Origin of the sequence: Pseudomonas sp. YNh, from assembly GCF_037993085.1 — a bacterium.
GTDB lineage: Bacteria > Pseudomonadota > Gammaproteobacteria > Pseudomonadales > Pseudomonadaceae > Aquipseudomonas > Aquipseudomonas putida.
In genome coordinates this window covers 1-56476 of sequence record NZ_JBBMRJ010000025.1, presented here as the reverse complement: position 1 = coordinate 56476, position 56476 = coordinate 1, and the positions used below count along the sequence as shown (strand labels likewise).

Genomic DNA, 56476 nt, shown 5'->3' with positions numbered 1-56476 from the left:
CGGTTGTTCGTTCCGCGCCGAAATGAAAGGCGACCAGCTGGTGCGCATGGTCCCGGACAAGAACGGTGGCGCCAACCACGGCCACGCCTGCGTCAAGGGCCGCTTTGCCTGGGGCTATGCCACCCACCCGGATCGCATCACCAAGCCGATGATCCGCAAGCGCCTGGAAGACCCGTGGCAGGAAGTGAGCTGGGACGAAGCGGTAACCTACGCTGCTAGCGAGTTCCGCCGCATCCAGCTCAAGTACGGCCGCGATTCCATCGGTGGCATTACCTCCAGCCGCTGCACCAACGAAGAAGCCTATCTGGTGCAAAAACTGGTGCGTACGGCGTTTGGCAACAACAACGTCGATACCTGCGCGCGGGTGTGCCACTCGCCCACCGGCTATGGTCTCAAGCAGACCCTGGGTGAGTCGGCCGGCACGCAAAGCTTCGATTCGGTGATGCAGGCAGACGTGGTGCTGGTGATTGGCGCCAACCCCACCGACGCTCACCCGGTGTTCGGCTCGCAGCTCAAGCGCCGCCTGCGCCAGGGGGCGCGGTTGATCGTGATCGACCCACGGCGCATCGACCTGGTCGAGTCGCCGCACGCCCGCGCCGAGTTGCACCTGCAACTGCGCCCGGGTACCAACGTGGCCATGCTCAATGCCCTGGCCCACGTGATCGTCACCGAGGGCCTGCTGGCCCAGCGTTTCATCGATGCCCGCTGCGAAACCGAAGACTTTGCCCGCTGGCGCGACTTCGTCAGCCAGGCAGACAACGCCCCCGAGGTGCTGGGCCCGGTGTGTGGCGTACCCTCCGAGCAGATCCGCGCCGCGGCGCGCCTGTATGCCACCGGTGGCAACGCGGCCGTCTACTACGGCCTGGGCGTGACGGAGCACAGCCAGGGCAGCACTGCGGTGATGGGGATCGCCAACCTGGCCATGGCCACCGGCAATATCGGCCGTGAAGGGGTAGGGGTGAACCCGCTGCGTGGGCAGAACAACGTGCAGGGTTCGTGCGACATGGGCTCGTTCCCCCACGAGCTGCCCGGCTATCGGCATATTTCCAACGAGGGCGTGCGCGCCGAGTTCGAGCGCGCCTGGGGCGTGACCTTGCAGCCCGACCCGGGCCTGCGCATCCCCAACATGTTCGAGGCAGCGCTGGACGGCAGCTTCAAGGCCCTTTACTGCCAGGGCGAGGATATCGCCCAGAGCGACCCCAACACGCAGCACGTCACGGCGGCCTTGCGCGCCATGGAATGTGTGGTGGTGCAGGACATCTTCCTCAACGAAACGGCCAAATTCGCCCATGTGTTCCTGCCGGGCAGCTCGTTCCTGGAAAAGGACGGCACCTTCACCAACGCCGAGCGGCGCATTTCGCGGGTGCGCAAGGTGATGGAGCCGCTGGCCGGCAAGGCTGACTGGGAAGGGACCGTAGCCTTGGCCAACGCCTTGGGCTACCCGATGAACTACCGCCACCCGTCCGAGATCATGGACGAGATTGCCCGCCTGACGCCGACCTTCCGCCGCGTCAGCTACGCCGAAATCGACCGCCATGGCAGCCTGCAGTGGCCGTGCAACGACGCGGCGCCGGATGGCACGCCGACCATGCATATCGACCAGTTCGTGCGTGGCAAGGGCCGCTTCATGCTCACCGGCTATGTGCCCACCGACGAAAAGGTCAACAACCGCTACCCGTTGCTGCTCACCACCGGGCGCATCCTCAGCCAGTACAACGTCGGCGCCCAGACCCGGCGTACCGGCAACGTCGCCTGGCATGACGCCGACCGCCTGGAAATCCACCCGGCCGACGCCGAAAGCCGCGGCATCCAGGACGGTGACTGGGTGGGCATCGGCAGCCGCGCGGGGCAGACCGTGCTGCGTGCCAAGGTCAGTGCGCGGGTAGCGCCGGGGGTGGTGTACACCACGTTCCACTTCCCCGAGTCGGGGGCTAACGTGATCACCACGGACAACTCCGACTGGGCCACCAACTGCCCCGAATACAAGGTGACGGCAGTGGAAGTGGTGAAAGTGTTCCAGCCATCGGAGTGGCAAAAGCGCTATCAGGATTTCAGTGACGAACAGCGGCGCCTGCTGAAGGAACGCCGTACATCGGAGAAAGCCGAGGTGCGCCGATGAGCAGCGATAACCTGGTCAAGATGGCCAACCAGATTGCCCATTACTTCGACAGCGAGCCAAACCGTGCGCTGGCGGTGCAAGGGGTGCGCCAGCATTTGCAAAGCTTCTGGACGCCGGCCATGCGCCAGCAGCTGGCAGAATGGATCGAGGCCAATGCAGGAGAGGGGCTGGACCCGAAGGTGCTGGAGGCGATGCTGTAGCGGATTGGCGCGGTCCTGCAGGGGCCGCGCCAATTGTGGAACTTGCGTCAGCCGCGGGCTAGTTCGGCCTGGTGGGCGATGGCTTCTTCGCTCTTGAGCACCAGCACATCCCCCTCAAGCGCATCCAGTACCACCTCCGAAGTATTGCCAATCAACGCCCCGGAAATGCCCGTGCGGCACACCGTCCCAATCACCGTCACCACCGCCTTCAGCAGTTTCTCGGTATGCGGAATCAGCACATCTGCCGGCCCTTCAGCCACATGCAGGCACTCCTCGCTGATGCCGTACTCTGCCTGGAACGCCTTGCACGCATCGCGGTAGCGCTGCTCGATGGTCTCGCTCAACTGGTACGTCGGGTCCGAGGCCGACAGCATTGGCGACGGGTGCGCACTGATGACATGCAGTTCGCCCTTGGCCAGCCCGGCGATGGCGTAGCCATGGTCGATGATGCTCGCATGCAGGCGGCGGTGGTCGTCGTCCTGGTTGCCCACGTCCACCGCAGCCAGAATCTTGCCACCGGTCCACGGCCGTTCGCTCTTGACCATCAGCACGGCACACGGGCATTGACGCAGCAGCTTCCAGTCGCTGGGGGTGAGCAGGGCCTTCTTCAGCGGGTTGTCCGGGCGGTGTTCCTTGATCACCAGCTCGCAGCCCTCGGCCTGCTGTACGTAGATGATGGTGTCGTGCAGGTTGTCGCGCCAGGCCTCCTCGTGGGTGACGTTGTCGTACCCGTCATCGTGCAACTGGCTACTCAGCAGGCTAAGCAGTGCAGTGTGGTCATGCTTTTTGTCGCACATCAGCAGGTGCAGGCGTGCGCCAGTGACGCCGGCAATCAGCTTGGCCCGGGTCAGCGCCCGGCTGTGGGCGTGCTCGGGGTCGAGGACGACAAGGATGCTGCGGACGGCTTGCATGGGTGTTAGCTCCCTTCAAAGGTGGCGACCAATGCCTGACTATAGACGGCGCGTCCCCCGCTGGCGCTTGATGTACATCAACAAGCATAGACACTGGCGCCGCCCGTCGCCGCCGGTATAATCGGCGGCCCTGCCTGTCCTGTGTGGTTGCACGCTTATGTCCCTGATCCCCGAAATCGATGCCTTTCTTGGCTGCCCGACGCCAGACGCCTGGATCGAAGCGGCGCTCGCCGACCAGGAAACCCTGCTGATCGACCACAAGAACTGCGAATTCAAGGCCGCGAGCACTGCCTTGAGCCTGATGGCCAAGTACAACACCCACCTCGACCTGATCAACATGATGTCGCGCCTTGCCCGCGAGGAGCTGGTGCACCACGAACAGGTGCTGCGCCTGATGAAGCGCCGTGGCGTGCCACTGCGGCCGGTGTCGGCGGGTCGCTATGCCTCGGGGCTGCGCCGCCTGGTGCGCGCCCACGAGCCGGTCAAGCTGGTAGATACGCTGGTGGTGGGGGCGTTCATCGAGGCACGCAGTTGCGAGCGGTTTGCTGCGCTGGTGCCGCACCTGGACGAAGAATTGGGCCGCTTCTATCACGGCCTGCTGAAAAGCGAAGCGCGCCATTACCAGGGCTACCTGAAACTGGCGCACAACTACGGTGATGAGGCGGACATCGCCCGCCGGATTGAACTGGTACGCGCTGCAGAAATGGAACTGATCCAGTCCCCGGACCAGGAACTGCGCTTCCACAGCGGTATCCCGCAAGCGCTGGCCGCCTGATTTGCACCAGGCGGCCCAGGCTTCAGTTGCGCCGCCCCAGCAGCAGGCCCACCACCAGCCCCAGGCCGGCGGAAATGGCGACGGTCTGCCAAGGGTGGCCGCCGATGTAGTCCTGGGTGGCGTCCACCACCGGTTGCGCTTTGTCGCGCATAGTGCCAGCGGCCTGGCGTGCCTGTTTCAGTTTCAGGCTGACCTGCGCTCGCAGGGTTTCTGCTTCTTCGCCGACCAGGGCGGCGCTGTCGTTCAGCAGCTTTTCCGATTCTTCGATCAGCGATTGCAGTTCGCTGAATACCTGGTCCTTGATCTGATCGCTGTCCGCCAGTGTGGCGTTTTTACGGGCCATGAACTCGTCCTCGTTGATGGGGTGGTGTGAACAATGGATGCCGCTGCGTCGGGAAAGTTGCGGTGGCTTTCCGATGTTGCGTTGCCTGGGTGTAAGATAGCGGCCATTTTCAAACTTGCAGGTACCTTCATGAGTTTCAATCTGGCCAACATGAGCTTCGAGGAACGGGCGCAGATCGAGGCAGAGAAGGCGCGGCTGTTCGAGATGTGGCAGAGCAGCCTGGGCAAGGCCAAGGGCGATGCGGCCCGGCTGATCGCCGAAAAGCCCCGGCGCAAGGGTAAATGGGCCGAGTGGGTGCGCGCCGAACTGGAGAGCATGTCGCCGCCCGAATACGCCAGCATGGTGCGCATCGAAGTCAACAAGCTGATGGCCGCCGCCAGCGCCAGCCGCTGAATACCCCTGGCGGGTGCTTACCAGGTCGCGCCTTTTGGCAGGTCCAGCTTGCCCTCGTCAGTAAAGCGCACGGTCCCCAGCAATCCGCCCGCCAGCTTGCCGCGCAGCTTGTAGGGCAAACCCTTCAGTGAGTCCACCGTGCCCAGCCCATAGGCCTGGCGCAGGAAGGAAAACGCCGTGATGCTCACCGGCACCACGATCACCGCTTCGTCATAGCGGCCAATGTGCCCCTGCTGGTCGCTGACCCCGGCGGCCAGCGGCTGGCCGTTCACTTCCAGGTTCAGGGCAATGCCGTTGTAGTCGATCGGCGACTCGTTAGGGTTTTGCACACGCATTTTCACCGCCATGCGCAGTTCCAGTTCTTGGCCGGGCAGCGGCTCGATGCCGATCACGCTGATGTTGACCGGGTCGCGTGGCTGGAACAGTGCGCAGGCACCCAGGCCATACGCCATCAGCAGGACGAGAAACAGACGGCTACAGCGGTGCAGGCGGGCAGTCATTGCGGGCGACCTTGCCAGAGTGAGCGAACCGCCAGTGTGGCAAATGCGCGTCGGCGTTGAAAGTCTCCTTGCAGATGAAAGATACTGTTTCTCATTAACGCCCGATAACTCATCCTGCTGGCAGTGCCCAAACCCATGCTGACGTCACCCGTGTCGGGCCTGCTGGCGACTTTCCAGGAGCACTACGACGACCTGTTGCAGTTCCTGACGCGGCGCATGAGCGACCGCCAGCGCGCAGCCGACGTGGCGCAGGAAACCTACCTGAAGCTGGTGAAAGTCGATGAACAGGCGGTGCCGGTGCTGCACGCCCGCAGTTTCATCTTCCGCGTGGCCGGTAACCTGGCAATTGATGCCTTGCGCCGTGAGCAGCGCCTGGCTGCCAGCCATGACGACTGTGACGGGACCGATGAACTGACCTGCCCGGCGCCAGCGCCCGAGGCGACGTTGCTGGCCTGTGAGCGCCTGCAAATCCTTGACGATGCGCTGCTGAAACTGCCCGACAATGCCCGCCAGGCGTTGTTGCTGAACCGCGTCGAAGGCCTGACCCAGGCGCAGATTGCACAGCGGCTGGGGGTTTCCGAGAGCATGGTGGCCAAATATATCGGCCAGGCCCTGCGTCATTGTCGCGACTGGCTCAAGCAGGCCGGTGTGGCGGCCTCCGTGGTGTTGCTGGTTGCCGCTGTGGCGGGTTGGCAGCAGGCACCGGTGTTGTTGGCGGACTACCACACCGCTGTGGGTGAACGGCAGGTGATTACCCTGGCGGACGGCACGCGGGTGACGCTGAACAGCGCCAGTGCGCTGAGTGTGATGTTCAGTGAGCACGAACGCCGTGTGGTGCTGGCTGCCGGTGAGGCCTTGTTCGAGGCCACGGATGATCCGCGGCCGTTTGTGGTCGATACGGCAGGCGAGCGGGTGCAGGGTGGTGCCGCCACCTTCAGCGTGCGTCGCGATGGCCGCGTGGTGTTGGCACGCGGTGAAGCCAAGGTCGGCGAACATGAACTGGCGGTGGCGGCCGATGCCGGTGCGCAGATGGCCTGGCAGCGCGGCAAGCTGATCTTCAACGGCAAGCCGCTGGGCCAGGTGCTGATGGAGCTTGAGCGTTACCGGCATGGGCGCATCGTGCTGTCCGACAGCGAGCTGGCGGCGATGGAGGTGAGCGGGGTGTTTGACCTGGACGAGCCTGAAGCACTGCTGCGCACGCTTGAGCAGCGGTATGGGCTGAAGGTTACCTACCTGCCGTGGTTGGCTGTGGTTCATTGATCAGCAGGCATGTGCGATTCCTGTAGGACCAGCCTTGTGCTGCGAAGAGGCCGGCACAGAAATAAAAATATTTTCCATTTGGCACTGCAAGTTCCTGCAAGCCAGATCGTCGTAGTGGGACTGATCAGCAACCCATTCTCATTTACGACTTGTCAGGAAGCTCATTCGTGCCTCTGATGCTCAAGCCCTTTCACCGCAGTCACGGTCCTCTTCACCATGCCCTGATGTCCTGCAGCGCCCTGGCCATGCTGGTCGGCCCGTTGCATGCGTCGGCCGCAACCACTGCCGAACAAACCCAGATGCAGGCTCGCCAGGTTCAGCTCGACCTGCCAGCGCAGCCGCTGGACCAGGCCCTGACCACCTTTGCCGACCAGGCCGGCCTGCACTTGCTGTACACCACAGGAGATGCAGCAGGCTTCGCCAGCCCGGCCATGCACGGCAGCTACAGCGTCGAGCAGGCCCTGCAGCAGTTGCTGGCCGGCAGCGGCATGAGCTGGCACTTCAGTGACGCGCGCACCGTGACCCTGCGCAAGGCCCTGGCAGCGCCACAGGCGGTCAACCTCAAGCCGATCGAAGTCAGCGTGGCCTCGCGTACCAGCACCGCAATCAGCGAAATCCCCGGTACTGTGTGGGTAGTCGACCAGCAGCAGCTGCGCGAGCAGATCGACAGCGGCGTCAGCCTGAAAGAAGCCATCGGCAAGCTGGTACCCGGCCTCGACCTGGCGCCGGAAGGGCGTACCAACTATGGCCAGAACATGCGCGGGCGCAACGTGCTGGTGATGATCGACGGAGTCAGCCAGAACAGCTCGCGCGGCCTGTCGCGCCAGTTCGACAGCATTTCACCGTTCAACGTCGAGCGTGTCGAAGTGCTGTCTGGCGCCAGCGCCATCTACGGCGGCGGTGCCACTGGCGGCATCATCAACATCGTCACCAAGAAGGGCGAACCCGGCCCGGCGCGCTTCGAGACCCAGCTTGGCGCCAGCAGCGGGTTCAACAACAGCGATGACCTGGCCACCCGCTTCGCCCAGTCGATCAGCGGCGGCAACGAGCGGGTCAATGCCCGGCTGGGTATTTCCGGCGAGCAGAACGAAGCCTTCTACGACGGTGCCGGCGACCAGATCTTCATCGACAACACCCAGACCGACCTGCAATACAACCGCACAATCGACGTGCTCGGCACCCTGGGCTTGCAGTTGAACGACCAGCAGAGCCTCGACCTGCTGGCCCAGTACTACGATTCGGGCAACCACGGCAGCACGGGGATCTACTTTCCCAACCTCAACTACAATGCGCCATCCGACCTGGAAGACGCTGAGCTGCGCAGCGGCTATTCGTCCGACCTGGAGCCGCGTACCCGGCGCTTGTTGCTGAACGCCAATTACCACCACAGCGATGTGCTGGGCCAGGATTTCTACCTGCAGGCCTCGTACCGCAAGGAAGACGACAACTTCTACCCGTTCCCGTACTACAACCGCGCCACGCCCACCGGCTCGCGCGGGGTGTACTTTGCTGCCTCGCAGCAGAACTTCGAGGTCACCAGCCTCAAGGGCCTGTTCGCCAAACAGTGGGACACGTTGAAGCTGACCTATGGCCTCGACCTGGATCGCGAGCGCTTCAATGCCGAGCAGACCACCTTCAACGCCGTGACCTCGTCCGAATCGGGCGGCCTGGAGATGGAAAAGGACAGCAAGGCCGCGCGCTACCCCAGCTACCGGGTCGATGGTGTGTCGGTGTACGCCCAGCTGGACTGGCATGCCACCGACAACCTGACGTTCTCCGGCGGTGCCCGTCGCCAGCAGATGGACGTCGACGTCAGCGACTTCAAGGGCGTGCCGGGTGGCAGCAACGATTACCAGGTCAACCTGTTCAACGTAGGCGCCATCTACGACTTCAAGAACGGCCACCAGGTATGGAGCAACTATGGCGAAGGTTTCGACCTGCCAGACCCTGCCAAGTATTACGGCAAGCCGGGCCTGAGCGTGGCCGACAACCCGCTGGCCGGCATCAAGAGCCGCCAGGTGGAACTGGGCTGGCGCTATGCCGACCTGGACTGGGATGCCCAGGCGGCGCTGTACTACATCTGGTCGGACAAGATCATCAACGTCGATTCGCAAACGCTGACGATCAACGTGGAAGAGCAGAAGAGCCGCGACTTCGGCTTTGAAGGTGCGCTGACCCGGCACTTCCAGACGGGCTGGGAAGCGGGCGGTACCCTGCACCTGACCCGCTCCGAGGAAGAGGCTGCCGACGGCGGCTGGAACAAGCGTGATGCCCGCTATGCATCCTTGTCCAAGGCCACGGCATTTGTTGGCTGGAAGGGCGATGGCCGCAGTGCGCGGCTGCAAGCCAACCATGCGTTCAGCCTGAAGGACGATGCCGACCACGAGATCGACGGTTACACCACCTTCGACCTGCTGGGTAGCCAGGACACCGGCTTCGGCACCTTCAGTGCCGGCATCCAGAACCTGCTGGACAAGCAGTACAGCACGGTCTGGGGCCAACGCGCGACGCTGTTCTATTCGCCGACCTACGGCCCGGCGTACCTGTATGACTACCAAGGGCGCGGGCGCACCTACACCCTGACCTGGAGCATGGCTTACTAACCCTTCTCCAAGGCGTGCCCGGCCCTTGTAGGAGCGCATCAGGCGAACGCTGCGAGCAAATCCTCGGCAAACGCCTGTTGCGCTTCACCCGTCACCTGCGCCCGATGCCTGGCCAGGGTAAACGGCACCACAAAATCCAGCCCTGGGTTCAGCGCCCACAACAACCCCTCCGCCTCCCAGGCGTGGGCGCAATGGCAGGGCAGGTAGCCAATATGCCGCCCTGACAGAATGAACGTCAGCACGCTCTCGATCTGCTCCGCCACAGCCATGCTGTGCCGGCTCTGGAACGGCTCACCGCCTTTGAGAAACCGGTATGGATGGCGCACCTGGTCCATCTCCAGCAACCGCTCAAGTTCAACACCCGATTCGCCGAACAGCACATGCCCCTTGCCGCAATACAGCCGTTGCGGTTCCTCGAACAATGGCTGGTAATCAAAGGCCGCCTGGTTGCCGGAGAAGTAGCTGATGGCGTAATCCAGTCGCTGCTCCAGCAACAACCGCTCCAGCTCCGCCGGCGGTGCACTGATCAGCTCCAGCTGCACTGATTCCTCTCGTGTGCGGAATGCGGCAATGGCCGCCGCCAGTTTCAGGCTCACGGTTTTGTCCTGGTTTTCTGCCATGCCGATACGCACGGTCCCCAGCAACCGCCCGGCAACGCCGGTGGCCTGCTGGCGAAACTGTTCGATGTTCAGCAGCAGCCCGCGCGCTGCATCCAACAGCAACGCGCCTTTCTCCGTCAGGTGAAAGCCACCCTTGCCTCGACTGCACAGGCGGTAGCCAAGGCGTGTTTCCAGCTGCGCCATGCGCTGGCTGATGGTGGGCTGGCTCAGGCCCAGCACGCCTTGCGCGGCGCTGAAGCCCCCGGCCTCGACTACAGTGACGAACAGCCGCAGCAGGTGCAGGTCGGGATCGTGCACTTGTCCGAGCATTACATTGCTCCTGATGAATGTCAGCTTTGCAAACTTGCCATTCCTGCAATGTAACCCGGCTGGCATGCTCGCGGCATCCACCCATTTGCCGAGGTGTCCGTCATGCGTCGATCGTTGTGCCTGTTGTCCCTGGTTCTGGCCCTGCCGCTGCAGGCCGAAGAAAAGGTCGTCAACCTCTACAGCTGGGCCGACTACGTCGCCCCGCAAACCCTTCAGCGTTTCGAACAGGAAACCGGCTACAAGGTGCGGTATGACACCTTCGACACCACCGAAGTGCTGGAGACCAAGTTACTCACCGGTGGCAGTGGTTACGATGTGGTGGTGCCATCCTCGACCGTGCTGGCCCGGGCGCTGAAGGCCAATGCCCTGCAAGCGCTCGACCCCCAGGCCATGCCCGGCTACAGCAACCTCGACAAGGACCTGCTGGCCAAGCTCGCCGAGGCCGACCCCGGCAACCGCCATGCCGTGCCGTACACCTGGGGTACGCTGGGCCTTGGGGTGAATGTGGAGGCGGTGCGCCAGCGCCTGGGCGACGTGCCGCTGGACAGCCTCGACCTGCTGTTCAAGCCCGAATACGCCAGCCGGTTGAAGGACTGTGGCATCGCCATGCCCGATTCGCCGCAGGAAGTGATTGGCGTGGCCCTGAACTACCTCGGCAAGGACCCTTACAGCCAGGACAAGGATGACCTGGCCGCCGCGCAGCAGCTGCTGAGCCAGCTGCAACCCTCGATCAGCTACGTCGCCAATGGCCGGCAGATCAGCGACCTGGCCAACGGTAGCGTGTGCCTGGCGCTGACCTACAACGGCGATGCCGCGATGGCGGCCGACCAGGCCCGCCGCGCCGGCAAGCCGTTCGAGCTGATCTACCGCATCCCGCGTGAAGGCACGCTGGTGTGGCAGGACAACCTGGTCATCCCCAAGGACGCGCCGCACCCCGAGGCCGCGCGGGCGTTTATCGCATTCATGCTCAAGCCCGAGTCGGTCGCTGCGCTGACCAACACACTGTTCTTTGCCAACGCCAACCAGGCTGCCACGCCGTTGGTGGACGAGGCGGTGCGCAATGACCCGGACATCTACCCGCCTGCCGAAGTGCGCCAGCGCCTGTTCGCCGACCGCAGCATGGCCCTGGCCGACCTGCGTCAGCGCAACCGCCTATGGACGGCCTTCCGCAGCCGCCAGTGACTGATAACAACCAAGGAGCCCGACCGTGGAGCAAGCCGCAAGCAACGACCAGGCGATGACCCGCGACAGCCTGTATGGCACTGCCGCAGAAAGTACCTACGCCGGCATTACCAGTTTCTCCCGCCGACGCTACAGCCGCGATTTGCGTGGTGTGGATGTGGTGGTCAGCGGAGTGCCGTTCGACACTGCCACCAGCAACCGCCCAGGTGCGCGTTTCGGCCCGCGGGCGATCCGCGCCGCCTCGGTGCAGCAGGCCTGGGCCCGGCACTGGCCGTGGGCGTTCGACCCGTTCGACCACCTGGCCGTGATCGACTATGGCGACTGCGCCTTCGACAGTGGCACACCGCAGTCGGTGCCGGACAGCATCGAGGCCCATGCCACCCATATTCTGGAAGCGGGCTGCGCCATGCTTACCCTCGGTGGCGACCACTTCATCAGCTACCCGCTGCTCAAGGCCCACGCCCGCCGCCATGGCCCTCTGGCGCTGATCCACTTCGATGCCCACAGCGACACCTGGCCGGACGAGGAGGGCAAGCGTATCGACCATGGCACCATGTTCTGGCATGCCGCCCGTGAGGGCCTGGTTGACCCTGCCTGTTCGGTGCAGATCGGCCTGCGCACCACCAATGACGACAGCCAGGGCTTTGCCATCCTCGACGCCCGCCAGGTGCACCGTCAGGGCACCGAGGCGGTGATTGCGGCAATTCGCCAGCGTGTGGGTGACCGGCCGGTGTACCTCACCTTCGACATCGACTGCCTCGACCCGGCCTATGCGCCTGGCACAGGTACGCCGGTGTGTGGTGGATTGAGCACGGTGCAGGCGCTGGAGATTCTGGGCGGGCTGCGCGGTATCAACCTGGTGGGCATGGACCTGGTGGAGGTGGCGCCGGCTTATGACCATGCCGATATCACTGCGCTGGCGGGGGCGACTTTGGCGATGGAGATGTTGTGCCTGTATGCGGCGCGGCACAAGGTAGACAAGGGCCAGTGATCCGGGGCCGCTTTGCGGCCCATTCGCAGCACAAGGCTGCTCCTGCAGGGCCTTGCGTCGCAATGGACAGCAAAGCAGCCCCGCGAGCACATACTGAAACATCAGGAATCATCTCCGCCCAAATTCACACTTTTGTCTCGAACCCCTCGCGCCTTAGGCTATCAAACCCACCAGGCGCGGCATTTTCGTACAGGAGGTGAAGCATGACCCCGACATTGCCTATCCTGGCCCTCGGCCTGGCTTTGTGCCTGCCCGCGCACGCGGCCCCGCAGCAGCCTTTGCAGCTTGCGGCCGGCAACAACAACCCCTACAACAGCCCGATCCAGCGCGCCAACCCCAACAGCCGCCAGGGCAGTATGCCGGCCACACCCCCCGTGCGCGGCCCGTCCACCGACCCGTACCAGCGCACGCCCAGCCTGGACAACCGCGGCATTGGCAACGGCGACAACCTGCGTCGGCAGCAACAAACCCCAAACCTGGAACCGAGCCGGCCGCCCCGCGACAGCACGCGTGCGCCGTGAGCCCATACGGAAGGAATCCTGCATGCCCAGAGCAACCTGGCTAGCTACCCTGACTGCCGCTGCACTCATGCCCCTGCTGGCACAGGCGGCGGCAGAGCAACAGTTTCGCAGCGAAGAAGGCACGTTGACCGTCAGCACCCTGGCCGACGGCCTGCGCAACCCTTGGGCGCTGGCATTTCTGCCGGGCGGCAAGGACATGCTGGTAACCGAGCGCGCTGGCAACCTGCGGGTGGTCAACGCTGAAGGCAAGGTCGGCCCGCCGATCAGCGGCGTGCCCAAGGTGTGGGCCGAGGGCCAGGGCGGCCTGCTGGATGTGGTGCTGTCGCCGGAGTTCGACAAGGACCGTACCGTGTACCTGTCCTACGCCGAGGAGGGCAGTGACGGCAAGGCCGGTACCGCCGTCGGTCGTGGCCAGCTGTCCGAAGACCGCGCGCGGCTGGATAACTTCAGCGTGATCTTCCGCCAGCAGCCCAAGCTGTCGGTGGGCAACCACTTCGGCTCGCGCCTGGTGTTCGACCGCGACGGCTATCTGTTCATCGCGTTGGGCGAGAACAACCAGCGCCCCACCGCCCAGGACCTGGACAAGTTGCAAGGCAAGATCGTGCGCATTTTGCCGGACGGCGAAGTGCCCAAGGACAACCCCTTCGTCGGCAAGGACAACGTGCGGCCGGAGATCTGGTCGTTCGGCCACCGCAACCAACAAGGTGCCGCGCTCAACCCCTGGACCGGCAAGCTGTGGACCCACGAGCACGGCCCGCGCGGTGGCGACGAAATCAACATCCCCCAGCCCGGCAAGAACTATGGCTGGCCGATTGCGACCCATGGCATCAACTACTCGCTGCTGCCGATCCCCGAGGCCAAGGGCAAGCATGTGGACGGCATGGTCGACCCACACCATGTGTGGGAGAAGTCACCGGGTATCAGCGGCATGGCGTTCTACGACAGCCCGACATTCAAGGCCTGGGACCACAACCTGTTCATTGGTGCACTGGCGACACAGGAGCTGATCCGTTTGCAGCTGAAGGGCGACAAGGTGGTGCATGAGGAGCGTTTGCTCGGTGACTTGAAGGCGCGTATCCGCGATGTGCGGGTTGGTCCGGATGGCTACATCTATGTGCTGACCGATGACAAGGACGGCGCATTGCTGAAGGTCGGCCTGGCCGACTGACGCGGTCCCTGTAGGAGCGGCCTTGTGCCGCGATGGGCCGCAGAGCGGCCCCAACAATCTATGCTGCAATGCCGAAGTCCTGGGGCCGCTGCGCGGCCCATCGCGGCACAAGGCCGCTCCTACAGGGACCTGTGTAGAATGCGGCCATGGCCATCACTCCCCAATCCCTTTACCAGCAAGCCCTGAGCACTCAGGGCTACGCTGACGACCCTGCCCAGGCCCGCGCCGTCGAGGCCTTGCAGGCCTGCTTCGTGGCTGTCGAGCAGGGCTGCCCCACCCAGGGTATCTACCTCTGGGGCCCGGTCGGCCGGGGCAAGACTTGGCTAATGGACCAGTTCCACCGCTGCTTGTGCGTGTCCAGCCGACGCCAGCACTTTCATCACTTCATGGCCTGGGTCCACCAGCGCCTGTTCCAGCTCAATGGCACCGCCGACCCGCTGCTGGCGTTGGCCCGGGAGCTGGCCGGGCAGATCCGCGTCTTGTGCTTCGACGAACTGTTCGTCAACGACATTGGCGACGCGATCATCCTCGGCCGCTTGTTCCAGGTACTGTTCGACCAGGGCGTGGTGATCGTCGCCACCTCCAACCAGCCACCCGACCATCTCTACCGCGACGGTTTCAACCGCGAGCGGTTCCTGCCGGCCATCGCCGCCATTGAGCGGCACATGCAGGTACTGCCGGTGGCGGGCGAGCAGGACCACCGCCTGCACCCCGGTGCAGAGCGGCAGCGCTACTGGGTGGCAGCGACAGGGCAGGCCAGCCCGCTGGGCGAGGTGTTCTGCCAGCTCAGCCCGGATCACACGGGTACTGATCAGCCCTTGGTTATCGGCTCCAGGCAGGTGCAGGTCGTGCGGCGCAGCGAGCAGGCTATCTGGTGCCGCTTCACCGACCTGTGCGAACAACCGCTGGCGGCCATGGAATTCATGGCACTTTGCGACCGTTTTCCGGCCATCCTGGTGTCGGGTATTCCGGCGCTGGGCGGTAAGCAGCAGGCCGGTCGCATTGCGCGTGGCACTGAAGATGGTGCGGCGCGGGTGGTGGCAGGCGACCGTGAGCTGCCGGCGCTGTCACCCAAGGACGATGCGGTACGCCGCTTCATCGCCCTGGTCGATGAGTGCTACGACCGCCGTGTGGCACTGTACCTGGAGGCCGAGGTGCCGCTGCAAGAGCTGTATACGCAGGGGTATCTGGCATTCCCGTACCAGCGAACCTTGAGCCGGTTGCGGGAGATGCAACTACAGCGGTTTGGCTGATGAGTGCCGGGGGCCGCAAAGCGGCCCCCGTTTCACTTGGCCAGCCACTCGACCAGGGTACGGTTGAACCGCACGGGTTCTTCGATCTGCGGCGCATGCCCCATGCCTTCGAAAGTGATCAGTTCACCTTTGGGGATCAGCTTGGCCACCTGTGGCCCCAGCACGGCATACTTGCCCAGCTTCGCCTTCACTTCCGGCGGTGCGATATCGCTGCCAATGGCCGTGGTGTCCTTGTCGCCGATCAGCAGCAAGGTCGGCATCTGCAAGTCCTTGAACTCGTGGTACACCGGCTGAGTGAAGATCATGTCGTAGATCAGCGCCGAGTTCCACGCCACCGCTTCATGCCCCGGCCCCTTGTTCAGGCCCGCCAGCATCTGTACCCAGCGCTCGTACTCCGGCTTCCAGCGCCCGGCGTAGTAAGTCTTGCGCTCATACTCGCGCACGCCCTCGGCATCCAGCTTGAGCTCGCGCGCATACCACTGGTCCACCGTACGGTAGGGCACGCCCAGGGCTTTCCAGTCTTCCAGGCCAATCGGGTTGACCATGGCCAGGCGTTCCACCTGCTGCGGGTACATCAGCGCATAGCGGGTGGCGAGCATGCCGCCCGTGGAATGCCCGAGCACGATGGTTTGCCTGATACCCAGCTGTTCGAGCAAGGCATGGGTGTTGTCGGCCAACTGCTGGAAGCTGTACTGGTAATGCGCGGGCTTGCTGGAAGTGCAGAAGCCGACCTGATCGGGGGCGATGACCCGGTAACCGGCCTTGCTCAGCGCGTCGATGGTGGTTTCCCAGGTGGCGGCGCAGAAGTTCTTGCCGTGCATCAGCACCACGCTGTGGCCGTTGGCCTGGCCTTGTGCGGCGACGTCCATGTAGCCCATCTGCAGGGACTGGCCCTGGGACTTGAAGTCAAAGTGCTTGAGCGGGTGGGGGTAGCTGAAGCCCTCGAGCTGGGGGCCGTAGGTAGGCGTTTCGGCGGCGATGGCCGGGCTGCCGACAAGGCAGGCCAGGGCCAGGGCGGTTGCGCGCAGCATGGGGCACTCCGTGTAGGGCCATATAGGAGAGGGCGACTTTAGCAGCCAGGCGCGCGCCGGGAACGTGAAAGGTGTTACCAGGCGTGAAACCAGCCCAGGGTAATCATCGCCAGCACCGCATAACGGCCAGCCTTGGCCAGGGTCACCAGCAGCAGGAAGCGCCAGAAGGGTTCCCGCATGATCCCGGCGATCAACGTCAGCGGGTCGCCGATCACCGGCATCCAGCTGAGCAGCAACGACCACTGCCCCCAGCGCTGGTAACGCCGCTGCGCGCGCTGCAGTTGGGCAGCGCTGAACGGGAACCAGCGTTTGTCGCGCAGGTGCTCGACGGCGCGGCCCAGCAGCCAATTGACGACCGAACCCAGCACATTGCCCAGGGTGGCCACCAGCAGCAGGGTTGCCCAGGCCTCGGGCTGGCGGAGCAACAGGCCGACCAGCACGGCTTCCGATTGCAGCGGCAGCAGGGTGGCGGCGCCGAAGGCGCTGAGAAATAGCGCCCACAAGCTGAGCATCAGTAGTTGGCTACAACGGTGTCCTGGCCATCCTGGGTTACGCCGACGACCTGGTAGGCATCCTTGTGGTCACCCATTTCCATGCCGGGCGAGCCCATGGGCATGCCCGGTACGGCCAGGCCCTTGAGGTCGCTACGCTTTGCCAGCAGGCGCACCTGCTCGGCCGGCACATGGCCTTCGACGAACTTGCCGTCGATCACCCCGGTGTGGCACGACGCCAGGCGCGGCGCCACGCCCAGGCGCTGCTTGACCGCGCTCATGTTCGGCTCGACGTGGTCGTTGACGGTGAAACCATTGTCACGCAGGTGGCTGATCCAGGCCTTGCAGCAGCCGCAGTTGGGGTCGCGGTAGACGTCGATGGTCTCGGCGGCCTGGGCCAGACCGGTGATGGCCAGCAGGCCCAGGGGCAGCAGGTGTTTGCGCAGCATGGTGAGGCACTCCTTTAGAAACGCAGGCGGATACCGGCAACCAGGCGGGTCTGGCCCAGGTCTTCGCCGTCTTCGCGGGCCTGGTCGGCACGCGTGCCGTACAGGCGATTGAAACTGACCCCGATGTAGGGCGCGAAACCGCGCGTGATCTCGTAGCGCAGCCGCAGGCCCACCTCGCTGTCGGCCAGCCCGGCGCCTTGCTCGCGCCTGGCGTCGTTGCGGCCGTAGAGGTTGGCTTCCAGGTTCGGTTCCAGTATCCAGCGGTTGGTCAGCAGCATAGCGTAAGCGGCTTCCAGGCGCAGCGCGGTCTGTTGCCGCTCGCCGGCGTAGGCGGTGGCTTGCAGCTCCAGGCCATACAGCGGCGTGCCTTGAATGCCGAAGCCGGCCCAGGTCTGGCCGCTGGCGGGCTTGAAGTCCTGGCGCACGCCGGCCACCAGCTCCCACCACGGGCTCACGGCATGGCCCCACAGCGCCTGCACTTCGGCCTTGTGTGTCTTGCCTTGCTCGCGTTCGCCTTCCGTGCGCAGCCACAGGCGGTCGATATCGCCGCCGACCCAGGCCGTGGCGTTCCAGTTCAGGGCACTGCTGCTCTCGAAGTTCTGGTATTCAAGCTTGTCGACGATCACCGCCCAGTTCAGCGCCCGGTCGTGTACCTGGTGCCCAGGCAGTGGCGGGAAGGCGGCGCGGCGGTCGGCGTCGGTGATTGCAGGCAGGGGCGTGCGCGGCGGGCTGGGCGTAGCCGGGCCATGGCCCATGCTTTCATGGTTCATCTGGCCATGGTTCATGTGCGCCATACCAGCGGCCAGCGCACGTTCGCTGGCGAACAGGGTCAGCAGGGCCACGCCGGCCACGACGCTGCGGTTGCGGGTGTCATTCATCGACGCGTACCTCGCGGAACATGCCGGTCTCCATGTGGTAGAGCAGGTGGCAGTGGTAGGCCCAGCGGCCAAGGGCGTTGGCAGTCACCCGATAGGAACGTCGGCTGCCGGGCGGGATGTCGACGGTGTGTTTGCGCACCAGAAACTGGCCGTGCTCGTCTTCCAGGTCGCTCCACATGCCGTGCAGGTGGATGGGGTGGGTCATCATGGTGTCGTTGACGAGGGTGATGCGCACCCGCTCGCCGTAGGCCAAACGCAACGGCTCGGCATCGCTGAACTTGACGCCGTCGAACGACCAGGCGAAGCGCTCCATGTGGCCGGTCAGGTGCAGCTCGATGTCGCGCGATGGCGTGCGGCCGTCCGGGTCGGGGTAGGGGCTGCGCAGGTCGGCGTAGGTCAGCACGCGGCGGCCATTGTTGCGCAGGCCTATGCCAGGGTCGGCCAGGTTGGCGCGCGGGGCCATGGTCTGCATGTCCACCAACGGGTTGCCGGTTTCACTGGCCGGGTGTTGTTGCATCGCTGACATGGCCGTGTGGTCCATGCCGGCCATGTTGCTGTGATCCATGCCGGTCATGTTGCTGTGATCCATGCCCGCCATGGCGCCCATGCCGCCGTGGCCCATGTCGTCCATGCTCAGCACCGGGCGCGGGTCGGGGGTAGGCACGGGGGCCTGCAGCCCGGTGGCGCGGGCCAGGGTGCCGCGGGCGAAGCCGGTACGGTCCATGCTCTGGGCGAACAGGGTGTAGGCAGGTTGGTCGCCCACGGTCACCAGCACGTCATAGGTTTCGGCCACGGCAATGCGCAGCTCATCCACGCTCACCGGCTTCACCGGCAAGCCGTCGGCGGCGATCACCGTCAGCTTCAGCCCGGGGATACGGAAATCGAAATAGGTCATGGCCGAGGCGTTTATCAGCCGCAGGCGCACGGTTTCGCCCGGTTGGCCCAGGCAAGTAAAGTTGCCGTCCGGCGGCTGGCCGTTGAGCAGGTAGGTGTAGGTGGCGGCGCTGATATCGGCGAGGTCGGTAGGGCTCATGCGCATGCGCGCCCATGCCGTGCGCTCGGTGACGGTGGGGCTCCAGCCGTTGTCGGCCACGTCATCGATGAAATCGCCGACCGTGCGCTTGTGATAGTTGTACGCGTCGGACTGTTTCTTCAGGGTGGCCATCAGCTGTTCCGGCGCCTGGTCCGACCAGTCGCTGAACAGCAGCACGTGGTCGCGCTGGTAGTGGTGCGGTTCGGGCTCGCGCGGCTCGATCACGATGGCCCCGTATACCCCGGCCTGTTCCTGCAGCCCCGAATGGCTGTGGTACCAGTAAGTTCCACTTTGGCGCAAGGTGAACCGGTACAGGTAGTCCCCGCCCGGTTCAATGCCGGCGAAGCTCAGGCCAGGTACGCCGTCCATGTTGGCGGGCAGGATGATGCCGTGCCAGTGGATCGAGGTGTCCTGTGCCAGCCGGTTACGCACGCGCAGGGTCACGGTGTCGCCTTCGCGCCACCGCAGCAGCGGGCCGGGCAGGCTGTTGTTGATGGTCAGTGCGGTGCGCGGGCGGCCGGTGATGTTGACCGGGGTTTGGCCGATGAACAGCTCGAAGTGCTGGCCGGCCAGGTCCTGGCCTTCGGCGGCCTGGGCCAGCGGGCGCCACAGCCCCAGGCCCGCCAGTGTAGTGGCGGCGCCCAGGCCTTTGACGAAGGTGCGGCGGGTGGGGGTGCGCAACATGGCGTGGCCTCATGCGGGGGAGCCACGATGTTCGCTGCAGGCGCCTGTCAGGCAGCTGAGGCGCACATTACAGCATTGTCAGCTTGCCACCTCGTCGGCGCGCAGGTCGCGCATCAGCAGGGCGTAGTCAAGTGCGACCTGCTCCGGAATGGGCAGGTACACCACATGGCCGTCGCCTGGTGCCACGCCGATGGCCTGCTGTTGGCGGTTGCACAGGCGGTGCAGGTCGAAGTGGTAATTGCCACGCGGGGTCATCAGCTCCAGGTGGTCACCTACGGCAAAGCGGTTCTTCACCTTGACCTCAGCCAGGCCTTCGACACGCACGCCGGTCAGTTCACCGACGAACTGCTGGCGCTCCGAGACCGAGTTGCCGCGTTGGTAGTTCTGGTATTCATCGTGCACGTGGCGGCGCAGGAAGCCTTCGGTGTAGCCGCGTTGCGCGAGGGATTCGAGGTTGCCCATCAAGGCGCGGTCAAACGGCCGCCCGGCCACGGCGTCGTCGATCGCCTGGCGGTACGACTGTACGGCACGGGCACAGTAGAAGTGCGACTTGGTGCGGCCTTCGATCTTCAGCGAATGCACGCCCATGCCGGCCAGGCGCTCGACGTGCTGGATGGCGCGCAGGTCCTTGGCGTTCATGATGTAGGTGCCGTGTTCATCTTCGAACGCCGGCATTTCGGTGCCGGGGCGGTTGCTTTCCTGCAGCAGGAAAACCTGCTCGGTAGGGGCGCCCAGGCCAAGGGTGGGCTGCACTTCGCGCACGATGTCGCCGGTGGCGTTCTCGGTGGCCGGCGTGGCGTCGTACTTCCAGCGGCAGGCGTTGGTGCAGGTGCCCTGGTTGGCGTCACGCTTGTTGAGGTAGCCCGACAGCAGGCAACGGCCGGAATAGGCCATGCACAGCGCGCCGTGGACGAACACCTCCAGCTCCATGCCCGGCACCTGCTGGCGGATTTCCTCGATCTCTTCCAGGGACAGCTCGCGTGACAGGATCACCCGGCTGAGGCCCATTTGCTGCCAGAACTGCACACTCGCCCAGTTGACGGTGTTGGCCTGCACCGACAAGTGCACCGGCATCTGCGGGAAGTGCTGGCGCACCAGCATGATCAGGCCGGGGTCGGACATGATCAGCGCGTCCGGCGCCATGTCGATGACCGGTGCCAGGTCCTTCAGAAATGTCTTGAGCTTGGCGTTGTGCGGGGCGATGTTGACCACTACGTAGAAGCGCTTGCCCAGGGCATGCGCCTCCTGGATACCCAGCGCCAGGTTGGCGTGGTCGAATTCGTTGTTGCGCACCCGCAAGCTGTAGCGCGGCTGGCCGGCGTAGACTGCGTCGGCGCCGTAGGCAAAGGCGTAGCGCATGGTCTTGAGGGTGCCGGCGGGGGCCAGCAGTTCGGGCTTGGCGGTAGGGTTCATGTGCGCACCGGGGCAAAAAGGCCGGGATGCTAGGGGCGATGGACAAGGCGCGTATTGATTTGCGTCAAGTGAGCGCGGCACTTTTGCCCGAGTGCCATGCACTAATCTCTCACAAGCCATGAGAGGAACTGCAATGAACGAAACCGCGCTACAGAACAAAGCCCTGGCAGTACTCCTGGCGCTGGTGACCATTGCCTTCTTCTGGATCCTGTTGCCGTACTATGGCGCAATCTTCTGGGCGGTGATCCTCGGCATCCTGTTCGCCCCGCTGCAGCGCCACCTGCTGATCCGCTTCGGGCGGCGACGCAACCTGGCCGCGGCCACGACCACGCTGGTGTGCCTGCTGGTGGCGATCCTGCCGGTGATCATCACCAGCGCGCTGTTGGTCCAGGAGGGCGCCACGCTGTACCAGCGCATCGAAAGCGGGCAACTGGACATCGCCGGTTACGTCGAGCACGGCAAGGACCTGCTCCCGGCATTCGCCCAGCATGGCCTGGACAACATGGGCATGGGCAACCTCGACGGGTTGCGTGACAAGATCACCAAGTGGGCAACCCAAGGTAGCCAGGTATTGGCCAGCCAGGCATTCAGCTTTGGTCAAGGCACGTTCGAGTTCGTGGTCAGCTTTGGCATCATGATGTACCTGCTGTTTTTCTTTTTGCGCGACGGCCCGGAAGTGGCCCGCCGGGTGAGGCAGGCCGTGCCGCTGCCCGAGCACCAGAAACGCCGTTTGCAGCTGAAGTTCAACCGTGTGGTGCGGGCGACGGTGAAAGGCAACGTATTGGTGGCCATTACCCAAGGGGCGCTGGGCGGGTTCATTTTCTGGGTGCTGGATATCCCCAGCGCACTGGTGTGGGCGGTGCTGATGGCGTTCCTGTCGCTGCTGCCGGCAGTGGGTGCGGGGATCGTCTGGGCGCCGGTGGCCGCGTATTTCCTGCTGACCGGGGCAATACTGCCGGGGATTATCCTGACCGCGTTCGGGGTGCTGGTGATTGGCCTGGTGGATAACGTGCTGCGGCCGATTCTGGTAGGCAAGGATACGCGCATGCCGGACTACCTGATTCTGGTGTCGACGCTGGGTGGGCTGGCAGTATTCGGGCTCAACGGCTTCGTGATCGGGCCATTGATCGCGGCGCTGTTCGTGTCCAGCTGGGCGATATTTGCCGCGACCAAGCCGCAGGTGCAATTGCCACAGTAGGGGTTTACCAATGCGCCAGGGTTGGGTTCAATGCCGTCACAGTCGCCGCCATGGACAACAGCCAGATCGACAAGCCCAGCTACACCTACCAGGCGGTCTACCGCTACTTGCTCGACAGGATCGAGGCAGCGCCCTGCGATGTGGAGCAGCGCTTGCCGTCGCTGCGCGAGTTGGCCCGGCGCCTGAGCGTTTCGGTATCCAGTACCAAGTACGCCTATGCGCTGCTGGAAGACGAAGGGCGGGTGTATGCGCGACCCAAGCAGGGCTACTTCATCCGAACCCGCGCGCCCGCCATGCGTGGCCATCACTCACCGAGCCTGCTCGACACTGTGTTCGCCAGTGCCCGTCAGCCGGGTATGCTGGCCCTGGGCAGTGATGCGCCGGCCATGATGCTGTCGCTGCAACAGCCGCTAATGATGATCGAGCGCGAACTGGCGCGCCAATACCCGCACTCGTTGGCACCGTTGTTCCAGCCGTTCGGTGAGCCTGAGTTGCGCAGCGTGCTGGCCGACCGCTACACCCGCTCGGCGCAGCATTACTGGAGCGCCGATCAGGTGTTCATCGGCGCGGACCTGCGCAGCATCCTCGAATTGTCGTTACGCGCCCTCGACCTGGAGGACCAGGTGGCGCTGGTGGAGTCGCCCTGCAACTGGGCGGTGCTGAGGCAGTTGCAGGCTGCACGCATGACCATCATCGAAGTGCCATTGGGTGATGACGGGCGTTTCGACCTGCCGCAGTTTCACCGGCTGCTGTGCGATCAGCCTGTGCGCCTGGCAGTGCTGTCGTCAGCGGCCAACGTGCCGCAAGGTGGCCTGATGCCGGCGGCGGACAAGCAGCAGATCTGCCGCTGGCTAACCGAGCACGCAGTGTGGCTGTTTGAAAACGATGGCTACGGCGAGTTGTGTTTCCGCGCGTCAGCGCCGCGCTACCGGGACTTCGCCGACCCTGACCGGCTGCTGGTGTTTTCGACCTTGGACAAGCTGATCGGCGCAGAGGCGCCCTTTGGCTACCTGCTTTGCCGGCAGCATAACGAGCGGTTGCAGCAGCTGTTTCTCGAACGTGCTTTTCGCTTGTCACCGATTCGCCAAAAGGCCATCGCCAGGCTGTTCACCTCGCGTCGGGTCGAGCTGCATGTCAAGCGCTTGCGGCCCATGCTGCGCCAACGCCTGCAGCAGCTGAAGGCGCTACTGGACGTCTACGGCCAGGGATGCCTGCGCATCACTGAGCCCCAAGGCGGGGCCAGCCTGTGGTTGCAGGCGACCCGGCCGGTGGATATGCGCCGGGTCTTCGAGCGGTTGCTGGCGCAGCGCATCGTCATCGCCCCCGGGGAGCTGTTCAGCCAGTGTGGCCTATGGCGCAGTCACCTGCGGCTGTGCTGCACAGTGGACTGGAGCAAGAATATTGCCTTCGCGCTGCAATGCCTTGTCGAGGCGATTCAGGCCGAAGCTCAAACCCCGTAGCAGTGGTGCAAGGCAGGGAACGCCCCGTCGCGCACTTCGTCTGCATAGCGGGTGCAGGCCTCGCGGATCACCTGGCCGACGTCGGCATACTGCTTGACGAAGCGTGGCACGTGGTCACCCCCCAGCCCCAGCAGGTCTTCGGTGACCAGCACCTGGCCATCGCAGGCGGGTGAGGCGCCAATGCCAATGGTCGGTTTATCGCTGGCCTGGGTGATGGCGTGGGCCACGGGCTCCGCCACGCCTTCGAGCAGCAGGCTGAAAGCACCCGCATGCAGGTTCGCCTGCGCATCGGCGCGCAGGGCTGCAGCGCTGCCAGGGGTCAGCCCCTGAGCCTTGTAGCCGCCCATGGCATTGACGAACTGCGGCATCAAGCCGATGTGCGCCATGATCGGGATACCCCGTGCGACCAGGAATTCGACGGTGCTCGCCAACGCCTGGTTGGCCTCCAGCTTGAGCGCATCGCAGCCGGTGCGGGCCAATACCTGGGCGCAGTTGCGAAAGGCTTGTTCGCGGGATTCCTGGTAGCTGCCAAACGGCATGTCGGCGACCACGCAGGCCAGGCGGGTGCTGTCGACCACAGCGCGGGTGTGGGCGATGGTCTCGTCCAGGCGCATGCCCAGGGTGGACGGGCGGCCGTAGCCGACCATGGCCGTGGAATCGCCGACCAGGATGAAGTCGACCAGCGGGTCGATCACCCGGGCAATGGAGCTTGAGTAGGCGGTGAGCGAAACGATCTTCTGCCGGCCTTTCATGGCTACCAGTTGCGAGACGGTAAGGCGGCTGGTGCGGGTGTGTGTGCTCATTGGGGGCTGGGCATCTCAGGACAGGGATGACCCATTTTTGGGAACTTGCAGCGGCAACTCAATGTACAGATCCAGGCTGAAAAGCGACCCAGATTGCCTGCTTGATTTGGCCGGCTGGCGCGGTCCTTCAGGAGCGGCCTTATGTCACGATCGGGCCGCAGAGCGGCCCCTCGGATTCAGCAAAAAGGGCTGGATTGCCGGGGCTGCTGCGCAGCCCGATCACGACATGAGGCGGCTCCTGCAGGCCTTGTGCACGGCTTCAGAAGGCTTGTGGCATCTCGCCTTTGGCCAGGCGCCGGTTGATGTCGGCGATCACTTCAGGCAGTTCGTTGATGGTGTCGATCAGGTAGTGCGGACGCGAGCTGGCAAACAGTGCGTGGATGCGCGTGCGCTCGCTTTCCAGCTTCTCGGCGCTCAGCGCCCGGAAGCCTTCCCAGGTCAGCCCCAGCGCGTTGCCCGAGCACACCAGTCCCACGGTCCACATGCCGGCACGGCGGCCTTCGAGAATGCCTGGCACGGTGTCGTCGACCTTCACGCAGGCCGCCACATCGTCAATACCGAGTGCAATCACGTTGGCCAGGGCCTGGGCTGGCCATGGTCGGCCGTTAGGGGTTTCGTCGGTGGCCACCACGTGGTCGGCCACGTAGCCGTTCTGCGCCGCCAGTTCCACCACCTTGTCCATCACTACCTTCGGATAGCCCGAGCACGAGCCGATCTTCAGGCCATCCTGGCGAAGCCCGGTAAGGGTGTCCAGCGCACCGGGGATCAGCGCCGAGTGCACGGCGATCTTCTCTATCTGCAGCGGCATGAAGCGGTTGTAGATGGCGGTGACGTCGTCGTCGGTCGGCGTGCGGCCGAACACCTTGCGGTAGCGTTCGGCAATTTCCGGCACGTCGCACAGGGTGCGGATGTGGTCCCATTTGCCCATGCCCATCGGGCCACGGGCTTCCTCGATGGACACTTGCACGTCGAACTCGGCAAAGGCCTCGACAAAGATCTGGGTGGGGGCGAAAGAGCCGAAGTCGACCACGGTGCCGGCCCAGTCGAGGATGGCGGCTTGCAGCTGGGTGGGGTTGCTGTAGTTCATGTGCGCTAATTCCTGAATTCGGGTGGGCAAAGGGTCAGATGTCCAGCACTTCCATTTCCCGCAGCACTTCGGCCACGGCATTCACGGCGGCCTGCATGCCATCTGCACCGACCACGCCAATGCAGCCGACGCGGAAGGTTTCGACCTGGGTCAGCTTGCCCGGGTAGAGGATGAAGCCCTTGGCCTTGACCCGCTCGTAGAAGTCCTTGAACTGGTAGCGGGGATCGTTTGGTGCGTGGAAGGTGACGATGATCGGCGCCTGGATGTCAGCTGGCAGGAAGCTGCGCAGCCCGATGGCGGCCATGCCGTCGAGCAGGGTCTTGCAGTTGTCGGCATAGCGTTGGTGGCGCGCAGGCAGGCCGCCTTCCTCGTTGTATTGCTGCAGTGCTTCGTGCAGGGCCGCGACCACATGGGTGGGCGGGGTGAAGCGCCACTGGCCGGTCTTGGCCATGTAGGCGTGCTGGTCGTACAGGTCCATGGCCAGCGAGTGGGCATTGCCCTCGGCGGCGGCCAGGGCGGTTTTTTCGGCGAAGACGAAGCCCATGCCGGGTACGCCTTCCAGGCACTTGCCGGAGGCGGCGATCAGCGCTTCGAAGGGGATTTCGCGGGCATCGATCGGCAGCGCGCCGAACGAGCTCATGGCATCGATGATCAGGCGCTTGCCGTGGCGTTTGATCACTTGGGCGATTTCGGGCAGCGGGTTGAGGATGCCGGTGCTGGTTTCGCAGTGGATCAGCGCCACGTGGGTCACGGCCGGGTCGGCAGCCAGCAGCCTGTCGACATCAGCGGCAGTGGTGGGCTGGTCTTCGGCGGTTTCGAAGGTGCTGTAGGTGCGGCCCAGCACTTTGCAGATCTTTGCCAGGCGCTGGCCATAAGCGCCATTGATCAGCACCAGGACCTTGCCGTCGCGTGGCACCAGGGTGCCGATGGCGGCTTCCACGGCAAAGGTGCCGCTGCCTTGCAGGGGCACGCAGTGGTGGCTGGCGGTGCCGTCGATGATCGCCAGCAGTTGTTCGCAGACGCTGGCAGTCAGCTGGTTGAAGTCACGGTCCCAGGAGCCCCAGTCCACCAGCATGGCTTGGCGGGTGCGGATTGATGTGGTCAGGGGACCGGGGGTCAGCAAGATAGGGGCGTTGCTCATTCCGTTTTTCCTCACAAGCGGTGGAGTGAAACTACGGGGCCTAGGTTGCAATTCGGGCTGTCATCAATCAAATTGTTTGTTGTTATCCCAGCTATAAGTCAGGCCGATAAATATGAACCTGTTCCAGCTACGTGCCTTCGACGCGGTGGCCCGAGAGGGCAGTTTTACGCGTGCTGCCGAGCGCCTGTTCATCAGCCAGCCGGCGGTGACCGGGCACGTCAAGGCCCTGGAGGAGCACTACCAGATCACCTTGCTGCGGCGCACCGCACGGCGTGTGGAGTTGACTGAAGAAGGCATCCGCCTGGCGGCCATCACCCGCGCCATGTTTGGCCTGGCCGAAGAAGCACAGGCCATGCTCGAAGCCAATCGCCAGTTGCTGACCGGGCGCCTGGAGGTGGCAGCCGATGGCCCGCACCGGGTGATGCCGATGCTGGCGCTGTTGCGCGAGCGCTACCCGGGCATCACCGTCAACCTGCGCCTGGGCAATGCTCAGGAAACCCTGGCTGCGTTGCTCAGCGAGCATGCCGACGTGGCTGTGCTGACCGAGATCGAGCCGCGCAAGGGGCTGCATTTGCAAAGTCTTTGTGAGTCTCGCCTGTGTGCCTTGTTGCCGGCGGGGCATGCCTGGGCGAGCGATGAGGAAGACTTGCCGTTGGCCAAGCTGCACCAGCAGATCATGGTGCTGCGCGAACCCAGCTCCACCACCCGGCGTACCTTCGACAAGGCCTGCACCAAGGCGGGTGTGCAACCGCGTGTATTGCTGGAGCTGGACAGCCGTGAGGCGGTGACCGAGGCGGTGGCCTCGGAGTTGGGTATTGGCGTTGTTTCATCCACTGAAGTGGCCAATGACCCACGGGTGGTCGCACGACCATTATCTGGCGAGGGCCTGATCAACCAACACTTGATTGGTTGTCTGGAGCGTCGTCGAGAATTGCGCCTTATCCAGGCATTCCTGGGGCTGGCGGCGGGGCTGTGATGGCTGTTTTCAGCGTGGCAGCCTAAGATGGCCGGCAACCAGCCGACAGGACCGTCGATGAGCGACAAAGATACGATTTCGATGCAACTGGTGCGCGAAGCGCTGTTGCAGACCTGCCCCGCCGGTAAGCCTGATAGCGGCTTGCTGGCCCGGGCAGGCATTGCCGTTGAGCAATTGCACCTGCCAGAGGCGCGGGTCAGTGCCGAGTCCTATGCTCGGCTGTGGCGCTTGCTGGCACGGCGCTGCAACGATGAGTTTTTCGCGATGGATCCGCGCGGCCTGCGCAGCGGCAGCCTGGCGTTCATGTGCCGTGCCAGCATGGGTCAGCCGACCTTGGGCGCCGGCCTGGAAACCGCGCTGGCGTTCCTGTCGCTGATGCTCGAAGACATGCAGCCCAGCCTGGTGCGCCAGGAAGGCCTGGCGGAGATCGTCATCAACGAACCGCGTGACGAACCGCGCCGCGCATTCACCTATTTCACGTTCTGGATGATCGTGCATGGGGTGGCCTGCTGGCTGGCCGGGCGGCGCATCCCTATCCTGGCCATTGACCTGCGCTGTGCCGAGCCGCCGTTCTGTGACGACTATCGGGTGATGTTTTCGGAAAACCTCTGCTTTGAGCGCCCGCGTACGCGCATGATCATCGCGTCTGATTGCCTGGAACTGCCGCTAAAGCGCAGCGAAGAGGAGTTGCAGCGGTTTCTCGCCGGTGCGCCGGATAATATCCTGGTGAAATACCGTGACCCCGCCAGCCTGGCGCGGCGCATCCGTGATCAGTTGCGGCGCATGGACCCGGCCGGCTTGCCGGATGCCGAAGCCGTGGCTGGCGGGTTGTGCATCTCTCTTTCAACCTTGCGCCGGCGCCTGGTGGAGGAGGGGCAAACCTACCAAGGGCTCAAGGACAGCGTACGCCGCGAGCAGGCCATTGCCTGGTTGTCCGACCCCGCGGTGGGCCTTGGCGAGATCGCCGAGCGGTTGGGCTTTGCCGACAGCAGTTCGTTCTACAAGGCTTTTCGCAAGTGGTTCGGTTGCAATCCGGGGCATTACCGAAGCCTGGTACTGGGGCGGCAAGCGCCCGCACAGGAAAAGCCTTGATACTGGATGAAGCTGAGCTGAAACACGCCTCGCCTGCCCTTCCTCTCGAGGCGTTTCATGTAGACCCTGGGGCCGGTGGCTGAGGTTCCCCCTGATGACGGCGCGGATCAGCTGACAGAGTGGGTGTTCCCCATGTCAACAAAGATCGCCCCCAATCATGGCCAACCCCACCGAAATCCCTACTGCCCAGACTCCAACGCGCGCCAGCGCGACCGATGCCTTCATCGGCACGCTGCTGCCCGAATGGTTACGTGCAGCGACCCCGCAACAAATCAAACGCCTGCGCAACCTGTTCAAGGACCACAAGGCCGGGCAGGACAACGTACGCGCAGCCACTCGGGGGCTTGTCCCGCTGCAAATCTTCGCCCTGGACAAGCTTGGCACGTTGCTCGAGGGCCGGCTCCCCGCGGGCAGTAAACTGAACGAGCTTGAATGGCTTGAACCCGAGGGCGGGGTGGTTAGCGACGGCTTTCTCGGTTTTTCCCTGGGGACTATCGAGGTGCGCCAATCCGCGCTGCTGCGTCTCATGCAGAACTTTCCCAGCGGCGCCACGCCGCTACGCGGTGAGTTTGTCGTCAACGGCGGGCGCAAGGTGCTCTATCGCGTCGACGATGCCTTTGTGAAAGCGTGCAGGGATCTGGACACTGGCAGGTTGTATCAAACCCTGATTGATCAAACCTTCAACGCTCAAACGTGCAAGCTGCTTGTCGCGGAAAAGCGTGCGGGGCTCCGGCTGGCTGCTGAGCTGGCAGTGGTCCAGGGTGAACTGAACGAGCAGGTGTGTGAGGCGCTGGCCGAGGTGGCGGATGCCAAGCACACTGAGGGCCTGCACCTGCAAGGTTACCCAGGGTTGTTGACCATGCTCGGCAAGCCTGTGGCAGATGCCTTGGTGATCGCGTTGCGTGACGCAGCTGGCGAGGCAAGTGGCTGGGTCCTCTATCTTCCCAGCGACCCGTCGCAGGCCTTGCATCACTTCCTCACGCTGGGGCAGATGCATCAGGCCATGGTCAAGCGGCTGAATGCACCTGAATATCAGGAGTACTTTATCCAGTTGATTGCGCTTGAGGACCGTCAGGACTTCGTGCAACTGCTTCAGACACGTCTCAAAGACCCAGAGGCTGACCTGCAGATGGATGGCACGACTGGCCAGGGGGACGTGTTCGTACGGCTGGTCGAGCAGCAAGTAAAACGGATAAAAAGCGACGCCAGCCTGCTATTGGTGCCGCTGGCACAAGCTGATGCGCGGGCGGCCAAACAGCGCCAGGCAAGCTGGAAGTCGCTGGGCTGGGACGTGGCCAATCTGGCCGGCATGTTTGTCCCCGTGGTGGGTGAGTTGTTGCTGGGGCGAATGCTGGTACAAACCGTTTCCGGGGTTTACGAAGGTGTGACGGACTGGGCGTACGGCCACCAGCATGAAGCGCTGGAGCACCTGCTTGGTGTGGCTGAGACCTTGGCCCAGGTTGCGGTGACGGGTGCGGTGATCGGAGCTACCGGCCACTTCGTGCGCAGCCGGTTCGTCGATGGCCTTGAGCCAGTGAGGCTGGACAATGGCCAGCAAAGGTTATGGTCCAGCGACCTCACGGTCTACGAGTCGACGCCCGATGAACGCACCCTGGCTGATGATGGCTTGTATGGCAGCGGTACACGCCGCTGGATGCGCAGTGGTGATCGCTACCATGAGGTTCATCGCCCGCAGGTGCAGGGGCCGTGGCGGCTGCGTCATCCACGCGGTGATGAAACCTTTGGACCGGTCGTGGAGTTCAATGGCGAGCGCAGTTGGCATGTGCGGTCGGCTCGCCCGCAGACCTGGGATGACAGCGCCCGCATGCTCGATACGTTGTGGCCGTTCCAGGCACTGCTGAGCACCGAACATGCACAGCAGATCGTACACATGGCGGGCATGAACAAGGACATACTCCGCGGCCTTATAATTGAGAACCGCCCGCTGCCGGTTACCCTGCGCGAGACCTTGCGGCGTTTCGATGCCAACACCCGTATCGAGGCATTCTTCACATCGCTTGGCGATGCATCGGTGGTGGGGGGGGATGCCGAGATCCAGGCGTGGTGCCTGGCCCGGCCTGGAATGACGGACCTGGATCCGGCCGCCCTCAAAGCCGCTTTACTGCAGCAGCAACCCCAGCTGGAGGGGCCTCTGCTGCAGCATCTGACCCGGTTCAGGCTGCCGGATGACCCCGTAGCCAGGTTGGTAAAGCGTGATTTCCCCCACTTGCCTGACGCCTATGTCGCGGAGGTCGTGGCCGAAGCCGATAACGCCCAGGCCAAGCTTTCCAGGCTCGGCAGGCTGTCTGTGAAGATGGCGACCAAGGCGCGCTTCTTGTCGCAGGTGGCGCGGCTGGACCGGGCAGTGCAGGGCGTGTTTCTAAGCAGTGCTTACACAGACGAGGCCGGGGAACTGGTGATCAACCTGCTGTCGAGGCTGCCCAACTGGCCTACGCAGCTCGGGGTGGAGTTACGTGACGGCTCGCCCTACGGTCGTTTGCTGACCCGGTTGTCGGCCATGTCGACCGAGGGTGAAACCGTGTCAATGGTCCATGTCCACGGACGTTTTCGCTTGTTCGATGGGCAGGGCTATGAACATTCCGCGGAAGTCGCCGAACCACGCACGATCTTTCAGGCCCTTGCCGCTTTGCTGACGCCCGAACAGCTTGGCCGAATGGGGTTGCCCGCTGAGCAGCCTGCCGCGCTATTGCGTGCCAAGCTCCAGGCCTTGGTGCCCGACACGCGCACCGCCCGCCTGCACCTGCTCGGATGGCGTGAGCAAGCCCCGTGGTTCAACCCGGGCCAGCGTTTGACCAATGGCAGGGTCGGCTATCTGCTGAGCGGCCGCGGCGAAGCCGGTACCGGCCTGCAGCAGCTGTTGCGCGCCCGCCTGGGGGTACTGTACCGAGGGCTCGGTGACGTCGAGCTCGAGCAAGAGGCCATACGGCTGCAAGGTTTCGGTGATCAGGCATTCCAGCACCTGCTTGATCTGGAGGATAGCTACAACCGATTGGATCGGGCACTCAACCAATGGTATGGCAGCGAATTGAACGAGGCCCGCCAACCGTGCCGAAAGGTTGTCGCTGACAGCATTCGCAGGGCTTGGCGTTTCCAGGGCGAACAGGTTTACGACAGCGAAGGAAACACCATTGGCCAGCGCCTCAGGCTGGAGGGGCCAAGCATCACGACACTCCCGTCATTGCCGTTGTCGGTGGACTTCCCTCGCCTCGTTTCATTAGTGATCAACGACACCGCGGTCACCGTTGTACCGGTGGACTTCCTCCACGGCCTTACGGCCCTGACCGAGGTTAACCTCGTCGGTAACCAGCTATCTGCAGTACCGATCGGTATCGCCTACCTTATCGAACTGCGCACCTTACGCCTGGCTCGTAACAACATTCACTTGAACATCAGCTCCATCAGCGCAATCAACCGCCTCCCACGACTGGAAGCGGTAGACCTGAGTTACAACCCATTGGGGCAATATCCTGTGCCCTACAACCAGCTGTCTCATTTGCGTGAGCTGGATTTGCAGCATTGCCGGCTGGGCGTCTGGCCGAGTGGCCTCGAACTCTGCAGCTCGCTTGAAAAAGTGAACCTGAGTGGTAATCACCTGAAGGTAATACCGGAAGTTGTCCTGAGGATGCCGCAGTACTTTCGGCACATATTCGTGGTGATGCGCAACCCCCTGAGCACGTATGACGTGCAGCGCCTGTATGCCTTCGATGTCATTCTGGAAGAGGGTGTGATGCCTGCGCCGTCGTTGAAAGGGCTGCAACGGGCACGTTCGCTTTGGGTGGAGGGTAGCGAGGCCAGCACTTTGGAGGCGCGAGGGCGGCAGTGGGATGAATTGGCAGGCATGCCTGACAGCGTCGGTTTGTTTGCGCTGGTTGAGCAGTTGGAACGCACTACCGACTATGTCAACGCCAGCGAGTACCTGCGGGGCAACCTGTGGACGCTGTTGGATGCCTTGTGCAGCAATACGGCTTTGCGTTTGGAAGTGTTCGCCGAGTTGCGCCCCCCGTTCGGCTCGATCAACCGCGTCGTTCGCCGCTTCAGCGATTTGCTAAAGCGGGCAGCGATTGCCCAGGCTGAAAACAACACCTCACCTGATCGCGGTAATCAGTTGCTCAATCTTGGGCGGGGGTTGTTCCGCCTGGAGCAAGTCGAACGACGTGCCACTGCCGAAACAGCCCGACGCGCAGCCCAGGGGCAGTTTGTTGACGACGATACCATCGACACGATCAACCTGTATTTCCGAGTCAAGCTGCACGAGGTACTGCAGTTGCCCTTCCAGCCGCAGACCATGGATGCCAGCGAAACGGCGGGGGTTAGCGATGCAGCGATTGCGCAGGCGTTGCGTCGAGTCAAGGATGCTGAAACATTGCTCAACCTCTCGCGCAGTCTTGCACAGCGCGAGTTCTGGCAGCGTTACCTGCGCGAACGGAGCAGCGAGTACTTCACCAACCTGGAGCGTTTCTATCGGGACCGCGTACAGCTTATAGAGCAGCAACGTGCTGAACTTGCCCCCGCTGAAGTCACCCAGCGCCTTGACGACCTGGTCATCGAACGCGACCAGGACGAGCGAGCCCTGTTGGTGCGCCTGACTCACCAACTGTTATATGGCAAGGAGCGCGGCCAGGCCTGAGGCCGGCAGCGGCCAAACCGGTCATCCAGATTGACAACTTTGGCCATTGCCGCCGCGGTTGAGCGGCGCGAACATCATCGGACTTATGGTTCAACTCCAAAAACAATAAACCAGGAGTCCGACGATGCGTGATTACGCCGAGGCCGCTCGAGCGTTCGACCCTGCCCAGGCCGCTAGCGCGGCGCTGCATGGCCACCTCGAAGCCCTCAATGCCTGTGTCGAATGCTGTGACCGCCATGCCGGTGACGGCAAGCTGGCGCTGATCCACGAAGACCGCGATGGCAACAGCGCACGCTACAGTTTTGATCAGCTCAAGGCACAGGCGGCCCGCTTTGCCAATGTGCTCAAGGCGCAGGGCGTGGGTGCAGGGGACCGGGTGGCGGGCCTGATGCCGCGTACTCCCGAGTTGCTGGTCACCATTCTCGCCACCTGGCGTCTCGGTGCGGTGTACCAGCCGCTGTTCACCGCGTTCGGCCCCAAGGCCATCGAACACCGCCTTGAACAGTCCCGCGCCCGCGTTATCGTCACCGACAGCCACAACCGTGCCAAGCTGGACGAGGTGCAGGCCTGCCCATCGATCATCACGGTCAGGGCCCGCAGTGGCGAGCTGGATTTTCAGCAATGCCTGGATGCTGCCTCGCCGGTATGTGAACCGGTCATGCGCTCGGGCAACGACCCGTTTTTGCTGATGTTCACCTCCGGCACCACCGGCCCGGCGAAACCCCTGGAAGTGCCATTGCGTGCCATTGTCGCGTTCCAGGGTTACATGCGGGATGCCATCGACCTGCGCCCCGAGGACAACTTTTGGAACCTGGCCGACCCGGGCTGGGCCTACGGCCTGTATTACGCCGTCACCGGCCCATTGTCGCTGGGCCATGCCACCACCTTCTACGATGGCCCGTTCAGCGTTGAAAGCTGTGCCCAGGTAATCGACAAGCTGGGTATCACAAACCTGGCTGGCTCGCCCACGGCGTATCGCTTGTTGATTGCCGCGGGCAAGGCATTTTCGGCACCGGTCAAAGGCCGCCTGCGTGTGGTCAGCAGCGCCGGAGAACCCCTCAACCCGGAGGTGATCCGCTGGTTCGCCGAGGAACTGGACGTGACCATTCACGACCACTACGGCCAGACCGAGCTGGGCATGGTGCTGTGCAATCATCATGGCCTGGTGCATCCGGTGCACCTGGGCTCGGCCGGCTTCGCCATCCCCGGCCATCGCATCGTGGTGCTGGATGCCCAAGGTAACGAACTGCCAGCTGGCCAGCCAGGCATTCTCGCGGTTGACCGCGAGCAGTCGCCATTGTGCTGGTTCGCCGGCTACCACGGCCAGGCAACCAAGGCCTTCGTCGGCAAGTACTACCTCAGCGGCGACACGGTGGAGCTGAACCAGGACGGGAGCATCAGTTTCGTTGGCCGCAGCGACGACGTTATCACTACCTCCGGTTACCGAGTCGGCCCGTTCGATGTGGAAAGTGCATTGATCGAGCACCCGGCGGTGATCGAGGCAGCGGTGATTGGCAAGCCGGACCCCGAGCGTACTGAGCTGATCAAGGCCTTCGTGGTTTTGGCCAACGGCCATGTGGGCAGCGTCGAGCTGGAAGAAACCTTGCGCCAGCACGTGCGCCAGCGCCTCTACGCGCATGCCTACCCCAGGGAAATCGAATTCGTCAGCGAGCTGCCCAAGACCCCGAGCGGCAAGCTGCAACGCTTCATCCTGCGCAACCAGGAAGTCGCCAAACAACAAGCGCAACAGGCCACCCCTGCCAGCGTCTGAAAGGAAACCGATCATGCACATAGCCAATAAACACTTCATTGTCAGCGGCGCCGCCTCCGGGTTGGGTGCTGCCACTGCGCAGATGCTGGTCGAGGCCGGCGCCAAGGTCATGCTGGTCGACCTCAATGCCCAGGCCGTCGAGGCCAAGGCCCGTGAGCTGGGTGACAACGCCCGCTTCGCCGTGGCTGACATCAGCGACGAGCAGGCTGCCCAGGCGGCCGTCGATGCAGCCGTCAGCGCCTTTGGCAGCTTGCAAGGGCTGGTCAATTGCGCCGGCATCGTTGGTGCCGAGAAAGTGCTGGGCAAGCAAGGTCCGCATGGCCTGGCCAGCTTCGCCAAGGTTATCAACGTCAACCTGGTCGGCAGCTTCAATTTGCTGCGCCTGGCCGCTGCAGCCATGGCTGAAGGGGCTGCTGATGAGGCCGGCGAGCGTGGCGTGATCATCAACACCGCCTCCATCGCTGCCTATGACGGCCAGATCGGCCAGGCTGCCTATGCTGCCTCCAAGGGCGCGATTACCAGCCTTACCTTGCCGGCCGCGCGCGAACTGGCACGCTTCGGCATCCGCGTGATGACCATCGCCCCGGGCATCTTCGAAACGCCGATGATGGCTGGCATGACCGAGGAAGTGCGTGCTTCGCTGGCTGCCGGCGTGCCGTTCCCGCCACGTTTGGGCCGCCCGCAGGAATACGCTGCGCTGGCCCGTCACATCATCGAGAACAGCATGCTCAACGGCGAGGTGATCCGCCTCGACGGTGCACTGCGCATGGCTGCCAAGTAAGGAGAGCGAACATGACCCTCGCCAATGATCCGATTGTTATCGTCAGCGCCGTGCGCACGCCCATGGGCGGCCTGCAGGGCGACCTGAAAAGCCTGACCGCGCCGCAACTGGGCAGTGCGGCCATTCGTGGTGCCGTGGAACGTGCCGGCATCGATGCTGCCAGTGTCGAGCAAGTGCTGTTCGGCTGTGTGCTGCCGGCCGGGCTGGGCCAGGCGCCAGCACGCCAGGCCGCACTGGGGGCCGGGCTGGACAAGCACACCACCTGCACCACCCTGAACAAGATGTGCGGCTCGGGCATGCAGGCCGCGATCATGGCCCATGACCTGCTGCTGGCCGGCACCGCAGACGTGGTGGTGGCGGGGGGCATGGAAAGCATGACCAACGCCCCGTACTTGCTGGACAAGGCCCGTGGCGGCTATCGCATGGGCCACGGCAAGATCATCGACCACATGTTCATGGACGGCCTGGAAGACGCCTATGACAAAGGCCGCCTGATGGGCACCTTCGCCGAAGACTGCGCCCAGGCCAATGCGTTTAGTCGCGAAGCCCAGGACCAGTTCGCTATCACCTCGCTTACCCGTGCGCAGGACGCGATCAGCAGCGGCCGTTTTGCCGCCGAGATCGTGCCGGTTGAAGTTACCGAGGGCAAGGAAAAGCGCGTTATCAAAGATGACGAGCAGCCGCCCAAGGCGCGCCTGGACAAGATCCCGCAGCTCAAGCCCGCCTTCCGTGAAGGTGGCACGGTGACCGCAGCCAACTCCAGCTCGATTTCCGACGGCGCTGCGGCGCTGGTAATGATGCGTCGCTCCGAAGCCGACAAGCGCGGCCTTGAAGCACTGGCAGTCATCCATGGCCACGCGGCCTTCGCCGACACCCCGGCGCTGTTCCCGACCGCGCCGATCGGCGCCATCGACAAGCTGATGAAACGCACCGGCTGGAACCTGGCCGACGTCGACCTGTTCGAGATCAACGAGGCCTTTGCCGTGGTCACCCTGGCGGCCATGAAACACCTCGACCTGCCCCACCACAAGGTCAACATCCACGGCGGCGCCTGCGCCCTTGGCCACCCGATCGGCGCTTCGGGCGCACGCATCCTGGTGACCCTGCTGTCGGCCCTTCGCCAGAACAACCTGCGCCGCGGCGTGGCGGCCATCTGCATTGGCGGCGGCGAGGCCACGGCCATGGCCGTCGAATGCCTGTACTGAGGTGAACCATGCTGGTAACTGACGAGCAACAACAGATCGCCGATGCGGTACGCGCCTTTGCCCAGGAACGCCTGAAACCATTTGCCGAGCAGTGGGACAAGGAACACCGCTTCCCCAAGGAGGCCATCGAGGAGATGGCGGGGCTGGGCCTGTTCGGCATGCTGGTCCCGGAACAGTGGGGCGGCAGCGACACCGGTTACGTGGCTTACGCCATGGCCCTGGAAGAAATCGCCGCTGGCGATGGTGCCTGCTCGACCATCATGAGCGTGCACAACTCGGTAGGCTGTGTACCGATCCTGCGTTTTGGCAGCGAGCAGCAGAAGGCGCAGTTCCTCACCCCCCTGGCAACTGGCGCGATGCTGGGTGCCTTTGCCCTCACCGAACCGCAGGCTGGCTCCGATGCCAGCAGCCTGAAGGCCCGAGCGCGGCTGGACGGTGACCACTATGTGCTCAATGGTAGCAAGCAGTTCATCACCTCCGGGCAGAACGCCGGGGTAGTGATCGTGTTTGCAGTGACCGATCCAGAGGCCGGCAAGCGCGGGATCAGCGCCTTTATCGTGCCCACTGATTCGCCGGGCTACCAGGTCGCGCGGGTGGAGGACAAGCTCGGCCAGCACGCGTCGGACACCTGCCAGATCGTCTTCGACAATGTGCGTGTGCCGGTGGCCAACCGCCTGGGCGCAGAAGGCGAGGGCTACAAGATTGCCCTGGCCAACCTGGAAGGCGGGCGCATCGGTATCGCCTCGCAGGCTGTGGGCATGGCCCGTGCGGCGTTTGAAGTGGCGCGGGACTATGCCAATGAGCGGCAAAGCTTTGGCAAGGCGCTGATCGAACACCAGGCCGTGGCCTTCCGCCTGGCCGACATGGCGACGAAAATTGCCGTGGCCCGGCAGATGGTGCTGCACGCCGCCGCGCTACGTGACGCCGGGCGACCGGCGCTGGTGGAAGCGTCCATGGCCAAGCTGTTTGCCTCGGAAATGGCCGAAAAGGTCTGTTCGGATGCCTTGCAGACCCTGGGCGGTTATGGCTATCTGAGTGACTTCCCGCTGGAGCGGATCTACCGCGACGTTCGGGTTTGCCAGATCTACGAAGGCACCAGCGACATTCAGCGCATGGTCATTGCGCGCAATCTTTGAAGGAGCAGACTGCATGGCATTCGAAACCATCCTGTTGGACATTCACGGCAAGGTCGGGCTGATTACCCTCAACCGCCCGCAGGCACTGAATGCGCTGAACGCGCAGATTGTTGGCGAGATCAACCAGGCCCTGGACCAGCTCGAGCGTGATTCGAGCATCGGTTGTGTGGTGCTCACGGGCTCGGCCAAGGCCTTTGCCGCTGGCGCCGACATCAAGGAAATGGCCGACCTGCAATACCCGCAGATCTACGTCGATGACCTGTTCAGCGACGCTGACCGCATTGCCAACCGGCGCAAGCCGATCATTGCTGCGGTATCCGGCTTCGCCTTGGGCGGTGGCTGCGAGCTGGCGATGATGTGTGACTTTATCCTTGCCGCGGACAACGCCAAGTTTGGTCAGCCGGAAATCAACCTTGGCGTGCTGCCGGGCATGGGCGGCACCCAGCGGCTCACCCGTGCGGTGGGCAAGGCCAAGGCCATGGAACTGTGCCTGACCGGTCGCCTGATGGGGGCCGAAGAGGCCGAGCGTGCTGGCCTGGTGGCGCGCATCGTGCCGCAGGCAGAGTTGGTGGAAGAGGCGCTGAAAGTAGCGGCGACCATTGCCAGCAAGTCGATTCCGGTGAGCATGATGGTCAAGGAGAGCGTCAATCGCGCGTTCGAAGTTACCCTTAGCGAGGGCGTGCGCTTTGAGCGTCGGGTGTTCCATGCGGCGTTCTCTACCGAAGACCAGAAAGAAGGCATGGCCGCCTTCATCGCCAAGCGCGAGGCGCAGTTCAAGAATCGCTGATCAGACTCGGTTCGTGCCGTTGCCGTTGCCGTTGCCGTTGCCGTTGCCGTTGTTTTTGCTTTTGCTTTTGCTTTTAAGTGCGCGGTAGTTCAGGCGACGCAGATTGCGACTTCAGGAACCCGGAGCGAGGGGACCCCGGAGCGAAGCTTAGGGTCCGGATGATGAGAGCCAGCGTTTTTTGGTGGACCTGCCCCGTGACAACGGACGCCTTCAAGCGACAAGCGAAAGCGAAACAGTGGTGGTTTTTAGCTCGCGCATAGGCCATTTGCGATGGCGACGCATATTCACCTTTTCGCCCTTACGGCGAGTCACTTTTTGTCAAACGCGACAAAAAGTAACCAAAAAACGCTGCGCTCCGATCATCCGGCCCCTGCGCTGCGCTCCGGGGTTCCCTCACTCCGGCCTCGCTCCCGGGAGGACCGCGCTGCAGGCCCCATCCTGGGGCCCAGCGCTTGACGGGCATCCATGCCCGTCACCTCCCTCCGCAAGGCCTGCGTTCGGCCTCCTGAAGTCGCGAAGATCAAGATCAAGATCAAGATCAAGATCAAGATCAAAAGCCGGCGATATGGCCGCAGCCAGAAATACGGTTTACTACTGGCTATACAGCAGAGCCGCGGTGCCGACCGGCGGATTGTAAGCACTGGAAGCAAATTTGCACCCGATTGCAGTTGCTCCACGCGACGTGGCGCCTTAGACTGCCGCCCCCTGAGAAAGAGTGCCGGTTGGCGCTTGAAAATTTCCGCTGCCGATGCCAAGGCGTCGGCGGCACCCGAATCGCCCCAATGCACATTTTTTCATAGAGAAATCGATGACCAAGGAACAGTTGCTGGCCATGTCGGCCGATGACTACATGAACGCTGACCAGCTGGCTTTCTTCACTGGCCTGCTGCAGTCGATGAAAGTCGAAACCCATGAACGCATCGAGCTCAGCCGTGCCACCATCGAAGGCCTGGACACTCCGTCGGATCCTGCCGATGTGGCGTCGGTCGAAGAAGAGCGTAGCTGGCTGGTCAATGCCATCGACCGCGACCAGCGCCTGCTGCCTCAGCTGGAAATGGCGCTGGACCGTATCTCCGACGAGAGCTTCGGCTGGTGCGATGACAGCGGTGAGCCAATTGGCCTTAAGCGCCTGCTGATCAGCCCGACCACCAAGTACTGCATCGAAGCGCAAGAGCGCCACGAGCAGCTCGACCGCCACCAGCGCCAGGTATAAACCCGCGCGCGGTGCCAAGCCCCACGGAGCAATCCCTGGGGCTTTTTGCGTTTTTTGCTGATACCGGTTTTGTTGTCCCGAACGTAACAGTGCTGTACCGCGAAGCGCTGTTTTCTCCCGGTGGGCAGGCGTATCATAACGCTATCGTTAGGGTGCTAACTAAGTGCCGGAGGGCATGATGAATAGCCGGGTCGATGTAGCTGTGATGATAGGTTCGGGAGTGCCAGCCACCTTGCAGGCGCTGGGTAAACGCATCTGTTGGGTGGTGCTGGTCAATGGCGAGCGTCGGGGCACCGCCTTCGCCACGCGTGAAGAGGCACTTGAATGCCAAGCTGCCTGGCAGCAGCAACTGAAGAAAGGCCTGGCCGCCTGAAATTGTTTTTTGCCTCTCGACGGGTTTCGGTGTTTTCGGGCATATTTGTCCTACGGTAATACGCACATGGATGCCAGGGCTTGTCTACTTGCAGGCTCACCCCCATGGTTGCGTTTTCTGGTAAGTGATCTCAGGCATCACGCTTCCCAAGTCGGGAATGAGCCAAACGCCTTCGTTTGAGGGCGAATCTGGCAAACCAGAGTAAAGATTCCTGCACGCTGCATCGTCAGCGGGCACAGACATTTCGCATATCGCTTTATTACTCTTTTCGCCTATCGATAAGAAATGGCCGTGCCTCCCCGAGCTTGGGAGAGGGCGGGTTGTAACCGGTTGAGGATTACTTCATTGGCAGTCAGTACACTTGATACCCATGCGTTGTTCGCCTTGGGCGACTTGCGCGGTAAATTGGCCCAGCTGTTCCAGGGCCGCTTTATCTACGTTACCGAACAAACCCCCGAAGGCCTTTACATGGCCGAAATCGACACCGAAGAAGCATTGGTGGTCGATGACAAGCAGCGCCTTGAATTGAAAGTCGGCGATCACTTCCGCGCTGCGGTGTTGCCCAGCCGTGAAGGTGGCAAGCTGGAAATGCGCTTTCGCGAAATCAAACTGAATGTGTATGGCGTGGGCGATTATGCCTTCGTGTCGGTACCCGAAGGTGAGGGCATCGTGTTGCGCGAAGGGCATGGCGTGATGCTGGTTTTCGCCGCGCAACAGCAGGTTCAGGAAGGCTTGGGCAAATTGCTCAAGGCGGTGACCGGCAAGGTTGCCAAATGGCGCAAGGGCGAGTTGACCACCTTCAAGGCCAGTGAATGACCGACAGCGGCGATGCGCCTGTCACGCGTGTCGAGTTTCATCGACAGCACCAGGCAGATGCCGTGGCCGAGGCCGAACGTTTGCTGGCCAGGCGTGGGGAGCTGCAAGGCGCCTGGTTGCACTGGGTGGCGGGTGAGTTGTACCGGCTTGGTCCGCCCCCTTATGCCGCCATGGTACGGCGGGAGCTGCAGCGCCTAAGCCAAGGGTGAGGCGGCGGCCCTTCAATTGCCCCGGTCGCGGCCGCTGCTGACTTCTTCAGGCACTGGCTCTTTCGACATGCGCTTGCGGAACAACGCCGCCCGGGCCAGCAGCAGCGTGGTCACTGGCACGGTGATCGACAGCAGGATGGGAATCAGCCAAGCGTGCAGTACCGGTGCTTCCTTGAGCCACGAGAAATAGATGATCGAAGCCAGCGCTACGCACCAGGCGCCAATGGTCGATGCCAGCGCTGGCGGGTGCATGCGCTGGAAGTAATCCTTCAGGCGCACCAGGCCTATTGCTCCGACCAGCGCGAACAGGCTGCCGGTCAGCAGCAGCGCGGCGGTGACCACTTCCAGCCAGAAGGGCAGTACCAGGGTTTCGGTCATTCGATCACCTCACCGCGCAGCAGGAACTTGGCCAGGGCAAACGAGCCGACGAAGCCGAACAGCGCAATCAGCAGGGCACCTTCGAAGTAGGTGTCACTGGCATAACGGATACCCAGCACCAGCATGGTCAGCATGGCCAGGATGTACAGGTAGTCCAGCGCCAGCACCCGGTCCTGGGCGGACGGGCCACGGAACAGCCGGATCAGCGCCAGGCCCATGGCCAAGGCGAAGATGAACAGGCTGGCAAGGACAGCATTGGCGAGCAGGCCTGTCATTGGAATATCTCCATCAGCGGGCGTTCATAGGTGTCCTTGAAGTGCTGGATAAAGGCCGCCTCATCGTCCAGGTCGAACACATGCAGCAGCAATACGCTGCGGTCCAGCGCCAGCTCGGACCAGACCGTGCCGGGCACTACCGTAGTGATCATCGACAGTGCCGCCAGCCCATGTGCATCGTGCAGGGCCAACGGAATGTGCACGAACGCCGAGCGTGGTGGTTGCTTGCCAGCGCGCAGCACGCCACGGGCAACCAGCAGGTTGGACAGGATCACATCGATGCCTACCCGGCCTATCAGCCGGGCGATGACCATTGGGCGACGCACGTGGGCATGCTGTGGGCGCAGTGGCGCCATCAGCAGTGGCGCCAGCAGGCCAAGTGCGGCGCCCAGCAACAGGTTGCCGGGGCTGACCGAGAGGTTCAGCAGCAGCCACAGGCCGAACAGCGAAACCGATAGCAGCGGGGCGGGGAACAGTCGGTTCATGGCTGCACCTGGATGTCGAGCGAGGTGGGGCCAGGCATCGGCCGGGCGGCCATCACGGCTTCAATGTAGGCATCGGGGGCCTGCAGGCTGGCGGCGGTGTCCTGGGTGTAGCGCAGCAATGGCTCGGCCTTGAGGCTGAGGATGATGCACAGGCCGAGCAGGATGACGATGGGCAGGCACTCATAGCGGCGCAGCACCGGCGACGGGCGCTCCTCGGGCTTCCAGAAGCGCTGGATGCCGACGCGCCCGAAGGCGATCAGCGAGGCCATGCCGGACAGGATCAGCAGCGCCACCAGGCCCCAGCCCGCCGCACTCAGCGGCTGCTCGGCCGGCACGCCCAAACCCTGCGGGTTGAACAGTGCGCTGATCAGGTTGAGCTTGCCGACGAAGCCTGACAACGGCGGCATGCCGATGATGAGCAAAGCGCAGGCGATGAAGCTGAGGCCGAGGAAGGCCATCGTCCACGGGATGATCTGGCCGATCACCACCTTCTGCTCGTCGTCGAGGTTGATGCCCTTGGGTGGGTGCAAGGACTCCAGCGGTGGCGGCATGGCATCTTCTTCTTCGTCCAGCGGCACTTCATTGGCCGAGCGCGAGCGTTCGACCAGTTCGGCGAGCAGGAACAGCGCGCAAAGTGCCAGGGTCGAGTTGACCAGGTAGAACAGCGCCGCACCCGTCAGCGCCGACTGGGCAAAGCCGACGGCGCCAAGCAGGGTGCCGGCCGAGACCAGGATGCTGAGCGCCGCCATGCGTTCCAGGCGTTGTGCCGCCAGGATCGACACTGCTGCCACTGCCAGGGTGACCAGGCCACCGTACACCAGCCATTCGCCACCGAAATGCGCCGAGGCCCCAGCCTGCCCGGAGAACAGCAGGGTCCACAGGCGCAGCAGGGCGTACAGGCCGACCTTGGTCATGATGGCGAACAACGCAGCTACCGGCGCGCTGGCCGAGGAGTAGGCCGGCACCAGCCAGAAGTTCAGCGGCCAGATACCGGCCTTGACCAGGAAGGCCATGGCCAGGATTGCCGCACCGGCATGCAGCAGGCCACGGTCGGCCTCCGGTACCAGTGGGATCTTCAGCGCCAGATCGGCCATGTTCAGGGTGCCGGTTACCCCATACAGCATTGCCGCGCCGATCAGGAACAGCGACGAGGCGAACAGGTTGATGGCGATGTAGTGCAGGCCGGCACGTACCCGCGCACGCCCCGAGCCATGTAGCAGCAAGCCATAGGACGCTGCCAGCAGCACCTCGAAGAACACGAACAGGTTGAACAGGTCGGCGGTGAGGAAGGCGCCGTACAGGCCCATCAGCTGAATCTGGAACAGCGCATGGAAGCTGGCCCCGGCCCCGTCCCAGCGGGCGCGGGCAAACAACAGGGCGCTGAAGCCGATGATCCCGGTGAGGGTCAGCAGCAGCGCCGACAGGTGGTCCACAACCAGGACGATCCCGAACGGTGCAGGCCAGTTGCCCGGCAGGTAGACGCCGATCGACTCCGCCTGGCCCTGGGTGCGCACCCACAGCAGCAGGCTGACCGCGACGGCCAGGCCGGCGAAGGTCGACAGCAGGTTGAGGCGGGCCTTGATACGCCGGTGTTTCTCCCCCAGCAACAACATCACGGCTGCCGTTAACAGTGGCAGCAGGATGGGCGCGACAATCAGTTGGCTCATGCCATTCATTCGTCACGCTCCCGGCCATCCACGTGGTCGGTACCGGTCAAGCCGCGCGAGGCCAGCAACACCACCAGGAACAGCGCGGTCATGGCAAAGCTGATGACGATGGCCGTCAGCACCAGGGCCTGCGGCAACGGGTCGGTGTAGTGCAGCAGGTCCTGGGTGACGCCATCCTTGATGATCGGTTCCTTGCCGATGAACAGACTGCCCATGCTGAAGATGAACAGGTTCACGCCATACGACAGCAGGCACAGGCCCATGATCACCTGGTAGGTCCGCGGGCGCAGGATCAGCCACACCCCCGAGGCGGCCAGGACCCCGATGGCGACTGCAATGACTTCTTCCATCAGGCGGCTCCTGCTTGGCTGGTTTTCGATGAATTGCCCGGGCGGTAGGCGCGCACCGACTGGTGCGCCAGGGCAGTGAGGATCAGCAGGGTCGAGCCGACCACCACGGTGTACACGCCAACATCGAAGAACAGCGCGCTGGCCACGTGCACATCACCGAGCAACGGCAGGTGCAAGTGGGCGGTATGGGTGGTCAGGAACGGGTAGCCCAGCAGCATGGCACCGACCCCTGTCAGGGTGGCGCACAGCAACCCCGTGCCCATCCAGCGCAGTGGGCGCAGGCTCATCTGCGCCTCTACCCACTGGGTGCCGGCCACCATGTACTGCAGGATGAACGCCACCGACATCACCAGGCCGGCGACGAAGCCGCCACCTGGCTGGTTGTGGCCACGCATGAACAGGTACATCGACACCAGCAGGGCGATGGGCAGCAGCAGGCGCACCAGCACCGCAGGCACCATCATGAAGCCCAGGGCGGTGTCGGTGGCATGCCGCGGGTTGATCAGGTCGGTGACCACATCAGGCGCGAGCTGGCGTTGTTGCGCCGGCAACTGCATGCTTTCTTTCGGCGGGCGGAAGCGTCGCAGCAGGGCGAACACGGTCAGCGCCACGGCCACCAGCACGGTGATTTCACCGAGGGTATCGAAGCCGCGGAAGTCGACCAGCATGACATTCACCACATTGGTGCCGCCGCCTTGGGGCAGCGCCCGGCTCAGGTAGAACGAGGAAATGTCGTTGGGCGTCGGCCGGGTCAGCATGGCGTAAGACAGCACGGCCATGCCGCCACCCACCAGCACTGCCAGTAGCAGGTCGCGCAGGCGGCGCATGCGCGCGCGTTCCAGGCTGCCCGGTAGCGGCGATACGCCTTCGATACGCCGTGGCAGCCAGCGCAGGCCCAGCAGGATCAGCACCGTGGTGACCACCTCCACCACCAGCTGGGTCAGGGCCAGGTCGGGGGCGGAGAACCAGACAAAGGTAATGCAGGTCATCAGGCCGCAGACACTGACCATGATCAGTGCCGCGAGGCGGTGGTACTTGGCCTGGTAGGCGGCGCCGATGGCGCAGGCAATGGCGATCAGCCACAGCGCGACGAACACGCCCGACCCCGGAATCTTGGGCCGGTCGCCCCAGCTGAGCCCGCTGTACAGCATGGGCGTGAGGCCGGCGAGGAAGGCGGCGAGCACCAGCATGAACAGTTGTGCCTGGAGGCGGCGGGTGGTGAACAGGCGCTCGACGTGCCGGGCCAGCAACATCAGGTGCACCTGGCCGTGCTCGAACAGGCGTTTGCCATTGAAGCGTTCGATCACCGGTGGGTACGGGAAGCGGCCCAGGCGCAGTTGCTTGCGCAGCAGCAGGTACAGCACGATGCCGCCGCTCATGGCCACCAGGCTCATGATCAGGGGCGCGTTCCAGCCATGCCAGATGGCCAGGCTGTACTCTGGCAGGGTACCGCCTACGACCGGGAGGGCTGCGGCGGCCAGCAGCGGACCGACCGACTGGGCGGGGAAGATGCCCACCACCAGGCAGGTGAGTACCAGCAGTTCGACCGGCGCACGCATCCAGCGTGGCGGTTCGTGGGGGGTGTGGGGCAGGTCCTGCGCAGTGGGACCGAAGAACACATCTACGGTAAAGCGCAGGGCATAGGCCACGCTGAAGGTACCGGCCAGTGTGGCGATCACCGGCAGCGTTGCTTCGACCCAGGCGGTAGAACTGATGAACACCGTTTCGGCAAAGAACATTTCCTTGGACAGGAAACCGTTCATCAGCGGCACGCCGGCCATGGAGGCGCTGGCCACCATGGCCAGGGTGGCGGTGTAGGGCACCAGGCGGATCAGGCCGCTGAGACGGCGGATGTCACGGGTGCCGCTCTCGTGGTCAATGATGCCGGCGGCCATGAACAGCGAGGCCTTGAAGGTGGCGTGGTTGAGGATGTGGAACACCGCCGCGACCGCGGCCAGCGGGCTGTTCAGGCCCAGCAGCAGGGTAATCAGGCCCAGGTGGCTGATGGTCGAATAGGCCAGCAGGCCTTTGAGGTCGTTCTGGAACATGGCGGCGAAGGCGCCGAGCAGCAGGGTGAGGGCGCCGGCACCGCCGACGATCCAGAACCACTCTTCGCTGCCCGACAGCACCGGCCAGAAGCGCGCCAGCAGGAACACCCCGGCTTTGACCATGGTGGCAGAGTGCAGGTAGGCCGATACCGGGGTGGGCGCTGCCATGGCATGGGGCAGCCAGAAGTGGAAGGGGAACTGTGCGCTTTTGCTCAGGGCGCCAATGAGGATCAGGGGCAGCAGCACCGGGTACAGCGCATGCTGGCGGATGGTGTCGCCGGCAGCCAGGACCTTGTCCAGGTCATAGCTGCCGACCACATGGCCGAGCAGCAGGGCACCCACCAGTAGGCACAAGCCACCTGCGCCGGTCACCATGAGCGCCATGTAGGCGCCACGCCGGGCGTCTGCGCGGTGGTGCCAGTAGCCGATCAGCAGGAAGGAGAACAGGCTGGTCAGTTCCCAGAAGAACACCAGCTGGATCAGGTTGCCGGAAATGACCAGGCCTAGCATGGCGCCCATGAAGGCCAGGAAGAAGGCGAAGAAACGCGGCACCGGGTCCTGTGGCGACATGTAGTAGCGCGCATACAGCGACACCAGCGTGCCGATGCCTAGCACCAGCAGCGAGAACAGCCAGGCAAAGCCGTCCATGCGCAGTACCAGGTTCAACCCCAGGCTGGGCAGCCAGAGGAATTCTTCGCGAATCACGCCCCCGTGGGCAATTTGAGGGTACAGCAGTGCTACCTGGACGGTGCCGACCAGGGCCACGAGCCCGGCGAGAATGGACTCGGCGTTACGTGCGTTGTGCGGCAGCACGGCTGCCAGGCAACTGCCCACGAACGGCAGAAGCAATAGCACTATCAATGACATAGGGGCCTATTCTGGAGAAGTTTGCAAAGATCATACGTGCCGGGGAAGTGATCACCAACACGCAAGCTGTCGCAGAATCCTACAAACAGGCTGTGACAAGCTGTTTTTTTATAACAGTTTTTTACAAAGCATAGTCGCTGTTGTCATCTTTACAGACCAGTCTGGCGCTCGCCTTCACTCTGGACGTCGTGTGCTTCGACGGTTTCGCGGGGGCGGCGTACCTTGAGCTCGCTGACCACCACCGCGATCACGATCAGCAGGCCACCGAGCAGCGCCACGCCCGGCAGGCGTTCGCCGGCGATGCGCCCGACGATCCCGGCCCACACCGGTTCACCGGCATAAATGAGGGTGGCGCGGGTGGGCGAGACCGACTTCTGTGCCCAGTTCATGGCCACCTGGATCACCGCGCTCATGGCACCCAGGCCTATTGCGCTGGCCAGCAGCAGCCAGGAAAAGTCGGGGATGCGCTCCTGGGTCGGCACGATCATCAGGAACGCCAGCAGCGAAGCGGTCGCCAGTTGCACCACGGTGACCCGGCGCACATCGACCTGGCCGGCGTAACGGCTGATCAGAATGATTTCGGCGGCGATCGCTACGGCGCTGACCAGGGTAACCACCTCGCCCTCGCTGAAGTGCAGGCTGCCGCCTTCCGGCCCGGCCAGCAGCATCAGGCCGATGAATGCCAGGCAAATGCCGATGCTGGGCATCAGGCCAGGCCGGCGGCCCAGCACCAGCCACTGCAACAGCGGCACGAACGGCACGTACAACGCAGTGATGAACGCCGACTGGCTGCTGCTGATGGTCTGCAGCCCCATGGTTTGCAGGCCGTAGCCGAGCATGATCGAAACGCCGATCAGCATGCCGGCCTTGAGCTCGGTGAAGGTCAGCCCGGGCAGCGCCCGCGCCGAAACCACGCCCACGAACAGCGCTGCCGCAGCGAAGCGCAGGCCGACGAAGAACATCGGACCGCTGACGGTCATTACGTTGTGCACCAGCAGGAAGGTGCCGCCCCACAACATGGTGATGAACACCAGCACCAGTTCTGCCTTGCTCAGGCGAAAGGTAACGGCGGGGGTGGGTGTGTTGCGGGCCTGGCTCATGGTCTTGCGCACTCGGAGGGGGCGGCGCACAATCGCCGCAAAGTGGGCAGTATACTGCGCAATCTCTACCAGTGAGCAATATAGTGCACAAAGATACTTCGCATCGGGCATCGGTGCTGCAACATGTAAGCCTCAACGTCCGCAGCCTGCGCCATGCTTCCGGGTTGAGCCAGACAGCGTTGGCCGAGCGCTCAGGGGTCAGCCGGCGCATGCTGGTGGCAATCGAGGCGGGCGAGAAGAATGTCAGCCTGACCACCCTCGACCTGATCGCCGAAGCTTTGGGGGTGGCTTTCAGCACCTTGATCCAGGCACCGGACCAGCGTGACCCTGGGCGCATCGAGGAACTGGCCTGGGCCGGTGAATACCCGCAGAGCAAGGCCGTGCTGCTGGGTAGCAGTGCGGCACGGCGTGAGGTGGAGCTTTGGGAGTGGACCCTGGCACCGGGCGAGTGCTATTCCAGCGAGGCTGATGCCGAAGGCTGGAGCGAGCAGATCTATGTGGCAGAAGGGCAACTGACGCTGGTCATTGAAGGGGTTGAGCATCGGCTGCTGGTGGGGCAGTTCCATGTGTTCCCGAGCAACTGCCAGTATGCCTACCGTAACGATGGGGTGGTGGCAGTGCGTTTCGTGCGTAATGTGGTGATCTGAGTTTGCAAGCGTTGGGGCTGCTGCGCAGCCCATCGCGACAAAAGGCCGCTTCCACAGGGATCGCTTACGGTTCTTGCTTGCGCATTACCTGTGTGAGCGGCCTCGCCGGGGCGCCGGGCCGGTCGGAAAGGGGCGCAAAGCGCCCCCAAAGCTTTGATGCCGATCAGTTCTTCAGCAGCTCATCGGTCTTCACCACCGACGCATAGGCAAACGCCAAGGCGGCCATCGCCGAATCATGCACCTGCGCCGCCGGCACCTGCTTGCCGTCGAACTCCAGCGGCAGGGTAGCGCAGGCATCGTGCGCCACGGTCACCGTGTAGCCCAGGTCGGCCGCGGCACGTGTAGCGGCATCGATGCACATGTGGCTCATGCTGCCAACGATGGTCAGGGCTTCCACGCCATGTCGGTCCAGCGTGTTCTCAAGGTCGGTACCGAGGAAGGCGTTGACCTTGTGCTTGAGCACCACCGGCTCACCTGCCACCGGCTCGACCTTGGCGTGGATGGCCGCACCCTGCGAACCGGGTGCGAAAAATGGCGCATCGGCGCTGTCGAACTCATGCCGCACATGGACCACCAGGTCGCCACGCTGGCGTGCCGCCGCCAGCAGCCGGGCGGCGTTGTCGGCCGCCTGGTCGGCGCCATCGAGGGTCCACTTGCCGCCTGGGAAGTAGTCGTTCTGGATGTCGATGATGATCAGCGCCTGCTTGCTCATGCTGCCTCCTGTGGCAGTAGTTGTCGGGAGACGTTAGTTATAGGCTGTTTGCACGGGCAGAAACCACTTGACCTTGACTTTGCTTGAGGTTTTACCCTGCTCGGCATCGCCAAGCATGCGTCCGTAACCAGGAGAACGTCGATGTCGGCAAACCCTCATGCGCTGTGGTTCACCCAGATGATCGAATACGAAGTGCCCAGCCTGTGCCAGCAAGCGCTGGCCCAGGCGCTGGTGGCGCGCAGCGAGGCGCTGGCCACGCGCTGCGAAGGGCTGCAGGGTGTCAGCATCCAGGCCAGTGACGATGGCAGCCGGGTGTTGCAGTACCTGCAATGGCAATCTCGTCAGGCGTGGGCGGCGGCGGCCGTGCACTTCGTCGAGGAGTCTTTCCTTGAACTGCTGGGCCAGCATCAGGCGCGGGGCGTCAACTTTGCCGCTTACCAGACCTTGCGCAGCCTGGTGCGTGGCGCTGATGGTGGTCTGCAGTGCGAGGTGGGTGAGCCTCAGGAATACCAGGGGGCGTAGTGCGGGTAGCGGTCCAGGCGGGCACCGATCACCATTTCGCTGATCCACGCCGCCAGGATCGAACTGTAGGCTTTCTGGCTCGCTTCGCTGGACAACGCGTGGTCGGCACCGTCGACGATGCGATGGGTAAGGGAGTGGGCGCTGACGAATGCCGAACGGTAGCTCATCAGCGTACTGTGCGGCACGTAGTCGTCCTGCTCGGACTCTACCAGCAACACATCACCGGCGAATTCTGCACACGCCGCCAGCGCGCGATTGTCTGCCGGGCCCAGCGATTGCTGGCGGTAGGCGTTCAGGCGTTGACGGTCGAGGGTTTGCTTGGGGGTGTTCCATTCGTCGTCCCAGTACATGGCCGGCACCCGCAGGGCCAGCCATTTGACTGGCCGTTCGCGGGTCAGCAAGGTTGCCAGGTATCCCCCATAGCTGCTGCCGATGATGGCGATGGCACTGCTGTCTACGGCCGGGTGGCTGAGCAGCCGGTCGTAGGCCACCAGCAGGTCCTGCAGGTTCTGTTCACGGGTGACCGTCAGGCGTTGGCTTTCGGTTTTTTCGTGGCCGCGCAGGTCGAAGGTCATGCACACGCAGCCCAGCCCGGTGATGTGCCGGGCACGGGCCAGATCACGCTGCTGGCTACCGCCCCAGCCGTGGACGAAGAGGATGCCCGGCATCTTGCTGCCAGGGCTGACCAGGGTGCCGACAATGCTGTCGTTGTCGACTTGCAGTTCAACGGTTTCACTCTGAACGGCCATGTTCGCGAATCCGTGCAAATTTGCTGAGTTGTCCGAGTTCACTGTCGTTTCCTTGGTAGAAGAGGGTGGCGTCAGCGGGTAGGTCGGGGGTGCCGAACACTTCATGTGTGGATGCACGCACCCGCTGCAATGCCGGGTCATCGGCAAATGCCTGCAGGGCCAGCAGCTCGGCACTGCTGGCACCGCCCAGGCGCCAGGATTGTTCGAGCACACCGCTGCGCAGGTGGCCCTGGGGGGTCAGGCCGCGCGCGATGTCGTAGTTGCGCCGCGAGGCGATGAAGCCGGGGAAGTGTTGCTCGGCAGCCTGCTCGTAGGCGATCGCCTGGTTGATGGCCAGGCGCACGTAGTCTTCCAGTGGCAGTTGCAATAGCGCCTGGTAGTCGCCACGTACCACCACCAGGTCGGAGCCGCCGTACACCTCGGTGCCCTGATGGTCACGGGTCAGTTGCTGGGTGCCGTGATAGCTGCAGGTCAGGCCGGCGACGCGCACCTGGCCGACGCTGAAGGTTTCTACATCGCTCAAGTCTTCTTCGAGCACCAGCCCCCACAGCGCCAGCATCTGGTCATCCATGCCCGCCAGCAAAGGCTCTAGCGCATCCGCACTGGTGATGACCTGCTGCCCCCGACCTGCGCAGGCCAGCACGGGCTTGACCCTCAGGGGGCCGTCGAGCAGCAGCAATTGTGCGGCGCTGCGCGCATCGGCTTTACTGAACACGGTATAGCCGCGCAGCAAGGCGTCGCTCGCCTGTCGGGCGAAGTCGTCGGTCCAGCCCGGCGGGAAGCTGGCCCCGGCTGGTAGTGGGTGGGAGATTGCCTTGGTCGCCATGTAGGGGTGTGGCACCAGGCCGCCGAACAGGTCCTGCTCGCTGCGAATGCCCAAGGTGGCAGCGTGCCTGGGATCGACGAGCGTTTCGGTAGGTAGGTAATAGTAGTTATCAGCGGCGGTGGGTGCATGAGCGGGGTGGACGTGCTGGCAGCCCAGCAGGCCGGCCAGGCCATCGGCTAGCTTCATGTGCACGGCATGCTCATGGTCAGGTGTATGTTCGCGGGTATCGAGCAGCACTACGCCGGCTTTCGGTGCGCTGGCACTGGGCATGGTCATTTGCCTGTGTGCAATGAATGTACTGTGTCTGAAGCCGGTGTCCTGGGGAAGTTCAGCGGAACTTGATCGGTGGTCCTGGCCCTTTTGTAGGAAGCGTCCTGTTGGCACAGGGCGTGACGGGCAATGCATGCCGTGTCCTGGTCTTCCCGATTGCAGGGCTCTGGCGTCTGTTCCATTATCAGCGCATTGGATCAACCGTGATGGAGCCGCAGGAGAGCGCATGAACGTCCAGACCACCCTTGAACAAAGCGTGCCACAGCGCCTGGCGCATGTGCGCCAGGCCATGGCAGCAGGGGGCATCGATGCCTTGCTGGTACCTTCGGCCGACCCCCACCTTTCCGAGTACCTGCCCGGTTACTGGCAGGGGCGCCAGTGGCTTTCGGGTTTTCACGGCTCGGTCGGCACGCTGGTAGTCACGCCCGCTTTTGCAGGATTGTGGGTCGATAGCCGGTACTGGGAGCAGGCGGATCACGAGCTGGCCGGTAGCGGTATCGAACTGATGAAGCTGCTGCCCGGCAAGCCCGGGGCGCTGGAGTGGCTGGGTGATAATGTCGAGCCCGATGGCAACGTCGCGGTGGATGGGGCCGTCATGGCGCTGGCGTCGGCCCGCCAGCTGGGTGAGCGGCTCAAGGCCCGTGGGGCAAGGCTGGTGACCGACAAGGACCTGCTAGCCCAGGTCTGGGAAGGGCGCCCGGCGCTACCCGCCAACCCGGTGTATCAGCACTTGCCGCCGCACGCCACGGTAAGCCGGGCGGAAAAGCTCGCGCAATTGCGCCAGGGCATCCAGGCCAAAGGGGCTGACTGGCACTTTATTGCAACTCTGGATGACATCGCCTGGCTGTTCAACCTGCGTGGCAGTGATGTTTCGTACAACCCGGTTTTCCTGGCCTTTGCCTTGATCAGTCAGCAGCAGGCCATTCTTTTCGTGGGCCAGGACAAGGTGGACGCGCATTTGCGTCAGGTGCTGGCGGTGGACGGCATCGAGGTGCGCAACTATAGCGAGGCAGGCAATGCTTTGGCTGCTGTTCCGGTGGGGGCGCGGTTGTTGGTGGACCCTGCCCGTGTCACCTGCGGCCTGCTGGGCAACCTGACGGCAGAGGTGGTGCTGGTCGAGGGGCTCAACCCCACCACCCTGAGCAAATCCTGCAAAGGTGACGATGACCTGGTGCATATCCGCCATGTCATGGAGCAGGACGGTGCGGCCTTGTGCGAGTTCTTCGCCTGGTTCGAGGCCAACCTTGGCCAAGAGGTCATTACCGAGCTGACAGTTGACGAGCAATTGAGTGCCGCACGTGCCCGGCGCCCGAACTTCGTATCGCTGAGTTTCTCGACCATTGCCGCCTTCAATGGCAATGGCGCCATGCCCCATTACCGTGCCACCGAGCAGTCGCATGCGGTCATCGAGGGTGATGGCTTGCTGCTGATCGACTCTGGCGGGCAATACCTGGGTGGCACCACTGACATCACCCGTATGGTGCCAGTCGGTAACCCCAGCCACGCACAGAAGCTGGACTGCACCCGGGTACTCAAGGGCATGATCGCCCTGTCGCGTACCACTTTCCCGCGAGGAATACTGTCGCCGTTGCTCGACGCCATTGCCCGGGCGCCAATCTGGGCTGACCAAGTCGATTATGGCCACGGTACCGGGCATGGTGTTGGCTACTTCATGAACGTGCACGAAGGGCCCCAAGTGATTGCCTACCAGGCGGCACCTGCACCGCAGACCGCGATGCAAGCGGGCATGATCAGCTCGATCGAGCCGGGTACGTACCGCCCGGGGCAGTGGGGTGTCCGTATCGAGAACCTGGTGGTCAATCGTGAGGCGGGCAAGAGTGCCTTCGGCGACTTCCTGCGCTTCGAGACCTTGACGCTGTGCCCCATCGATACCCGCTGCCTGTTGCCCGAGCTGCTGGCCAAGGAAGAGGTGGAATGGCTGAACGGCTATCACGCGAACGTGCGTGAGCGTCTGGCACCGCTGCTCAAGGGTGATGCGCTGGCCTGGCTGCAGGTGCGTACCGCGCCCCTGTAAGGGCAAATGAAAAAGGGCAGCCTGTGAGCTGCCCTTTTTTCTACTTGCAGATGACGATCATGCTGCGGCTGGTGTAGCCCGCCGGGTTGATGCCGAACAAGTAGTCACCGGCTTCTTCATCACTGTCACCAGAGCGGGCGATGACCCGGTATCCGCGCGTGCTGCAGGAGCTCTCGGCCTTGCTGTAGCAGTTGTCCCACGAGGAGGAAAGGCCGGAGCAATTGATATGCAGGCCCTTCTTGCCCCTTTTGACCTCAGTCTTGGCTGTAGCGGCACATCCAGCAATAGCCAAGATGGCCAGGATGAGAAAAATACGTTTCATTCCTGTCCTTAAATGCAGGGCGGATCAGCTGCCTGGCCCTGTCGTTATCGCTTCGCTTCTTCCTGAAAATATCCCCAGCGTCCGTGTTCGGTCCAGTAAATAGCGCAAAGATGATGATTCTGTGACAGCTTAATCAGCGAGACGGGCGGCTACAATCACTAATCCTGTCCCAAATGAAAATATTTCTCATATCAGTCTGCTGCAACAGCCGGTGTGGGCTCCTTGCGCATGGACAAGGTAGTGCCAACCGACGCGGCGATGATTGCAGCGATCGCCAGCCATTGGGTGAGTGTCAGCACCTCGCCAAGGAACAGCAGGCCGGACAGTGCGCCGAACGCTGGTTCGATGCTCATCAAGGTGCCGAAGGTGCGTGCCGGGATACGCGTGAGGGCAACCATTTCCAGGCTGTAGGGCAGGGCGGTGGACAGTACCGCAACGGCCAGGGCCATGGGGATCAAGGCAGGTGTGAGCAGAGCGCTACCGGCGTGGGCGATACCGATGGGGGCGACGAAAAGGGCGGCGACTACCACGCCCAAGGCTGCACTCTGGATACCGTGCTCGGCCCCGGCGCGTTGCCCGAACAGAATATAGAGGGCCCAGCATACACCTGCGCCCAGGGCGTAAGCAGCGCCCACCGGGTCGAGTGCCTGGCCGCTGTGGCCAGCGGGCAGCAACAGCAGCAGACCGGCGATGGCCAAGGCAATCCACAGGAAGTCGATCGGCCGGCGCGAGGAAAAGATCGCCACTGCCAACGGGCCGGTGAACTCCAGGGCCACGGCGATACCGATCGGTACTGTTTGCAGGGCCATATAGAAGAGGAAGTTCATCCCGCCCAGCGCCATGCCATAGATGACCACGTTGCGCAGGGTGGCAGCGGTCATGCGTACCCGCCATGGGCGCAATATAAGCAGCATGATGATGCTGGCGAAGATCAGGCGCAGGGTGGTGGTGCCTTGTGCGCCAATGATGGGGAACATGCTTTTGGCCAGGGAGGCACCGGACTGGATCGATGCCATGGCGATGAGCAGCAGGCCGATCGGGAAAAGAGTGGCGGCCAGGCTGCGGGGCTGGGTGTTCATTTAGGTGCGGCGATCCTTGGGCGGGGTAGGGGTGAGCAATATAGTGCGCAATTGCTGGGGCGCGTGATAGCCCTCAAGTGGATTAGCCACAAATATTTCAAATCATTGAAATTAAAGGTTGACCTGCGTAATGACTCCCCTATAATGCGCACCATTCCAACGGGGTAGCGAAGTAAAGCTAGCCACCCGGTTGAGTCAAGTGTTTGAAGCAAAACGAGTTTCTCGCAAAAAACTTCAAAATAAACGCTTGACAGGCTCTGAGGAAAGCGTAGAATGCGCGCCTCGGTTGAGACGAAAAGCTCTTAACCAAACGCTCTTTAA

54 protein-coding genes (1 of these 54 cut by a window edge) are annotated in these 56476 nt (G+C 63.5%); 29 read left to right on the top strand and 25 right to left on the bottom strand.

Annotated elements, in window-relative coordinates; genetic code table 11:
- Both fdhF and WF331_RS22045 read left to right on the top strand, forming a co-directional pair.
- Window positions 1-2119, top strand: partial view of a formate dehydrogenase subunit alpha gene (gene fdhF / locus WF331_RS22050; RefSeq protein ID WP_284361231.1) — the 3' portion only. 764 nt of this gene lie to the left of the window's left edge; 2119 of the gene's 2883 nt are visible here — the last part of the coding sequence; its start codon lies off the left edge, out of view; its stop codon occupies window positions 2117-2119.
- Entirely contained in the window at window positions 2116-2319 is a 204-nt protein-coding gene (locus tag WF331_RS22045) for a formate dehydrogenase subunit delta (RefSeq protein WP_284361227.1), read from the top strand. The genes fdhF and WF331_RS22045 overlap by 4 nt, the downstream gene beginning before the upstream one ends.
- Window positions 2320-2366: 47 nt before the next feature.
- Here the strand turns inward: WF331_RS22045 and WF331_RS22040 are convergent, their stop codons facing one another.
- Window positions 2367-3230, bottom strand: a complete 864-nt coding sequence (locus WF331_RS22040; protein WP_061203834.1) for a universal stress protein — start codon at window positions 3228-3230, stop codon at window positions 2367-2369.
- Between the two features lie 157 nt (window positions 3231-3387).
- Between WF331_RS22040 and WF331_RS22035 the strand changes: the two genes are divergently transcribed.
- Window positions 3388-4005 (top strand): tRNA-(ms[2]io[6]A)-hydroxylase, encoded by a 618-nt coding sequence (locus WF331_RS22035; RefSeq protein WP_016500662.1) that lies wholly within the window; start codon window positions 3388-3390, stop codon window positions 4003-4005.
- Between the two features lie 22 nt (window positions 4006-4027).
- On the opposite strand, the gene WF331_RS22030 is transcribed toward WF331_RS22035, so the two are convergent.
- Window positions 4028-4348 (bottom strand): DUF883 family protein, encoded by a 321-nt coding sequence (locus tag WF331_RS22030; protein WP_016500661.1) that lies wholly within the window; start codon window positions 4346-4348, stop codon window positions 4028-4030.
- A 129-nt stretch (window positions 4349-4477) separates the two neighbouring features.
- On the opposite strand from WF331_RS22030, the gene WF331_RS22025 reads away from it, so the two are divergent.
- A complete protein-coding gene (locus WF331_RS22025; RefSeq protein WP_340623288.1) occupies window positions 4478-4741 on the top strand; it encodes a hypothetical protein in 264 nt (87 codons plus the stop codon).
- Between the two features lie 17 nt (window positions 4742-4758).
- Here WF331_RS22025 and WF331_RS22020 read toward each other — a convergent pair whose 3' ends face one another.
- Window positions 4759-5241 carry an LEA type 2 family protein gene (locus tag WF331_RS22020; protein WP_016500659.1) on the bottom strand — a complete coding sequence of 161 codons (483 nt, stop codon included), beginning with the start codon at window positions 5239-5241 and terminating at the stop codon, window positions 4759-4761.
- A gap of 135 nt (window positions 5242-5376) precedes the next feature.
- Here WF331_RS22020 and WF331_RS22015 point away from each other — a divergent pair, with 135 nt between their 5' ends.
- Window positions 5377-6501 (top strand): sigma-70 family RNA polymerase sigma factor, encoded by a 1125-nt coding sequence (locus WF331_RS22015; protein ID WP_340623287.1) that lies wholly within the window; start codon window positions 5377-5379, stop codon window positions 6499-6501.
- A 176-nt stretch (window positions 6502-6677) separates the two neighbouring features.
- Complete coding sequence (locus WF331_RS22010; RefSeq protein ID WP_340623294.1) at window positions 6678-9104, top strand: TonB-dependent receptor; 2427 nt, start codon at window positions 6678-6680, stop codon at window positions 9102-9104.
- A 38-nt stretch (window positions 9105-9142) separates the two neighbouring features.
- Here WF331_RS22010 and WF331_RS22005 read toward each other — a convergent pair whose 3' ends face one another.
- Window positions 9143-10033: a LysR family transcriptional regulator gene (locus WF331_RS22005; RefSeq protein ID WP_059396110.1), complete on the bottom strand. Its 891-nt coding sequence runs from the start codon at window positions 10031-10033 to the stop codon at window positions 9143-9145.
- Between the two features lie 102 nt (window positions 10034-10135).
- Here WF331_RS22005 and WF331_RS22000 point away from each other — a divergent pair, with 102 nt between their 5' ends.
- The 5 genes from WF331_RS22000 (at window position 10136) to zapE (ending at window position 15148) form a co-directional block, all read left to right on the top strand.
- Window positions 10136-11215, top strand: a complete 1080-nt coding sequence (locus WF331_RS22000) for a polyamine ABC transporter substrate-binding protein (RefSeq protein WP_016500655.1) — start codon at window positions 10136-10138, stop codon at window positions 11213-11215.
- Between the two features lie 25 nt (window positions 11216-11240).
- A complete protein-coding gene (speB, locus tag WF331_RS21995; RefSeq protein WP_016500654.1) occupies window positions 11241-12206 on the top strand; it encodes an agmatinase in 966 nt (321 codons plus the stop codon).
- Window positions 12207-12409: 203 nt separating this feature from the next.
- Complete coding sequence (locus WF331_RS21990; RefSeq protein ID WP_016500653.1) at window positions 12410-12727, top strand: hypothetical protein; 318 nt, start codon at window positions 12410-12412, stop codon at window positions 12725-12727.
- A gap of 22 nt (window positions 12728-12749) precedes the next feature.
- Complete coding sequence (locus tag WF331_RS21985; RefSeq protein ID WP_340623286.1) at window positions 12750-13895, top strand: PQQ-dependent sugar dehydrogenase; 1146 nt, start codon at window positions 12750-12752, stop codon at window positions 13893-13895.
- Window positions 13896-14041: 146 nt separating this feature from the next.
- Window positions 14042-15148 (top strand): cell division protein ZapE, encoded by a 1107-nt coding sequence (gene zapE, locus WF331_RS21980; protein WP_241801161.1) that lies wholly within the window; start codon window positions 14042-14044, stop codon window positions 15146-15148.
- A gap of 32 nt (window positions 15149-15180) precedes the next feature.
- Here the strand turns inward: zapE and WF331_RS21975 are convergent, their stop codons facing one another.
- The 6 genes from WF331_RS21975 to trhP all read right to left on the bottom strand — a co-directional run bounded on the left by WF331_RS21975 (window position 15181) and on the right by trhP (window position 21127).
- Window positions 15181-16179, bottom strand: coding sequence for an alpha/beta fold hydrolase (locus WF331_RS21975; protein ID WP_016500650.1), 999 nt, complete (start codon window positions 16177-16179; stop codon window positions 15181-15183).
- Between the two features lie 74 nt (window positions 16180-16253).
- Window positions 16254-16691, bottom strand: a complete 438-nt coding sequence (locus WF331_RS21970) for a YqaA family protein (RefSeq protein ID WP_016500649.1) — start codon at window positions 16689-16691, stop codon at window positions 16254-16256.
- Window positions 16691-17119 (bottom strand): DUF411 domain-containing protein, encoded by a 429-nt coding sequence (locus WF331_RS21965; protein WP_174371584.1) that lies wholly within the window; start codon window positions 17117-17119, stop codon window positions 16691-16693. The genes WF331_RS21970 and WF331_RS21965 overlap by 1 nt, the downstream gene beginning before the upstream one ends.
- A gap of 14 nt (window positions 17120-17133) precedes the next feature.
- Complete coding sequence (locus tag WF331_RS21960) at window positions 17134-17997, bottom strand: copper resistance protein B (protein WP_016500647.1); 864 nt, start codon at window positions 17995-17997, stop codon at window positions 17134-17136.
- Entirely contained in the window at window positions 17990-19711 is a 1722-nt protein-coding gene (locus WF331_RS21955; RefSeq protein WP_445325070.1) for a copper resistance system multicopper oxidase, read from the bottom strand. The genes WF331_RS21960 and WF331_RS21955 overlap by 8 nt, the downstream gene beginning before the upstream one ends.
- A gap of 81 nt (window positions 19712-19792) precedes the next feature.
- Complete coding sequence (gene trhP / locus WF331_RS21950; RefSeq protein ID WP_016500645.1) at window positions 19793-21127, bottom strand: prephenate-dependent tRNA uridine(34) hydroxylase TrhP; 1335 nt, start codon at window positions 21125-21127, stop codon at window positions 19793-19795.
- Window positions 21128-21260: 133 nt separating this feature from the next.
- Here trhP and WF331_RS21945 point away from each other — a divergent pair, with 133 nt between their 5' ends.
- Both WF331_RS21945 and WF331_RS21940 read left to right on the top strand, forming a co-directional pair.
- The gene (locus WF331_RS21945) at window positions 21261-22325 is read left to right on the top strand and encodes an AI-2E family transporter (protein ID WP_016500644.1); all 1065 of its coding nucleotides are present in this window, start codon (window positions 21261-21263) and stop codon (window positions 22323-22325) included.
- 50 nt (window positions 22326-22375) lie between these two features.
- Window positions 22376-23785: an aminotransferase-like domain-containing protein gene (locus WF331_RS21940; RefSeq protein WP_284361209.1), complete on the top strand. Its 1410-nt coding sequence runs from the start codon at window positions 22376-22378 to the stop codon at window positions 23783-23785.
- Here the strand turns inward: WF331_RS21940 and panB are convergent.
- The 3 genes from panB to WF331_RS21925 all read right to left on the bottom strand — a co-directional run bounded on the left by panB (window position 23773) and on the right by WF331_RS21925 (window position 26816).
- Window positions 23773-24588 (bottom strand): 3-methyl-2-oxobutanoate hydroxymethyltransferase, encoded by an 816-nt coding sequence (panB, locus tag WF331_RS21935; protein ID WP_284361206.1) that lies wholly within the window; start codon window positions 24586-24588, stop codon window positions 23773-23775. The two genes, WF331_RS21940 and panB, sit on opposite strands and share 13 nt — an antisense overlap.
- A gap of 259 nt (window positions 24589-24847) precedes the next feature.
- Window positions 24848-25675 carry a phosphonoacetaldehyde hydrolase gene (gene phnX / locus WF331_RS21930; RefSeq protein WP_284361203.1) on the bottom strand — a complete coding sequence of 276 codons (828 nt, stop codon included), beginning with the start codon at window positions 25673-25675 and terminating at the stop codon, window positions 24848-24850.
- Window positions 25676-25709: 34 nt separating this feature from the next.
- Window positions 25710-26816, bottom strand: a complete 1107-nt coding sequence (locus WF331_RS21925) for a 2-aminoethylphosphonate--pyruvate transaminase (RefSeq protein WP_284361200.1) — start codon at window positions 26814-26816, stop codon at window positions 25710-25712.
- Between the two features lie 112 nt (window positions 26817-26928).
- Between WF331_RS21925 and WF331_RS21920 the strand changes: the two genes are divergently transcribed.
- The 13 genes from WF331_RS21920 to WF331_RS21860 all read left to right on the top strand — a co-directional run bounded on the left by WF331_RS21920 (window position 26929) and on the right by WF331_RS21860 (window position 41823).
- Complete coding sequence (locus WF331_RS21920) at window positions 26929-27792, top strand: LysR substrate-binding domain-containing protein (RefSeq protein WP_174371589.1); 864 nt, start codon at window positions 26929-26931, stop codon at window positions 27790-27792.
- A gap of 57 nt (window positions 27793-27849) precedes the next feature.
- Complete coding sequence (locus tag WF331_RS21915) at window positions 27850-28884, top strand: AraC family transcriptional regulator (RefSeq protein WP_174371590.1); 1035 nt, start codon at window positions 27850-27852, stop codon at window positions 28882-28884.
- Between the two features lie 157 nt (window positions 28885-29041).
- Window positions 29042-33532 carry an NEL-type E3 ubiquitin ligase domain-containing protein gene (locus WF331_RS21910; protein WP_340623284.1) on the top strand — a complete coding sequence of 1497 codons (4491 nt, stop codon included), beginning with the start codon at window positions 29042-29044 and terminating at the stop codon, window positions 33530-33532.
- 124 nt (window positions 33533-33656) lie between these two features.
- Window positions 33657-35303, top strand: coding sequence for an AMP-binding protein (locus tag WF331_RS21905; protein WP_174371592.1), 1647 nt, complete (start codon window positions 33657-33659; stop codon window positions 35301-35303).
- A 13-nt stretch (window positions 35304-35316) separates the two neighbouring features.
- Window positions 35317-36084, top strand: coding sequence for an SDR family NAD(P)-dependent oxidoreductase (locus WF331_RS21900; protein WP_340623283.1), 768 nt, complete (start codon window positions 35317-35319; stop codon window positions 36082-36084).
- Between the two features lie 11 nt (window positions 36085-36095).
- Window positions 36096-37289 (top strand): acetyl-CoA C-acyltransferase, encoded by a 1194-nt coding sequence (locus WF331_RS21895; protein ID WP_340623282.1) that lies wholly within the window; start codon window positions 36096-36098, stop codon window positions 37287-37289.
- Window positions 37290-37297: 8 nt separating this feature from the next.
- Window positions 37298-38425: an acyl-CoA dehydrogenase gene (locus tag WF331_RS21890; protein ID WP_016500633.1), complete on the top strand. Its 1128-nt coding sequence runs from the start codon at window positions 37298-37300 to the stop codon at window positions 38423-38425.
- A gap of 13 nt (window positions 38426-38438) precedes the next feature.
- A complete protein-coding gene (locus tag WF331_RS21885) occupies window positions 38439-39212 on the top strand; it encodes an enoyl-CoA hydratase (RefSeq protein WP_340623281.1) in 774 nt (257 codons plus the stop codon).
- Between the two features lie 465 nt (window positions 39213-39677).
- On the top strand, window positions 39678-40058 hold the full coding sequence (locus WF331_RS21880; protein WP_155403393.1) for a hypothetical protein: 381 nt from the start codon (window positions 39678-39680) through the stop codon (window positions 40056-40058).
- Complete coding sequence (locus WF331_RS21875; protein WP_016485822.1) at window positions 40021-40425, top strand: TraR/DksA family transcriptional regulator; 405 nt, start codon at window positions 40021-40023, stop codon at window positions 40423-40425. The genes WF331_RS21880 and WF331_RS21875 overlap by 38 nt, the downstream gene beginning before the upstream one ends.
- Window positions 40426-40603: 178 nt before the next feature.
- Window positions 40604-40798 (top strand): hypothetical protein, encoded by a 195-nt coding sequence (locus WF331_RS21870; protein WP_012271507.1) that lies wholly within the window; start codon window positions 40604-40606, stop codon window positions 40796-40798.
- 345 nt (window positions 40799-41143) lie between these two features.
- Window positions 41144-41614: a hypothetical protein gene (locus WF331_RS21865; RefSeq protein ID WP_016500631.1), complete on the top strand. Its 471-nt coding sequence runs from the start codon at window positions 41144-41146 to the stop codon at window positions 41612-41614.
- Complete coding sequence (locus WF331_RS21860; RefSeq protein ID WP_174371662.1) at window positions 41611-41823, top strand: hypothetical protein; 213 nt, start codon at window positions 41611-41613, stop codon at window positions 41821-41823. Before WF331_RS21865 ends, WF331_RS21860 begins: the two co-directional genes overlap by 4 nt.
- Window positions 41824-41835: 12 nt before the next feature.
- On the opposite strand, the gene WF331_RS21855 is transcribed toward WF331_RS21860, so the two are convergent.
- From WF331_RS21855 to WF331_RS21825, 7 genes are all read right to left on the bottom strand, one after another.
- Entirely contained in the window at window positions 41836-42201 is a 366-nt protein-coding gene (locus WF331_RS21855; protein WP_016500629.1) for a Na+/H+ antiporter subunit G, read from the bottom strand.
- Window positions 42198-42476, bottom strand: a complete 279-nt coding sequence (locus tag WF331_RS21850) for a K+/H+ antiporter subunit F (protein ID WP_003250109.1) — start codon at window positions 42474-42476, stop codon at window positions 42198-42200. Before WF331_RS21850 ends, WF331_RS21855 begins: the two co-directional genes overlap by 4 nt.
- Complete coding sequence (locus WF331_RS21845; protein WP_049276089.1) at window positions 42473-42961, bottom strand: Na+/H+ antiporter subunit E; 489 nt, start codon at window positions 42959-42961, stop codon at window positions 42473-42475. The genes WF331_RS21850 and WF331_RS21845 overlap by 4 nt, the downstream gene beginning before the upstream one ends.
- On the bottom strand, window positions 42958-44637 hold the full coding sequence (locus tag WF331_RS21840; RefSeq protein WP_016500627.1) for a monovalent cation/H+ antiporter subunit D: 1680 nt from the start codon (window positions 44635-44637) through the stop codon (window positions 42958-42960). Before WF331_RS21840 ends, WF331_RS21845 begins: the two co-directional genes overlap by 4 nt.
- Entirely contained in the window at window positions 44634-44978 is a 345-nt protein-coding gene (locus tag WF331_RS21835; RefSeq protein ID WP_003250128.1) for a Na+/H+ antiporter subunit C, read from the bottom strand. The genes WF331_RS21840 and WF331_RS21835 overlap by 4 nt, the downstream gene beginning before the upstream one ends.
- Window positions 44978-47893, bottom strand: coding sequence for a monovalent cation/H+ antiporter subunit A (locus WF331_RS21830; RefSeq protein ID WP_016500626.1), 2916 nt, complete (start codon window positions 47891-47893; stop codon window positions 44978-44980). The genes WF331_RS21835 and WF331_RS21830 overlap by 1 nt, the downstream gene beginning before the upstream one ends.
- Before the next feature lie 149 nt (window positions 47894-48042).
- Window positions 48043-48993 (bottom strand): DMT family transporter, encoded by a 951-nt coding sequence (locus WF331_RS21825; RefSeq protein WP_016500625.1) that lies wholly within the window; start codon window positions 48991-48993, stop codon window positions 48043-48045.
- An 83-nt stretch (window positions 48994-49076) separates the two neighbouring features.
- Here WF331_RS21825 and WF331_RS21820 point away from each other — a divergent pair, with 83 nt between their 5' ends.
- Window positions 49077-49640 (top strand): helix-turn-helix domain-containing protein, encoded by a 564-nt coding sequence (locus tag WF331_RS21820; protein WP_049276084.1) that lies wholly within the window; start codon window positions 49077-49079, stop codon window positions 49638-49640.
- Between the two features lie 163 nt (window positions 49641-49803).
- Here the strand turns inward: WF331_RS21820 and WF331_RS21815 are convergent, their stop codons facing one another.
- Window positions 49804-50352 (bottom strand): cysteine hydrolase family protein, encoded by a 549-nt coding sequence (locus WF331_RS21815; protein ID WP_016500623.1) that lies wholly within the window; start codon window positions 50350-50352, stop codon window positions 49804-49806.
- A gap of 141 nt (window positions 50353-50493) precedes the next feature.
- On the opposite strand from WF331_RS21815, the gene WF331_RS21810 reads away from it, so the two are divergent.
- Window positions 50494-50874 carry an antibiotic biosynthesis monooxygenase gene (locus WF331_RS21810; RefSeq protein WP_340623280.1) on the top strand — a complete coding sequence of 127 codons (381 nt, stop codon included), beginning with the start codon at window positions 50494-50496 and terminating at the stop codon, window positions 50872-50874.
- Here the strand turns inward: WF331_RS21810 and WF331_RS21805 are convergent.
- Window positions 50853-51623, bottom strand: a complete 771-nt coding sequence (locus WF331_RS21805) for an alpha/beta hydrolase family protein (RefSeq protein WP_340623279.1) — start codon at window positions 51621-51623, stop codon at window positions 50853-50855. The genes WF331_RS21810 and WF331_RS21805 overlap by 22 nt on opposite strands.
- A complete protein-coding gene (locus WF331_RS21800) occupies window positions 51607-52725 on the bottom strand; it encodes a DUF3182 family protein (RefSeq protein WP_284361157.1) in 1119 nt (372 codons plus the stop codon). The genes WF331_RS21805 and WF331_RS21800 overlap by 17 nt, the downstream gene beginning before the upstream one ends.
- Before the next feature lie 220 nt (window positions 52726-52945).
- On the opposite strand from WF331_RS21800, the gene WF331_RS21795 reads away from it, so the two are divergent.
- Entirely contained in the window at window positions 52946-54754 is a 1809-nt protein-coding gene (locus tag WF331_RS21795; protein WP_284361150.1) for an aminopeptidase P family protein, read from the top strand.
- 40 nt (window positions 54755-54794) lie between these two features.
- Here the strand turns inward: WF331_RS21795 and WF331_RS21790 are convergent, their stop codons facing one another.
- Both WF331_RS21790 and rhtA read right to left on the bottom strand, forming a co-directional pair.
- Complete coding sequence (locus WF331_RS21790) at window positions 54795-55076, bottom strand: hypothetical protein (protein WP_016500618.1); 282 nt, start codon at window positions 55074-55076, stop codon at window positions 54795-54797.
- Window positions 55077-55267: 191 nt separating this feature from the next.
- Window positions 55268-56155, bottom strand: coding sequence for a threonine/homoserine exporter RhtA (gene rhtA, locus WF331_RS21785; protein ID WP_174371657.1), 888 nt, complete (start codon window positions 56153-56155; stop codon window positions 55268-55270).
- Between the last annotated feature and the right edge of the window lie 321 nt (window positions 56156-56476).

Coding starts and splice junctions, on each gene's coding strand:
- WF331_RS22045 (WP_284361227.1), top strand. CDS start 2,116: ATGAGCAGCGATAACCTGGTCAAGATGGCCAACCAGATTGCCCATTAC.
- WF331_RS22040 (WP_061203834.1), bottom strand. CDS start 3,230: ATGCAAGCCGTCCGCAGCATCCTTGTCGTCCTCGACCCCGAGCACGCC.
- WF331_RS22035 (WP_016500662.1), top strand. CDS start 3,388: ATGTCCCTGATCCCCGAAATCGATGCCTTTCTTGGCTGCCCGACGCCA.
- WF331_RS22030 (WP_016500661.1), bottom strand. CDS start 4,348: ATGGCCCGTAAAAACGCCACACTGGCGGACAGCGATCAGATCAAGGAC.
- WF331_RS22025 (WP_340623288.1), top strand. CDS start 4,478: ATGAGTTTCAATCTGGCCAACATGAGCTTCGAGGAACGGGCGCAGATC.
- WF331_RS22020 (WP_016500659.1), bottom strand. CDS start 5,241: ATGACTGCCCGCCTGCACCGCTGTAGCCGTCTGTTTCTCGTCCTGCTG.
- WF331_RS22015 (WP_340623287.1), top strand. CDS start 5,377: ATGCTGACGTCACCCGTGTCGGGCCTGCTGGCGACTTTCCAGGAGCAC.
- WF331_RS22010 (WP_340623294.1), top strand. CDS start 6,678: ATGCTCAAGCCCTTTCACCGCAGTCACGGTCCTCTTCACCATGCCCTG.
- WF331_RS22005 (WP_059396110.1), bottom strand. CDS start 10,033: ATGCTCGGACAAGTGCACGATCCCGACCTGCACCTGCTGCGGCTGTTC.
- WF331_RS22000 (WP_016500655.1), top strand. CDS start 10,136: ATGCGTCGATCGTTGTGCCTGTTGTCCCTGGTTCTGGCCCTGCCGCTG.
- WF331_RS21990 (WP_016500653.1), top strand. CDS start 12,410: ATGACCCCGACATTGCCTATCCTGGCCCTCGGCCTGGCTTTGTGCCTG.
- WF331_RS21985 (WP_340623286.1), top strand. CDS start 12,750: ATGCCCAGAGCAACCTGGCTAGCTACCCTGACTGCCGCTGCACTCATG.
- zapE (WP_241801161.1), top strand. CDS start 14,042: ATGGCCATCACTCCCCAATCCCTTTACCAGCAAGCCCTGAGCACTCAG.
- WF331_RS21975 (WP_016500650.1), bottom strand. CDS start 16,179: ATGCTGCGCGCAACCGCCCTGGCCCTGGCCTGCCTTGTCGGCAGCCCG.
- WF331_RS21970 (WP_016500649.1), bottom strand. CDS start 16,691: ATGCTCAGCTTGTGGGCGCTATTTCTCAGCGCCTTCGGCGCCGCCACC.
- WF331_RS21965 (WP_174371584.1), bottom strand. CDS start 17,119: ATGCTGCGCAAACACCTGCTGCCCCTGGGCCTGCTGGCCATCACCGGT.
- WF331_RS21960 (WP_016500647.1), bottom strand. CDS start 17,997: ATGAATGACACCCGCAACCGCAGCGTCGTGGCCGGCGTGGCCCTGCTG.
- trhP (WP_016500645.1), bottom strand. CDS start 21,127: ATGAACCCTACCGCCAAGCCCGAACTGCTGGCCCCCGCCGGCACCCTC.
- WF331_RS21945 (WP_016500644.1), top strand. CDS start 21,261: ATGAACGAAACCGCGCTACAGAACAAAGCCCTGGCAGTACTCCTGGCG.
- WF331_RS21940 (WP_284361209.1), top strand. CDS start 22,376: ATGGACAACAGCCAGATCGACAAGCCCAGCTACACCTACCAGGCGGTC.
- panB (WP_284361206.1), bottom strand. CDS start 24,588: ATGAGCACACACACCCGCACCAGCCGCCTTACCGTCTCGCAACTGGTA.
- phnX (WP_284361203.1), bottom strand. CDS start 25,675: ATGAACTACAGCAACCCCACCCAGCTGCAAGCCGCCATCCTCGACTGG.
- WF331_RS21925 (WP_284361200.1), bottom strand. CDS start 26,816: ATGAGCAACGCCCCTATCTTGCTGACCCCCGGTCCCCTGACCACATCA.
- WF331_RS21920 (WP_174371589.1), top strand. CDS start 26,929: ATGAACCTGTTCCAGCTACGTGCCTTCGACGCGGTGGCCCGAGAGGGC.
- WF331_RS21915 (WP_174371590.1), top strand. CDS start 27,850: ATGAGCGACAAAGATACGATTTCGATGCAACTGGTGCGCGAAGCGCTG.
- WF331_RS21910 (WP_340623284.1), top strand. CDS start 29,042: ATGGCCAACCCCACCGAAATCCCTACTGCCCAGACTCCAACGCGCGCC.
- WF331_RS21905 (WP_174371592.1), top strand. CDS start 33,657: ATGCGTGATTACGCCGAGGCCGCTCGAGCGTTCGACCCTGCCCAGGCC.
- WF331_RS21900 (WP_340623283.1), top strand. CDS start 35,317: ATGCACATAGCCAATAAACACTTCATTGTCAGCGGCGCCGCCTCCGGG.
- WF331_RS21895 (WP_340623282.1), top strand. CDS start 36,096: ATGACCCTCGCCAATGATCCGATTGTTATCGTCAGCGCCGTGCGCACG.
- WF331_RS21890 (WP_016500633.1), top strand. CDS start 37,298: ATGCTGGTAACTGACGAGCAACAACAGATCGCCGATGCGGTACGCGCC.
- WF331_RS21885 (WP_340623281.1), top strand. CDS start 38,439: ATGGCATTCGAAACCATCCTGTTGGACATTCACGGCAAGGTCGGGCTG.
- WF331_RS21880 (WP_155403393.1), top strand. CDS start 39,678: ATGCCCGTCACCTCCCTCCGCAAGGCCTGCGTTCGGCCTCCTGAAGTC.
- WF331_RS21875 (WP_016485822.1), top strand. CDS start 40,021: ATGACCAAGGAACAGTTGCTGGCCATGTCGGCCGATGACTACATGAAC.
- WF331_RS21870 (WP_012271507.1), top strand. CDS start 40,604: ATGAATAGCCGGGTCGATGTAGCTGTGATGATAGGTTCGGGAGTGCCA.
- WF331_RS21860 (WP_174371662.1), top strand. CDS start 41,611: ATGACCGACAGCGGCGATGCGCCTGTCACGCGTGTCGAGTTTCATCGA.
- WF331_RS21855 (WP_016500629.1), bottom strand. CDS start 42,201: ATGACCGAAACCCTGGTACTGCCCTTCTGGCTGGAAGTGGTCACCGCC.
- WF331_RS21850 (WP_003250109.1), bottom strand. CDS start 42,476: ATGACAGGCCTGCTCGCCAATGCTGTCCTTGCCAGCCTGTTCATCTTC.
- WF331_RS21845 (WP_049276089.1), bottom strand. CDS start 42,961: ATGAACCGACTGTTCCCCGCCCCGCTGCTATCGGTTTCGCTGTTCGGC.
- WF331_RS21840 (WP_016500627.1), bottom strand. CDS start 44,637: ATGAATGGCATGAGCCAACTGATTGTCGCGCCCATCCTGCTGCCACTG.
- WF331_RS21835 (WP_003250128.1), bottom strand. CDS start 44,978: ATGGAAGAAGTCATTGCAGTCGCCATCGGGGTCCTGGCCGCCTCGGGG.
- WF331_RS21830 (WP_016500626.1), bottom strand. CDS start 47,893: ATGTCATTGATAGTGCTATTGCTTCTGCCGTTCGTGGGCAGTTGCCTG.
- WF331_RS21825 (WP_016500625.1), bottom strand. CDS start 48,993: ATGAGCCAGGCCCGCAACACACCCACCCCCGCCGTTACCTTTCGCCTG.
- WF331_RS21815 (WP_016500623.1), bottom strand. CDS start 50,352: ATGAGCAAGCAGGCGCTGATCATCATCGACATCCAGAACGACTACTTC.
- WF331_RS21810 (WP_340623280.1), top strand. CDS start 50,494: ATGTCGGCAAACCCTCATGCGCTGTGGTTCACCCAGATGATCGAATAC.
- WF331_RS21805 (WP_340623279.1), bottom strand. CDS start 51,623: ATGGCCGTTCAGAGTGAAACCGTTGAACTGCAAGTCGACAACGACAGC.
- WF331_RS21800 (WP_284361157.1), bottom strand. CDS start 52,725: ATGACCATGCCCAGTGCCAGCGCACCGAAAGCCGGCGTAGTGCTGCTC.
- WF331_RS21795 (WP_284361150.1), top strand. CDS start 52,946: ATGAACGTCCAGACCACCCTTGAACAAAGCGTGCCACAGCGCCTGGCG.
- WF331_RS21790 (WP_016500618.1), bottom strand. CDS start 55,076: ATGAAACGTATTTTTCTCATCCTGGCCATCTTGGCTATTGCTGGATGT.
- rhtA (WP_174371657.1), bottom strand. CDS start 56,155: ATGAACACCCAGCCCCGCAGCCTGGCCGCCACTCTTTTCCCGATCGGC.